This window comes from Oceanobacillus sp. GQ8 (genome assembly GCF_059758495.1).
In genome coordinates, this window is record NZ_JCAXEV010000002.1 from 115,344 (window position 1) to 173,014 (window position 57,671).

The window sequence follows — 57,671 nt, forward strand, 5'->3', positions numbered from 1 at the left end:
GTCGTCCGCTGTTTCCAAGACGAAAATATTACACATGTTTCCGGGAAAATAGATCCAATTGATGATATCGAAATCATTAATTTGGAGCTGATTTTAGCTGACTTAGAAACCGTCAACAAGCGGTCTCAACGTGTAGAAAAACTGGCAAGACAAAAGGATAAAGAAGCGGTGGCCGAGCAGGAAATACTTGTGAAGCTAAAGGCTGGACTAGAAGAAGAAAAGCCTGCTCGAGCATTAGACTTCTCGGAAGATCAATGGAAAATAGTAAAAGGCCTTCACTTACTAACAGCAAAGCCGACACTATATGTGGCAAATGTTAGTGAAGAAGAGGTTGCAGATCCTGATGGCAATGAAAACGTACAAAAGGTAAGAGAATTTGCAACTGCAGAAAATGCAGAGGTTATTGTCATTTGTGCAAAGATAGAAGAAGAAATTTCGGAGCTTGATCAGGAAGAGAAGGAAATGTTTCTCGAAGATCTCAACATTACGGAGTCTGGACTGGATAAGCTTATTAAAGCATCCTACCATCTATTAGGACTAGCTACGTATTTTACTGCTGGAGAGCAGGAAGTTCGAGCTTGGACATTCCGTGAAGGCATGAAAGCACCACAGGCAGCAGGTATCATTCATACAGACTTTGAAAGAGGTTTTATTCGTGCAGAAACGGTGTCTTACGAGGATTTGGTAGCTGCAGGAACGATGGGACAAGCAAGAGAAAATGGTAAAGTGCGTTTGGAAGGTAAGGAATACATCGTTAAGGACGGCGATGTCATTCATTTCCGTTTCAATGTGTAATTAAAAGTATAGCGAAAAAAGGATCTCTCGAAACCTTGTTATTTCAATAAAGATTTGGTATAATACACTATTGTGAGTAATTATTATTACGATTACTCCTTGCCCTTAGTGAGAAAGGCGTTTTGTCTGACAAAAAATGAGGGCCGCTAAGACCAAAAGGAGGTGTAACGGATGAGAAAATACGAAATCATGTACATCATCCGCCCAGATATTGAAGAGGATGCTCAAACAGCTCTAATTGAGCGCTTTAATGGCATTCTAACCGATAATGGCGCGGAGATTGAAAAAGTTGATGAAAAAGGCAAGAAACGTCTTGCTTATGAAATCAAAGACTATCGTGATGGATATTATGTAATCATTAATTTCAGCGGTGATGAAAATGCAGTAAATGAATTTGATCGCCTTGCTAAATTCTCTGATGACATTATTCGTCATATTGCAATTCGAGAAGAAGATAAATAATAGGGAGTGGTTCTGATGTTAAATCGTGTCGTACTAGTTGGCAGGTTAACGAAGGATCCCGATTTACGTTATACACCCAACGGAGTGGCCGTAGCTAATTTTACTATTGCAGTTAATCGTCCTTTTTCTAATCAGCAGGGAAACCGTGAAGCTGATTTCATTAACTGTGTGGTCTGGAGAAGACCTGCTGAAAACCTTGCAAACTTTATGAAAAAAGGAAGCCTGATTGGTGTGGATGGTCGTGTTCAAACACGTACGTTCGAAGGCCAGGATGGAAAAACGGTATTTGTAACAGAAATTGTTGCAGACAGCGTCCAATTCCTTGAATCTAAAGGAGCCCAGGGTAGAGGACAGGACAACTCAGGAGGTTTCCAACAAGATAGAAACCAAAATCAGTATCAGCCTAATCAGAATCAGAACCAAAACCAGAACCAAAATCAGGACGACCCATTCCGAAATAATGGGGAGCCTATTGATATATCAGACGATGATTTACCATTCTAATATAAAAAGGAGGGTTATCAATGGCAGCTCGTCGCGGACGCGCAAAGCGTCGTAAAGTGTGTTATTTCACAGCAAACGGAATTACACACATCGATTACAAAGATGTAGATTTGCTAAGACGTTTCATTTCTGAACGCGGAAAAATTCTTCCTCGTCGTGTAACTGGAACTTCTGCAAAATACCAACGTAAATTGACTGTAGCAATTAAACGTGCTCGTACAATGGCATTGTTACCATTCGTAGCAGAGTAATTGTAAAAAAAACCTCCAGATCCATATAAGGATCTGGAGGTTTTTTAATTGGTAGGGGAATTGGTGAACTTATTTATAAACAAAGGAGAAAACGACAGCGACGGGGCTTGCCTTCGATCTGTTTATCCCGGAGCAACCGTCCGTAAGACTCCCACTTCAAAACATGAAGTGAAACCGATAAGTTTTTAGTGGGAGTAAACGGACGCTAACACCCCGATTCGTTCAACTAACAATAAGTGGGGGAAGAACGCCCCCCATTTATTGAAGTTTCACTTTATCTGTTAAACCCCTGCTCATCTAAAATTTCTTTTGCTGCTTCGCTTTGTAGAAAATCAATAAATTTTTCTGAGTCTGCATGGTTGGTGCTATAGGTAGTAACTGCTACAGGGAACTCTATGGGATCATGGAGTTCTGAATCAACAGGAAAGAGCATTTCCAGTCGATCTGATTCGATAATATCAGAATAATAAACAAACCCAGCGTCCACTTTTCCTGATTCAATAAAAGTTACCACTTGGGAAACATCTTTTGCATAGAAGAAAGAATGGGATAAGCCATCCCAGGCATCTGTAGCTTGCAGTGCTTGCTTTGCATAGGTGCCAACTGGTGAAGTCTCAGGTTGCCCCAATATAACTTTATCAAACGAACTCTGCTTTAATTCCTCAAATGATGACACTTCAGAATCTTCTCCAGCTGTGCCGGCAAGCACTAGTTGATTTGTTGCAAAGTTCGTTCTAGAATCTTCTACAATCATGGATTGATCTGCAAGCATGTCCATCCATTCTTGGTTTCCAGAGATAAATAAATCAACAGGTGCTCCTTGCTGTATTTGCTGGGCGAGCTCTCCGGAGGGACCGTAATCTACGTTAATGTTAATATACGGATTCTCCTCTTCAAATGCTTCCACTAACTCGGGCAAAACGCCGGACATACTGGATGTTGTAGCTAATAGTAAATGGGTTTCCTCAGTAGATTTTACAAATGGTTCATTTGAGCAACCGGTAAGGCTTACTAAACCAATTAATACGAATACTAGATACTTCATAGGAAATAATCCTGCTCCTAACTATATGGATTCGGTTATTTTTACTTTCTTCGCTTTGGATAGATAGAGATAATAAAGAACAGCATAATTAAAATATAAACAAAAAAGGCGCCTAACAACATATCATCTACAGGAAAAAGTAATGCAATGATCGTATATATAATAAACGGAATCGTTGCAATAAATACGCTCATTTTCCAAAGTAGTGGGAACTGTAGCTTGCGTTCCATCAGTTTTGCTAGGCCGAGTCCAACGTAGGCGATGATGGAGATGCCGATACAAACAAAAACAGCCATTGGCAAATAGTAAAAGATAAAGAAATATATAATCAGGAAAGCTATGTTAAGTTCTGCAGACACGCCGCTATTTTCTACAATGCGATCAATAAAAGCTGGAATGGAGACAAGTATAAGTAGAATAAACATATAAATAATTGCAACATCCATGCTAACACGGTTTAGCGAGAAGGTAGCTTTTTTACTTGGAAGTTTAAGGCTTTGCAGAAATACATGACGGAATTTCATATTATTCATCCTTATTTAGTAGTCTAGGTTCTATTATAAAGGAAAACCAACTCATATGATGTAAAAAACATGACATTTTTATTAACGGGCATGCAGCCATTCTGTAGGAGAAAAAAACCGTTACAAGTTATAACAGGATATTCCCCGGGAAATAATATTTTCTACTGTTTTCGACAAGCCTTTCAATAAAAAACATGTTATCATTATAGAAGGTAATCTTTTTGTCCGCTTTGATTTTGTATTAGGCGAATGAAGCTTCCCCCTACTTTACTGCTTACATCTTGCCGAGCAATAAAGTGGGGGGATAAATGTTAAAGTGGAATAATATTTGTTGAAAGTTAGATGAGGTGCGAAATGAATCAATCTAAAAAAATAGTAGACGGAGCTATCCTGACTGTAGTATATGCAGTTCTTCTGCTTGTCAGTGTATTTGTTCCTGTAATATCAATTCTAGCGGTGGTGCTCTTACCAATACCGTTTGTGATTTATGCATCAAGACACGGTGGGAAGCCTGCTTTGTTGATGTGGCTTGCAGCAACCATAATCTCGGTGCTTATCGCTACCACCTTTTCCTTGCCAATTGCTGTTTTAGTGGGTAGTGGGGGAATAATGATCGGGGGCGCGACATATCGTAAGCTTTCTGCGCATGAAACATGGGCCAGAGGGACGTTTGGATTTATTTTTGGACTTCTCTTTGTATTTGTTTTTACACAGGTTGTCTTTCAAGTAAATTGGACAGAAGAAATGGAACAGCAAATGAATACGTCAATGGACTTGACCTTTGAGACACTTGGAGAATTCGGTTTATCAGAACAAGATCAGGGAGAGGAAATGGTTAGTCAAACAATCGACATCCTTGTAAACCTATTGCCAGTTATGCTTGTTGGAGGCGCCATTGTAATGGCATTTATCAGTCAATGGCTTAGCTATAAGGTGCTAAATAGACTAGATAAAAAAGAATTGCGGTTTCCGCCGTTTCGAACACTTCGGTTTCCGGCATCATTAATCTGGGTATATTTCTTTGCTTTAATCGCATCATTTTTGGTAAGTGACACGACAAGCTTCTTTTATACTGGAGCACAAAACATACTTGCTTTAACAGGGCTACTGATGACCCTACAGGGATTTTCATTTATTTTCTTTTATGCACACCATAAGAAAATGTCAAAAGCAATTCCTATATTCAGTGTGGTACTCACCCTTCTATTCCCAACACTCTTACTGTTTCTTGTACGATTCATCGGAATTATAGATTTGGGATTTGGGATGAGAGACCGTCTTGATAAAAAAGATGAATAGTCCTCAAAAAATGGTTTTACGCAGTAGGAGCTGATGAAAATGCCAGATGGAAAGAAGAACCCCATGCTAAGTAGTCACTTATGGATCATTTATTTACTATCTATCGTATTGCTCGTTGTAATATGGTATTTCCAGTGGGTGCTTGGTCTTATCATGACATTGTTACTTGGGGCATCCTTTTTTTACAGCATTCGTACGGAAAGAACGCTGCAGGATGAAGCAGAACAATATATTTCAACATTATCTTATAGAATAAAGCGGGTCGGTGAAGAGGCTCTGCTTGAAATGCCGTTTGGAATTATCTTATATAATGAGGATTACACTATTGAGTGGGCAAATCCTTATATGAATCAGTTTGCAGACGATAGTTTGGTTGGGAGCTCACTCCAGCAATTATCCGAAGATCTTATTCCAATGATAAAAGAGAATAAAGATAGCATATGGTTTCACTTAGAAGGCTATGAATTTCAGACAACGGTGAAAAAGCAAGAGCGATTACTTTATCTTTTTGATCGGACAAAGCAGGCTGAGTTACAACAGCTGTATCATGATGACCAGACAGTATTAGCCTTTATTTTCTTAGATAACTATGAAGAGATTACCCAGAACATGGATGACACTAGTAAGAGTCAACTCAATTCCAGGGTAACGGAAGTTCTAAATAAATGGTCTACCTCCTATGGGCTTTACTTAAAGCGTACTTCCCAGGAAAGGTTCCTGGCAGTTGGTACAAAAGATATTTTACAAAAGCTTGAGAAAGTGAAATTTGATATTCTTGATGAAGTTCGTGAGTTAAGTGGAGAGCAGAATAACCCTGTCACACTAAGTATCGGGGTTGGTCAGGGAGATGTTGATTTACCAACTCTGGGCGAGCTTGCACAGTCGAGTCTCGATTTAGCGCTTGGTCGCGGAGGCGATCAGGTAGCAATTAAGGATGATTCAGGAAAAGTAAGATTTTATGGCGGGAAAACAAACCCGGTGGAAAAAAGAACAAGAGTTAGAGCGCGCGTCATCTCTCATGCATTAAAAGAATTGGTACGTGCAAGCGACAATGTTATCATTATGGGGCATAAATCCCCGGACATGGATTCACTTGGTGCTGCGATTGGAATCTTGAATATCGCGAAATCCAATGATGTAGAAGGTTATATTGTATTTGATCCCGATGACGTGGACACTGGTGTCTATCGATTAGTGGATGCCATTAAAGAAGAAGAAAGTGTGTGGCAGCACTTTATTGAACCAGGTGAAGCAGAGTCTATTACAGGTAACAGAAGCCTAGTCGTGGTTGTTGATACGCATAAACCGTCCATGGTAGCGAGTGAGCACCTGCTACACCAAACAGAATACAAGGTTGTTATTGACCACCATCGTAGAGGAGAAGAGTTCATCGATAACCCTACCCTTGTTTATATGGAACCATATGCGTCTTCCACTGCTGAACTGGTGACAGAGCTTTTAGAATACCAGCCGAAAAAACTGAAGCTGAAGATGCTTGAAGCCACTGCACTACTTGCAGGGATTATTGTCGATACAAAAAGTTTTACATTACGTACAGGGTCGAGAACCTTTGATGCAGCTTCTTACTTAAGAGCTAAAGGTGCAGATACCGTACTTGTTCAACAATTTTTAAAGGAAGATCTCGATCTATATATTGAAAGAAGCAAGCTAATTGAGCGGGCAGAGGTGTACCGCGACCAAATTGCCATATCAAAGGCGGATGAAGGTATTGCCTATGGGCCGGTATTAATTGCCCAGGCAGCTGACACATTATTGACAATGAGTGGAATTAACGCATCATTTGTCATTTCCGAGCGAAAAGATGGTAGAATAGGAATAAGCGCCCGTTCATTGGGTGAAGTAAATGTTCAGGTAATCATGGAAAAAATGAATGGTGGCGGCCATTTAACCAATGCCGCAACTCAAATAGAAGATACTTCAATCGATGATGCAGAGAACCTGCTCAAAGATATTTTAGAAGAGTACTATGAGGGGAGAGAAGCTGAATGAAAGTAATATTATTACAAGACGTTAAAGGAAAAGGCAAAAAAGGTGATGTGAAAAATGTTTCCGATGGTTATGCACGTAATTACCTTTTAAAAAATAACTTGGCAGAGGAAGCAACCAATGCTAATATGAAAGCTTTAGAGGCACAAAAGAAAAAGAGTGAACAACTTGAGCAGCAGGAAAAAGAAGAAGCAATGGACTTAAGAGACACACTAGCAGACCTAACTGTAGAACTAAAAGCAAAATCTGGTGATAGTGGTCGACTTTTTGGTTCTATTACAAGCAAGCAAATTGCAGAAGCCTTGCAAAAAGAGCATGGCTATAAAATAGATAAGCGTAAAATTGAGCTAGATGAGCCAATCCGTGCACTTGGATATACAACAGTACCAGTTAAACTCCACCAAGAGGTATCTGGCTCGATCAAAGTACATGTAGCAGAAAAATAAGCATTCCTCCGTACCATGTTTTTATGAACAAAGGCACGCTGATGGAACATGCTATCTTTGCACGTTAGAAAGTATAAAATTTTAGCTAGGGAGTAATGCCGACGTAGTTAAAATTTTGAAGGAGGGCTCACTTTTAAAAGGTGAGCCTTCTATCATGAAATCACAAAAGAAAGGGGGCGGGGTACATGAGCGACACATGGAGCGATCGTAGACCACCACATAATATAGAGGCAGAGCAATCCATAATCGGTGCTATATTTCTAGACCCAGAGGCGTTTTCGACAGCATCAGAACTGCTCGTAGCAGAGGATTTTTACCGGGCAGCACATCAACGCATCTTTGGTGCGATGATGAAGCTTGCTGACAGAGGTGAGCCGATTGATGTCGTTACGGTTACCACGTATTTGCATAATGCAAAGCAGCTTGAGGAAGCTGGAGGTGTAACGTACCTTTCCGAGGTGGCTGAAAGTGTCCCAACCTCTGCGAATATAGCATACTATTGTAAAATAGTTGATGAAAAAGCGTTGTTACGCCGTCTGATTCGATCCGCTACAGACATTGTTACAGCTGGTTTTGAACGGGAAGATGAAGTAGAAGATGTATTAAACGAGGCTGAGAAAACAATTTTAGAGGTTTCCGGACGTAAAAACTCTGGTGCTTTTAAAGCAATAAAAGATGTATTAATCGATGTCTATGATAATATTGAGCAACTTCATCACCAAAGCGCGGATGTTACTGGGATACCGACAGGCTTTCGTGATTTGGATCGTATCACCTCAGGCTTCCAACGAAATGATTTGATTATCGTAGCTGCCCGTCCATCTGTTGGTAAAACGGCCTTTGCCTTAAACGTAGCGCAAAACGTGGCCGTTAATACAGATGAAAATGTAGCGATATTCAGTCTGGAGATGGGAGCAGATCAGCTTGTACAGCGTATGCTCTGTGCTGAGGGGAATATTGATGCCCAGCGCATGCGGAATGGACAGTTGCAAGCAGATGACTGGAGTAAGCTAACGATGGCAATGGGGAGTCTCTCTAATGCCGGTATTTATATTGATGACACACCTGGTATTCGGGTTGCTGATATCCGCTCCAAGTGCCGTCGATTAAAACAAGAGCATGGACTTGGGATGATTCTAATCGATTACCTGCAGTTGATCCAAGGTAGTGTTAATTCTAAAGAAAACCGTCAGCAGGAAGTATCAGAAATATCTCGTTCATTAAAAGGACTTGCCCGTGAACTGAACGTACCGCTTATTGCGCTATCTCAGCTTTCTCGTGGTGTGGAACAAAGACAAGATAAACGCCCAATGATGTCCGACCTTCGTGAATCAGGTAGTATTGAGCAGGATGCCGATATTGTTGGCTTCCTATATCGTGATGATTACTATGATACAGAATCAGAGAAACAAAACATTATCGAAATCATAATTTCCAAACAACGTAACGGTCCAGTTGGTAACGTAGAACTGGCTTTCGTTAAAGAATACAATAAATTTGTGGACTTAGATCATCGCTACTCAGAAAGCGATGTTCCACCAGTCCCAGTGTAGTAATTTGAGCAGTCTTTCCTGTAGGAGAGACTGTTTTTTATTCGTTAAGGATATAACGTCCCAAATATAAGAAAAAGACAAGAGAATACGAGTTTTTCTAATAAATTAGGACAATATATCAAATGAGTAAGAATCTAGGTAGTATTTCTATTGATGTGCCTGAAAAGACTTTTATAGCAGTAAATTTAAGCCTCTTACTTAGGGCTCTTATTCCTTAGCATGACCTTCTCTTATTCAACATGAGAAGACGTTAGTAAGCGTAGGTAAATACGAAGACTCCTGGAAAATGCATTCGCATTTTCTGCGTGTGATACCTCGCTGACGTAGCTTTCCCTGTCCAGTGTGAACAGCACGAGTCCGAAGAACCCGGAAGAAGCGTTCTTTGCTTCTGAGGATTCTAAGGCCGTGCCCACGGAAAGCGAAGTATTTCCGTAGCAATGGATTAGCGATTTTCTTCGAGCAAAAAGGAAATTTGTATATTTTAAGTATAAATGAAGCCATCCTATTACGAACAATAAAATTTATTTATATAACATTGTTCGTATTTCGCATTGACTGACATGAATAAAATTGGTAAACTTACAATGGTGATTAAAGAAAACATATAATATAAATATTTGTGGAGGTGCACTATGTCCTCAGTAGTAGTAGTTGGAACACAATGGGGCGATGAAGGGAAAGGAAAAGTTACTGACTTTCTATCGCAAAATGCAGAGGTAGTTGCCAGATATCAAGGTGGTAACAACGCTGGACATACAATAAAGTTTGATGACGTTACGTATAAATTACATTTGATTCCATCCGGAATTTTTTTCGATGATAAAATTTGCGTGCTTGGTAATGGAATGGTAATTGATCCAAAAGCATTCGTAGAAGAGGTTGCATATTTACATGAGCGCAATGTATCAACAGATAACCTGCGTATCAGTAACCGCGCACACGTTATTCTACCATATCATTTAAAACTAGATATTTTACAAGAAGAAGAAAAAGGAATAAACAAAATCGGGACAACGAAGAAAGGGATTGGTCCTGCTTACATGGATAAAGCGGCACGTATGGGAATTCGAATTGCCGACTTGATGGACAAGGATGCATTCCGTGAGAAGCTAGAACAAAACCTTAAAGAGAAGAACCGTTTATTTGAAAAAGTATATGAAGTAGATCCAATCCAAGTGGAAGAAATTCTTGAAGAATATTACGAGTATGGACAGCAAATGGCTAAGTACGTTTGTGATACATCTGTAGTGCTTAACGATGCACTTGATGAAGGTCGCAGAGTATTATTTGAAGGTGCACAAGGTGTCATGCTGGATATTGACCAAGGAACCTATCCATTTGTAACCTCCTCCAATCCGATTGCTGGTGGAGTAACAATTGGTTCTGGTGTTGGTCCAACTAAAATTAACCATGTTGTCGGTGTATCCAAAGCCTATACAACGCGTGTTGGTGATGGCCCATTCCCTACAGAGCTACATGACGAAGTTGGTAACCAAATCAGAGAAGTTGGTCGTGAATATGGTACAACAACAGGCAGACCACGTCGTGTTGGCTGGTTTGATAGTGTCGTTGTTCGCCATGCGCGTCGTGTCAGTGGTATCACAGATTTATCTCTAAACTCACTTGATGTTCTGACAGGAATTGAAACATTGAAGATTTGTGTAGCGTATCGTTATAAAGGGGAAGTTATTAACGAATTCCCTGCAAGTCTTGTGGCACTTGCCGAATGTGAACCAGTCTATGAAGAAATGCCAGGCTGGACTGAAGATATTACGGGTGTTAAAAGCTTACATGAACTACCAGAAAATGCACGTCATTATCTAGAGCGTATCTCCCAACTAACAGAAATTCCGCTTTCTGTGTTCTCTGTTGGGCCTGACCGCAGTCAGACAAATGTTGTACGTAGTGTATATAGCTAAGTAAGGAATCGAGAGTCAGCCATGAAGGAAGAAGTACCTTAATAGGTCCTTCCTTTATGGCTGTCTTTTTGCATTTTATTTTTATAATAAGTACTTTGTGTTTAGAAGAAGGAAATCAACCAGTTCACCAATAGGCGGGTAAAGACATTTGCCCAAAAGTACGGTAGAATAGAAGTAAGTGTTTTAATAAAGATGGCGAGCGGAAAGTGTAATTTCGTGATGCCGCCACCAGCCGCCATTGCATTAATACGGCGATGGTTTAAAACCTCAAGTAAGTATGCGAAAAAAAGGATGTGGCAAAGATGAGTCAAAAGATTTTAGTAGTTGATGATGAACAGCCAATTGCAGATATATTAAAGTTCAACCTTGAAAAAGAAGGCTATGATGTCGTACTTGCACATGATGGCGATGAAGCCATACAAGTAGCAGAAGCGGAAAAGCCTGATTTAATATTATTGGATATTATGCTACCAAATAAAGATGGTAATGAAGTGTGCCGAGAAATCCGCAAAACACAGATGATGCCAATCATTATGCTAACAGCAAAAGACTCCGAGATCGATAAAGTCCTTGGATTGGAACTAGGAGCAGATGATTATGTTACGAAGCCATTTAGTAACAGGGAAGTAATTGCCCGAGTAAAGGCAAATCTGCGTAGACAACAAGCGGTACCTGACGATACAGTGAAAGCAACGAAGGATATTGTGATCGGTAGCCTTGTGATACATCCAGATGCCTATGTTGTATCAAGAGATGGGGAACAAATTGAGCTTACCCATCGCGAATTTGAGCTGCTTCATTATCTGGCCCGCCATATCGGGCAGGTTATGACAAGAGAGCATTTACTGGAGACAGTATGGGGATATGATTATTTTGGTGACGTGCGAACAGTAGATGTTACGGTGCGTCGACTTCGTGAAAAAATTGAGGAGAATCCAAGCAATCCGATCTGGATTGTAACCCGAAGAGGTGTTGGATATTATTTACGCAGTCCTGAGCAGGAGTAATGTGGAATGAATAAAGTTGGTTTCTTTCGTTCGATACAGATAAAGTTCATTATTATCTATATTCTGTTGCTTTTAATAGCGATCCAGGTGATTGGCTCTTTTTTTACAACGGAGTTGGAGAATCAGCTGGTTAAAACGTATAAAGACTCTGTTAATGACCGTGTTAATCTGATCTCTCATAATCTTGAACAGGCATTAAACAGGGTGCCGTCGGGAGCCGAGGATGAGGTAACACCGGAGGAAGAAGTGCGCGGTATTATTTCTGAAGTAGCCTCAGAGGATAATATGAAGCTTCAGGTTATTACCAACCAAAGCAGAATAATGGCAACGAACGATTATCAGAGTCAAAGCGATGTAGGAAAGAAAATATCAAATGAACTTGTTCAGAGTGTACTCACGCAAGGTGGAACCACGGAAATAAAGGAAATGCAGGATAGAGAGACGAAAGACCAGTTGTACGTGATTGTGAAACCTCTTTATAAAGAGGGGGAGGAAAACGTGACGGTCGGCTGGCTCTATGTTGTAGCAAATATACAAAGGGTTTATGACCAGCTCGATAACATTAACGATATTTTCCTTAAGGGCTCCCTTCTTGCTATTGCGGTATCTGCTTTTATTGGTATTTTAGTAGCTCGGACCATTACCAAACCGATTAAAGAAATGCGTCGTCAGGCACAGTTAATGGCACGGGGAGATTTTACCCAAAAGGTAAATGTTTATGGAAGAGATGAAATTGGGCATCTTGCCGATACATTTAATGATTTGAACAGCAGGTTAAAACATTCCTACGCAACGATTGAAGAGGAACGAAGAAAGCTTAGTTCGGTGCTCTCGAACATGTCCGATGGTGTTATCGCAACAGACAATGCTGGAGCTGTTACGTTAATGAATGATGCAGCCGGCAGGTTAATCGGTCATGACCCAGACGATATTATCGGGGAGCTACTCATTGATGTATTACAGCTTGAAGATAAAATTGTAGATATAACAGAGTTACAGGAAAGTGGCTCGATGATCATTGATTTTAGTAGTGAGGAAGAAGAGTTTCTGGTCAAGGCGAATTTCTCCACTGTTGCGGATGACGAAGAGGAGATAACTGGTTTTATCACCGTTATAAGCGATGTCACCGAACAGGAGAAGGTAGAACAAGAACGCAGGGATTTTGTTTCCAATGTATCACATGAGCTTAGAACCCCATTAACGACAATGCGGAGCTATATAGAAGCATTAACCGATGGTGCCTGGAAAGATAAGGAGATTGCCCCTAAGTTCCTTGATGTAGCACAAAATGAAACAGACCGTATGATCCGTATGGTTAATGATCTACTGCAGTTATCTAAAATGGATGCAAAAGAGTATCCACTTCAAAAGGAACGGACGGAATTTGTCAGCTATTTCCATCACATTATAGACCGCTTTGAGATGAATACGCCAGAACATATTACGTTACATCGTGACTTGCCTCGAGGTAAGTATCTTGTTTGGCTTGATAAGGATAAAATGACACAGGTACTTGATAATATCATTTCTAATGCCATTAAGTATTCGCCTGAAGGTGGAACCATTCAGCTTAAGGTTGAAAACAACCGTCATCACATCCTGGTTAGCATTCAAGATCAGGGGATGGGAATCGCGTATGATAAGCTAGAAAAAATCTTCGAACGTTTTTACAGAGCGGATAAGGCGCGCACAAGAAAACTTGGCGGAACAGGCTTAGGATTAGCTATAGCCAAGGAGCTTGTTGAAGTACACCACGGGAAAATTTGGGCGAAAAGTGTAGAAGGGAAAGGAACGACTATTTTCTTTACACTACCACTTATGAACAAGAAGTGGAGGGGTGAGCGATGAGAATGGAGACGACCAAATCGTTTTTATTAATTATACTAATTGGTGTGAGCTTATTGCTGACCTTTGGCCTATGGACCTACCAGCCCTCAGAGGGCGATGCTTCTTTGGGCGATGAAGATACCGTTACCGGTGACCTTGGGGGAACAGAGGAAACAATTAAAACCATTGTTGAGCCGCAGTCCCTCGTTTTTCATTCACAAGGGGATCACTACGGATTTCCCTCCCCTCAGCTGGAGCGAGAATTCTATGAAGAGGTCCAAAGGTGGCAGATGAGTAATTTTCGGGAGAAACAAAATATAAGTGGGTTGGATCCTGAAATGGAAATGGAATTCTCAGATGCATTGCCTATGACGCTTGCAAACATTCTATTTAATTTAGATCAACCTGCGGAAAACTTGCCGAACTGGTCATTTAATCGTGTTCTGATCGATTACGAAGAGAATAGTTCATTATTAGAGGTGACCTTTGTTTCGGTAGATCAACAACGCCAAGCAAGTGCGGTTATTAATGATGCAAGCAGTTTTGAATTATTTCAATCTAAGCTTATTGATAAAGAGGATTTAATACAATATATCCATTTATCAGAAGGAGCAGGTAACGTTTATTTGCCTAGTCAAGCGGAAGATATGACCAACTATTCGCTTTCCGTTGTACCTCTTAATGAACAAATGCTAGTTAACTCTTTATTCCGGGATCCAACAATGGTGAGTCGTTCCCTGACTCCATTAGGACAACCCTATTTCAGTGATGCTGTACGAGAATTAAAAGTTGTAGATAATGGACGGGCCATCAGTTTTATTAATCCAAACTCGGCGGAAGGGATACCTGCTCAAAGGCATGAACTGCTTCAAAGTAGTATGGATAGCATTTCCGACCATGGTGGTTGGACAGATGATTACAAGCTGCTTTCGATAGATAGACGTGCTGGGATCGTTCGTTATCAAATGTTCTATGCAGATTATCCTGTCTTTGATAAGCCGTCGGTAACTACGGAGCTTACAATGATTGAACAGGAATTCAAAAATGGAAACCTTGTCGGTTATCAGCGCCCACTGTTTCGAGTAACTTCTGAAATTGCTCCAGATCCAGAGCCTGCAAACCTTGACACAGGAGAAGAAATTTTGACCTATTTACGGAACGACAAAGAAATTTCTTTAGAAAATATTGAAGCTATTCGTCTTGGTTATCAACTTACTTATAATGATAACGATAATGCTAACTTCCTAAGTCTAGAAGCTAAATGGTACATGAACTATAAAGGTTCCTGGAAGCCGGTAAGGGAGGAGAACAAGGATGCAATGGAGTCAAATTAAAACCCTATTTATCCTCTGTTTTCTCGTGTTGGATATTTATTTACTTGTACAATTTATCGATAAGCAGGATAGAGCAGCTCAAGAGCAGTATCCAGGAGGAGAAGACCTCACACTTCAAGAAGAATTGGAGAGAGAGGAGATCACTCTCGGAGATATTGATGTAGGTGTAGAGAAAGATTCTTCTATCTCTGTTTTACCAATGGAATATACCGATAAGCAAGTAGGAGAAATTGAAAGCTTGGAAAACCAGGAAGCAGTATTAAACACGGAAGATCTTATCGTTGGCCATATGGATGAGCCAGTACCCATAGCCGAGGACGCAGGCGGTGAGGAAATTAGTAATACAATTAGTAATTTTATATACCAATTCGATAGTTATCAGTTTTGGAAATGGGATAAAGACTTGAATGTTCTCCTTTTCTTCCAGGAAAAAGAAAACCAGCCCATCTATTACAACCAGAGCGCCCTTTTACTTGTCTATTTAAATGAAGACAATGAGATGGAGTATTATACCCAATCCATGCTTGGAGAGGCAGAAAGTAAAAAGGACAGTGGTAAGCGAACGCTCATCCAGCCAATTCAAGCAATTGGCACGTTGTATAATAATAACGAATTAGTTTCTAAAGATACGGTAGATGTTGATTATGGCTACCATACATGGATTTCGTCTCTTGAGAATGGAAAGCAGGTTTTTGCGCCGACCTATAAAGTATCTGTGAACGATGAGCGGGATTACTTTGTAAACGCCATTGAGGGACAAGTATTTTCCAACTCTGATGAAAGCTTTACGCGGGATATGGTAAGGGAGAATTTAGGTGATATTCAGCTTATCCCGCAGGATATTGACTGGAAAGAGGATATGATTAACAAACTTAGAAACTTGACACAAACAGAAACGGAAACAGAAACAAATCGGAGTGAATAACCATGACATTACGTTTTAGTGTGCTTGCATCCGGAAGCACAGGAAATGCGTTTTATATAGAATCAGACAAGGAAAGATTACTTGTGGATGCAGGATTGAGCGGAAAACAGATGGATCATCTTTTTAGTGAGATTGACATCGATCCTTCCACACTTACAGGCATTCTTGTCACACATGAGCATAGTGACCATATTAAAGGGCTTGGCATCATGGCCAGAAAGTACAAGCTACCTATTTTTGCTAATGAAAAAACGTGGAATGCGATGGAGCGCAGCATTGGCAAGATTGGATTGGATCAGAAATTTCACTTTAATATGGAGCAAGTGAAGACGTTTCAGGATTTGGATGTAGAATCCTTTGGCGTCTCACACGATGCGGCGGAACCAATGTTTTATACCTTCCATCATGAGGGGAAAAAGGTGGCACTAGTCACAGACCTCGGCTATGTATCTGAACGGATTAAAAAGACAGTAGAGGATGCAGATGCCTATATTTTTGAAGCAAATCATGATGTAGGGATGCTACGAATGGGGCGCTACCCTTGGAATGTAAAAAGGAGAATACTCGGGGACTCAGGTCACGTATCCAATGAGGATTGTGGATTGGCCCTTACTGATATTATAAGTAACCGAACGAAGCGGATATATCTGGCCCATCTAAGTCTTGATAATAATATGAAAGACCTTGCTCGTATGTCAGTAGATAGCGTTTTACAGGAAAGAGGCATTACGCTTGATCTGCATGATACAGACCCTAAAGCACCGACACCTTTATACGAAGTTGTATAACATTTTTTGTTTATTATATTAGCGATTAAGGAATACTATACTAGAGTGTTTAGACTTATTTCGGATAGAAGGGGATAAAGTTATGGGCTATTACGATCAGAACTACCCACCAAACCCTCATCGCCGCCGGAAAAATAGAGGTTGGCTTGTTCCGGCATTACTTGGTGTCATAATTGGTATTTTATTAGTAGTTGTCGCATTGCCGGCATTGCAAGAGAATAATGTGCTCCCAGGTAATACATCAGAACAGAGCCAACTAGAAAGCTCCAGTATGAATGAGGGCTCCCAAGGGTCAAGTAACGCAGTAAACGTAGATGTCTCTACCCAGGTTACAGATTTAGTAGAACAAGTAACCCCTGCAGTAGTGGGCGTAATTAATATTCAACAGCAAGGTGACTTCTGGCAACAACAAGAGTCAAATGAAGCTGGAGAAGGATCAGGTGTTATTTACAAAAACGAAGACGGTACCGCCTATGTCGTGACAAACCATCACGTCATCGAAGGTGCAGATAGCGTGGAAGTGGTGCTATATGATGAGACACATTTAGAAGCTGAGATTATAGGCAGTGATGTGTTCTCTGATTTAGCTGTTTTAAGAATGGATGGAGAACAGGTTGAGCAGACAATTGAACTAGGTTCTTCTGCAAATGTAAAAGTAGGCGAGCCTGCCATTGCTATCGGAAACCCGCTCGGACTCATGTTTTCAAGCTCTGTAACCCAAGGTGTTATTAGCGGGACAGAGCGTACGATTCCTCAAGATTTCAATCAGGACGGACGTGCAGACTGGCAAGCAGAAGTAATTCAAACAGATGCTGCCATCAATCCTGGTAATAGTGGTGGAGCGTTAATCAATATTAATGGGCAATTGATTGGGATTAACTCCATGAAAATTAACCAGACTGCCGTAGAAGGAATAGGCTTTGCCATTCCAATTGATTCAGCCCTACCAATTGTGGATGAGCTGGAAACAACGGGTGAAGTCACCAGACCATTTTTAGGCGTAGAAATTTATTCGTTGGATGAGGTTCCACAGACTGAATGGAAAGGTACCCTCAATCTGCCTAATGAAGTCGAGGGTGGGGTATATGTTTGGAGTGTAGAGCCGTTATCTCCCGCAGACCAAGCAGGCTTAAAACGGTTAGATGTCATTACAGAATTGGACGGCAATCCTGTGATGAATATGATCGACCTTCGTAAAATCCTTTATCAGGAAAAAGAAATAGGAGATGAAATCATCGTCACCTATTACCGTGAAGGCGAAAAAAAGGAAACTACCTTAGTATTAGGAACCCAACAGTAACGAGAAAAGCTATCCTACACCAAACAGAGGATAGCTTTTCCAATTTATCCACAAAAATAAGTGGGTTATACACAGTTAGTGGATAACTATTTTGCCAAAATCAATATATAGTATAGAAAGAATGTTCGGCAACAAAATAACTACGAACATTTGTGCATATGTGCATAACTTTGTGGATAAACTCGGGTTTTCCACACGAATAAGACAAGTTATCCACTTCTTTTCAACAGAAAAGGTTCATAAGCTTGTTTATAACTATTCTTAGAGCACTATTTTCCCTCTAACATGTTGCCATACCAGGAGTAAAAGAATAAGCATGACAATATCGAGTCTCGCCGCAAAGGCAAAGGAGAGCACCCCTTCATTAAAAAGGGTAGGAAGCTTTGAGAAATAAAGTGCACCAAGCATGATGAGCAGTAATGGTGGGACAGCAAGATGAATATAGAGCCTCCCCGCAATAAGAATGCCACAACCAAGCTCCACGACTGCTACTAGAAATAGTGTTGCCTCAGGAAAAGGTAATCCCATGCTGGCAAACATCCCTCTAAAATCACTATCCACAAGCTTCATCATTCCTGAAATAATAAAGACAAAGCCAATTGCATAGCAGATCCACGTATACGTCGGCATAGATAATTTCAAATTCATTTAATTCACCCCCAATATTTCTACATCCCATATGTAACTATATGCAAGTAACTGGACAACCTTGCCAAGCAATTAATAAAGTGAAACTTCAATCAGTGGGGGTTTTCGCTCTTCCCCCACTGATTGTTAGTTGAACGAATCGGGGTGTTAGCGTCCGTTTACTCCCACTTAAACATCACTGTTTCATTTCATGTTTTGAAGTGGGAGTCTTACGGACGGTTGCACCGGGATAAATAAGAAAAGTTGGGAGAATCCCTTTAAAAACGGTCATGCCTTGTCTCCTTCCCTTGCCAAGCCTTGAAATTAACCTTATAATTTCTTTTAGACTGTAAAAAAGGAAGTGAAGCCATGCTAAAGCGATTTTTCTCTTACTATAAACCGCATCGACGGTTATTTATAATTGATTTCACCTCCGCCTTTTTTGTTGCCATCCTGGAACTTGCCTTTCCAGTGGCGGTACAACGATTTATAGATGATCTTTTACCAGGTGGAGACTGGAATTTAATTGTGACTGTAAGTATTCTGCTTTTATTGGTATACATCATTAGTACCCTCATGCAATTTGTAGTGGTTTATTTGGGACATAAGCTCGGTATTAATATTGAAACAGATATGCGTCGTGACCTGTTCCACCACGTGCAAAGGCAATCATTCCGTTTTTTTGATAATACGAAAACAGGGCATATTATGAGTAGAATAACCAATGACCTCTTTGATATCGGTGAACTTGCCCATCATGGACCAGAGGATTTCTTTATTTCCATCATGACCTTTATTGGTGCGTTTCTCATCATGTTCACGATCAATGTGAAGCTAGCGCTCATCATTCTAATTGCTGTACCAATTCTTATTTTCTTGATTACGTTCAGCAATATTAAAATGAATAAGGCATGGAAGCGAATGTACGAGGAAATCGCTGGAGTAAATGCACGCGTAGAAGATGCCGTATCAGGTGTGCGTGTCGTACAATCTTTTACAAACGAAAAGTTTGAAATGGAGCGTTTCTCTAAGGATAATAACAACTTCCGTATCGCCAAAATTGGTGCCTATAAAGTAATGGCATTTGTGCATTCCAATATTTATATGATGATGCGTCTGATTACATTGCTTGTTCTTGTGGTCGGTGCTTGGCTTACCTATCAGGATGAACTAAAATACGGTGAGCTTGTCAGCTTTGTATTGTTTGTAAATGTGCTGTTTAATCCAATCCAAAAAATCACGGCATTACTGGAACTATATCCAAAAGGAATGGCCGGCTTTAAACGGTTTATGGACCTGATGGATGTTGAGCCGGATGTGGATAACAAGCCAGATGCGAAAAAAGTAGAAGACCTAAAAGGAAATATCGCCTTTAATAACGTTACTTTCGCTTATGAAAAAACACAGCGTCCTGTTTTAAATGAATTGAGTTTTTCCATTAACGCAGGGGAAACCATTGCTTTTGTCGGGCCCTCTGGTGCTGGTAAGACCACAATTTGCTCGCTTATTCCGCGTTTCTATGATGTGGACCAGGGTGGTATTACCATTGATGGGTTAGACCTTCGTGACATGACGAAGGAGTCGCTACGTGCACAGATCGGTATTGTGCAGCAGGATGTCTTCCTCTTCACAGGTACGTTAAGAGAAAACATCGCTTACGGAAAGCTTGATGCTACAAATGAAGAAATAGAAAAAGCTGCACGTCAGGCACATATGGAGGAATTTATTAAGGAATTGCCTAATGGTTATGAAACCCAGGTAGGCGAGCGTGGATTGAAATTATCAGGTGGTCAAAAGCAACGGATTGCCATCGCCAGAATGTTCCTGAAAAATCCGCCAATCCTAATTCTTGATGAAGCAACCTCTGCATTGGATACTGAAACGGAAACCATTATTCAAAAGGCATTAACAGAGCTTGCGAAGGATCGCACCACGTTGGTCATTGCGCATAGACTGGCAACGATCAAAAATGCTGACCGCATTATGGTGGTAACAAAAGAAGGAATTGAAGAAGAAGGAAGTCATGAAGAATTATTAAAACGAGATGGTATTTTCGCCCATTTACATAAAGTGCAGATGAGATAAAAAGAAAGGCGTTTAAGCTAGAGAGCTTAGACGCCTTTTTTGGTACGTAGTTTGTAAAAAATGGCGATAAGTGAACTAGCATACGCGCAACGTTTCACATGAAACATTTACCTCTGCCTCACTTGTTTGGCATTGTTTGGTAACCAGAGGAGAAGGGTTGGTTAGACAAAATTTCCAATAACTGTTGTGCCATATGCTCTGGTGTATACTTAAACCCACCTTTTACCCATTCAAAGATCATACCAAATAATGCATGCGATTGGTAACTTGCTTGTAACTCCACATCAATGGTGCCCGTGTTAGGGATAAACTTTAAATCTTGTATAGAAAGCTTTTTTAACACTTCACATAGTCTATTCTGAAAACCAGGTAAGACACTTGGATGCAACATAATAACACGGTAAAAATCAGCATTTGCAGCCACATGTTCAAAAAGCTTTATTTTAGAAGCAGAAAGATCTTTCATTGTAAATCTCTCCTTATTTAAATAAGGATGGCGGTATGCTTGTATAAGACTCTCTATCACATCTTGTATAGTTGCTTCCAGTAAATCTTCTTTAACCTCATAATGCTTATAAAATGTACCACGATTAACGTCTGCTTCCTTCACAATTTCTGTTACGGTAATATGCGGAAGATCTTTTTCTCCCATCAACTTAATTAATGCTGATTTTAAAGCTTTTTGAGTTTTATCGATGCGCCGATCATGTTGGGTCATGTACACTTTACCACCCTTCTGTTCATTACCCTCTTTCGATTGAACAAATCCTTTATAATTGTTGATTTATCAACATTTCAGTGGTCTTTTGCTTATTGCTACCTTAAGTATAGTACATTATACTTAGCGTATTCAAATGTACATTTTAAGGCATTTCCTAGATTTAAATTTTAAATTAAGGGAGAGATAGAAATGAGACTAGAAGGAAAAGTAGCAATTGTAACTGGTGCAGCTTCTGGGATGGGACAGGCTATTGCCACCCGTTATGCAGAAGAAGGAGCAAAAGTGGTTGTATCTGATATTAACCTAGAGGGCGCAGAGACTGTAGCCGAAGAGATCAAGGCAAAAGGCGGATCAGCTAAAGCTATCAAGACAAACGTGGCAGATAGAGAAGATATTGACCATTTAATTGATTTAACAGTTAAGGAATTTGGCTCATTGGATATTCTCGTTAATAATGCTGGAATCATGGATAGCATGGAGCCAGCAGGCGATATTGAGGATGAAAAATGGGAGCGTGTATTTGCTATTAATACTACCGCTGTTATGCGCGCAACACGTAAAGCATTGCCTATTTTCCTTGAAAAAGGGAAAGGGGTAATTATTAATACAGCATCAACTGGTGGATTAAATGGTGCACATGCGGGTGCGACATACACAGCTTCCAAACATGCTGTGATCGGTTTTACAAAAAACACTGGCTATATGTACGCGGAAAAAGGAATTCGCTGTAATGCTATTGCCCCAGGCGGTGTAGCAACAAATATAGCAGCAAGCATGAAAAACTTAAATGAATTTGGTGCATCGAGAGCAGGAAAATCCCAAGCTGTTATGCCACGTGCTGGAAAATCAGAAGAAATAGCAAACGTTGCATTATTCCTAGCATCTGATGAAGCAAGCTTTGTAAATGGTACCGTGATAACTGCAGACGCTGGTTGGACAGCAGCGTTTTAATTTGGAAACTCCGCTAAGAGCTTTAGCGGAGTTTTTTAAATGCTTGGACCATTTCTTCAAAGGCTTCTGCCTCCTCAAGAAATGGATTATGATTGCTTTCATGAAAGCAATAAAAAGAAGAATGCTGTAATTGTTTGTGGATTTCTTCTGAAAAGACAAAGGGACATTGTGCGTCATGCTTTCCGCAATAGACTATGGCAGGGATCTTTACGTTTTTCAATTCTTCTCTAATATCATAATCTGGTAATTCTTCATAAGAGTAATAATCAAGTCTTTTTTGTACCACACTCCCACTGCTTGGTTTCGAAAAGTAACTATCATAATTCTGCGGTCGGTATAAGGACATTTCTAACCATTCTCTGGCTACCGCCCTTCTCTCTTGTCTATTATTAGAAGTGTTTAATACAGAAAAGATCTCTTTTAATCTTTTGTTATGGGGATTTTTCCTACAGTAAATACTTCCTTCGTGGTTCATATACTCATAGGATGCTGTAGCACCTCCTGCTATTACCTTGGTTAAGGAATTAGGAAAATGAATCGCATACTTTAAAGCCAGCATTCCTCCTGTAGAGTGACCTCCAAAGGCCCATCTCTGAAATCCCAGCTCTTCGCGGATGGCTTCTAAATCTTTTACGCTTTCCAACATGCTTAATTCTTCACCACTGCTTACTGTGCTAGAATTACCTGCATTTTTTAGATTTACCAAAAATACTTGAAAGTGTTCAGTGAATGGATCAGCAAAATAATAGCCTTTTTCATTAAATTGGCTGTACAGATGGGTAATACAGATCGGTTCCCCCTTTCCCTTAACAAAGTATTCAAAGGTGCCGCGCTTTGTATGAATTAGTTCTTTTTTCCACATTACTATCCCCCACTTTTTTAACTCACTAATTTATTTTTTTACAGAGATAAATCATGTTAGAAGCATTAGATGTAAGTGGCGTTTCATTCCAGTCTTGGTATACCTCTTCAATGGTAAAGCCGTGCTTTTCAAGTAGTCGCTCCATCTCTAACGGAAAGACGAAGCGTAGATCAATTACAGAGCGTTTCTCATCTTGTTTCCCATTCGCATCAAAAAATCTTCTGATGGTGATATTATGTTGGACCTGATTGAGTGCATCGTATTCGCTGATGTAGGAGACGTGGACAGAAAGCTTTCCATCTTTATAAGAAAACCCTGGCTCTTCACCTTTCGTGGAGACTAGTTCCTCTTCACTTGGAAAACGAGTGTTAAAAAGAAAGCGACCTCCCTTAACAAGATGTCGCTGAATGGAATTCAACATCTTGTTCTGCGCTTCATTGGTAAGGAAATGTTGAAAGGAATTTCCAACCATGAAAATAAAGTCACTTTTTAAACCAAGCTCCAGTTTTGTGCAATCTTGTTCGATAAAGTCTATATCAAGCTTTTCAGCCACTGCCTTCTCTCTTGCTCGCCTTAGCATACCGCGATGTAAATCCACTCCTAAGATGTTATGGCCGAATTTAGCCAAAGGGATGGTCGCCCTTCCTGTACCACAAGCTAAATCCACAATTGGACCTGTAGCCTTGTCTGCCCATTTTGTTAAATAGGAAATATCCTCATCATAGGCAACGTGTTCCTTATCATATTGAATGGGATCCTGATATTCCTCTAAATTTTCTATTGTCATTAGTGTTCTCCTAGTTTTAAATTTTCTGTTTAATGAGATAGTTAAAGTTTATCATTATAAGCTGTACAAGTATAATAGAAATGCCAACATTAGGATGGCACCAGTTACGATATAATGCCTGGGATTGTTTTTCCCATAGAGAATCAAACCATTTATAATCCGTGAGATGAAAACAAGTACAACAGTTGAAATAAAAAGTATAGGTGAAACGGACGTAAGCCATGTCATAATCCCCGTAATAAGGAAGCAAACATGGCTAAAGGTGAAGAAAGATAGAGAAAGCTTTTTACCTCTTGTGAGAAACTGATTTTTATGCAGGTAGCCTACTACTCCAATTAAGCTAATAAGACCAAAAAGCGTCATAATGATTCCATGGATCATGTTGATTCCCCCTTGAACTGTTTGATAAAGCATACAAGGTGGGGTCGACCCCATGTAAAGAGGGATTTAAACAAAAAGGAGGCAAAGCATGAGAATTGGTCAATTTATAAAAGAGGCAAGCACGACCAAGGATACGGTAAGACACTATGAAGATCTCCATTTATTAAAACCAAGCATTTCCAATAGCCGGAGAGAGTACGGGAAAAAAGAGCTAGAAGATTTTATGGCAATCAAAGAAATGCAGGAATTGGGTTTATCCTTAAAAGAAATACAAGCTATCTTTCAAGTGAAAGAGAACATGGGATGCGGATCCCCTGAATTAGTTACTGAAGTTTTAAAATCGTTGCAGGATAAAGAGAAAATTCTATTGGAGGAACAGATGAAACTCCGCATTAAAAGAGAAAAGATAACCGCATTATATAACGGGTTATCTTTTGATAAATAGACTTAAGTTTACGCCTTTACACGAGGTCGTTATCTCTTTCATGGGAAAGCATGCCTCTCATCCGAATTACTTTTCCGTCAAATTCTGTTTTTATAGGCTCCATACCAATTTTGCGGTAAAAGTTTACGGCAGCAGTATTCGAGGGAGAAACTCTTAGTTCATAGCTAGCCACTTTGTATTGAAGAAAAAACTGTTTTGCATATTGGTACAATTCCAAGCCCTTTCCTTGACCGCGTTTTTCAGGCATAAGGTAAAATAAATGGATATACCCAAGGGAGTCCCCATCGTATTCTTTAATGGATAATTCAAGTTGACCAATATAAGCATCATTTTCACGAACCAACATAAACCCAGCGGGGAATGCATGCTTCTTTTCTTCTAACCAACGCAAGTAATCCTCTTCGTCACCAAAGTCTGAAGTATCACCAAAGCTAACTCTAAAGGAGTCTTTACGGAATGTAATGACTTTTGCTTGGTGCTTCATTACATCAATCGCCTCGAATGTTAGCATGTCATCCCCCTTTAAAATTTGATTTAAAAATAATAGCACAATATCTGCTGCATTACCTTAAAGGTCCTCACTTAAATGCTCGACCTGATTGTAGCTCAGGACTTCCCACTTTTCCTGTTTATAATGGATATTATTAATACAAGCGTTCATTAGCCTTGTTTTCCCGGCACCGATTTCTCCACCAGAGACAGTTGCTAAAATAGCATTTATTACCGCACCGTGGGCAACAATAAGAACGCGCTTATGGGGATATTTCTTCAGAACATCATCCACTCCGCCCATCACGCGTTTGATGAAGTCTTCTGGTTCTTCACGATTTGGATAGGCTTTATCAGGATATTGAGTCGTTCTTTCCTCCATTGTCAGTCCCTCCGCGTCACCAAAAGAGCATTCTGCAAAACTGCTCATTTCTTCATATGGAAGCTGTAGAGAAGCATTAATAATTTCAGCTGTGCGTTTGGCCCGTTTCATGGGGCTTGCAATCATAACATCATAATCCTCTGCATTAAGAAAGTCTGCGCTTTTTTCAGCCTGGCGAATCCCTGTTTCGTTTAGTGGGATATCAGTACTCCCTTGTAGTTTTCCTTTTAAATTCCAATCTGTTTCACCGTGTCGTATAAGGCAAATTGTCGTCATTACCATAACCCCCTGTTTGTTTGCATTATATATGTTAATAAAATAATAACAGATTTCGCTCTATCTGGGTGGCGGTCAGCTGAATAAATCTGTCCCAATGTCACAACCTAGATTTAAAAGGAGTGTGCGACATGCAAAATTTACTTATAGCAATCAGCCTGGGTTTATCCACTTTTATCGGACAAGCTATACCTACAGCGGATATGGAACTTCAACAAGAACAAGAGCAAGTCCCTTCCTATGCTAAGTGGGGAAAGCTTGCCATGAAAGAAACGAAAGCCAAATACCCTCAAGCAGACATTATCGATTATCTACATGAAGGCAGCAAAGAAAATGCCAACTCTGAGGTAGAGATCTTTAAATTATGGCTAAAGCAAGATCAAAAAGAATTCGGTGTCTATGTGAATATAGAATTCCATCCAGAAACGGAAGAGGTTATCTCCATTACATTTAAAGAAACAGATCGATAGCAACAGGTGTCGCGTGGGGTGTGGTCTAAGTCGCGTGAGGCCTTCGCAAAGTCGCGTGAGTTCAGCGCAAAGTCGCTTGAGCTCTTCACAAAAACGCGTGAGCAACTCCAGCCCCGAGCGACACACAAAGGAAGAGCCACATTCGCCCTCTTCCTTTTTCTTAATCGACAATAATTGCCGCACTGCTAGAAGGAGAGCGGGATAGCTCCACTTATACATAAGCCAAAAGCCACACCCCTCCTTCTTCAAGGCCCCATTTCTAGGGAATTTCGCTTGCATTGTATGCTTATCTCCCCCTTTTCATTGAATCAGCTGCTTTGCGAAATTTGTTATTGGGCATTTCTATTTATTTTTCAATTCTATTAAACTAGCAATTTCATCTAAATGAATCCTATGTATGAGTAAAAGTGTTTTGCCTATGCTTATTGTAAAATATATCCATGCTGAATACCTATAAGCTTTAGAATGGTCACTAGTACTTCCTGTTCATTTTTGTAAAAGCATAAAATCGCCAACAGGCTTCGACACATCTAGTAGATGGGCGTACCTATAATAGAGTTACAAGAATAGCAGGCAGGCATCAAGGTGATTCCAAGAGATAATGGAGGTGAAGGATCACTGTAAGCGGTCATGCAGGGATACGGTAGACAAAAAATGAAGGGGAGGAACGGGTATGAAGCTGAAAAAGCAGTTGAGTTTGGCACTAGCATCAAGTGTATTAGGGGTGGCACTGATTAGTGGAGGCACCTATGCCTATTTTAGTGATCAGGAGGTGTCGAGTAATTCTTTTGCTGCAGGCACCTTGGATTTATCCATGAATGAAACGGCGTTAATAGAATTGGAGAATCTTAAGCCTGGTGATACGATGATGCGAGAATTCAACTTAGCAAATGATGGAAGCTTAAAGATTGAAAATGTCTTTTTAGAAACCGCCTACTCTGTAAATGACATAGAGAACAACAATGCAGAGGATTATGGCAAGCATATCAAAGTTAATTTCCTTTGGAATTGGGATCAGGAGAGTGAGCCTGTGTTTGAAACAACCTTGTATGATTTACAGCAAATGGATCCAGATGTCGTGAAGCGGGATATATGGGACCCATTGTGGGAGCAAAAAGGTGGGTTGGATTCAGAGGAATCGCATGATTTCTGGGTTGAATTTGAATTTGTTGATAATGACGCTGACCAGAACATGTACCAGGGTGACGCACTCTCATTGGAATGGACCTTTAACGCGACACAGGGAGATGGAGAGGAAAAATAACAAATAAATCCAAAGGAAGGAATGAGGGGAATGAAATTACGCCAAAAAATTGGCTTTTCTACCATAGTACTGTCGCTATCAATAGGGATTGTTACACATGGAACAACTGTTTCTGCAGAGGAGGCCAACATAAAATTAAACGACACCTACAATACACCATCTTATATTGTGGAAAAGTGGGATGCACCAGGGGGAATGACCAAGCAGGAAATTGTCCGAGCTTACTTTTCCCAGAATAAAGGAGACTTCCAACTTCAAGGTAATAAAGATGTAGACTTTGAAATTGTAGAGGAATTAAAGGATGACCAAACAGATAACTCCCATTTTAAAGTCCAGCAAACGTACAAAGGGATTCCTATTTATGGAGCAGATCAAACTGTAAAGTTAGATGAAAATAATAATGTAACCGCATACTTTGGAGAGGTGATTCCGGAGCTTGATAAGAAAAAGATAAACATGCAAGCAAACCTATCAAAATCTGATGCGATTAAGCTTGCAAAAAAGGAAATTGAGAAAAAGATTGGCAAAGTGAAAGACTATGACGGGCCACTTGAGGTAGAACCTTATATTTATGAATATGAGGATGCCTATTATTATACGTATCTCGTAACAGCATCGACCACCGAGCCTGCAGTAGGATTTTGGCATTATTTTATCGATGCAACGAATGGAAAAGTTGTTGACTACTATAATACTGCACATGATGTAACAGCCTTTGGCACAGGGGTTTTTGGAGATAGGAAAATGTTTGAGGCACAAGCCTTTGAAGGAAAGTTTCGTCTGTTTGATGTGACAAGAGGAGATGGTGTGGTCACATATGACAATACAACAGGAACAAACTTGGATGTGTTCAGCATAAATAAAATGTTTAAAGATGGGTCCGCAGTAGACGCGCATGCCAATGCACAAATTACGTATGATTACTACCAGGACACATTTGGGAGAGATTCCGTTGATGATAACGGGCAAATTCTCATTTCAGCTGTCCATGTGGGGAATAATTGGAATAACGCCTCCTGGAATGGTAGACAAATGTCATATGGCGACGGGGATGGCCTTAGGTTCCACCCACTTGCCGCAGGGCTTGATGTAGCAGCACACGAGATGAGCCACGGCGTTATTCAGCATACGGCCAATTTAATTTATCGAGGTGAATCAGGTGCACTAAATGAGTCCTTTGCTGATATTTTTGGAGCAATGGTGGACCGAGATGACTGGCTTATTGGAGAAAATATTATGGCAGACGGCACGCTTGCCCTAAGATCGATGGAGGATCCCACTGACCTAATTGAACGGAGAACGGAAGCACCGTATCCAGATCACTGGAGCAAAAGATATACGGGTACACTTGATAATGGTGGGGTTCATATTAATTCGAGTATCAATAACAAGGCAGCCTACCTTATTTCTGAGGGTGGAGACCACTTTGATGTAGCGGTAAATGGTATTGGTAGAGATAAAACCGAGCAAATCTACTACCGGGCTTTATCCCTTTATTTAACACGTAGCTCTGACTTTAGCATGATGCGAGAAGCGGCAATACAGGCAGCTGGGGACCTTTATGGTAGCGACTCGGATGCAGTGGCAGCAGTTGAGCAGGCGTATAGTGCAGTAGGCGTTTACTAATAAAATGGCAATTCCAGCTATATAGAGAATATAGCTGGAATTGTTGTTGGTTGGTCCATTAAATAAGGAGGGGTTATGCATGAAGGTGGCAAAGTCGCTCGTACTGGCCGTTCTTATCATGATGCTTTTATCAACCACGGCACAAGCTGCATCGGAAGGGTTACCAGCCTTTCCTAGTCCGATAGATTCTCAGAATTGGACGCTGCCAGAAGATATGACGTGGGAAGACTATGAACCGGTTCCTGGGGTAGATTGGCGGAATTCGGAGGTGGAGCCGGAAAGAGTGCTGAAGGGAGCCCTCATCGTTGTTGACTTTCAAGACCGCGATTTTATTATAAGTCAAGAGGAGGGCTCTATGGAAGCTGGGAATCCGGTTGGAAATGGAAATATTCCTAGAGAGGATGTTGGGGAATATTGGGTGGACTTTCTCAATAAACCGCAGCCACTGAATAACTATCGAACGATCAATGAATACTGGAGGGAAAATTCTTATGGAAAGTGGGCAGTAGAGCTGGAGGCTTTTGGCCCTTACCGAATGGATGGAAATGAGTTCCAGTATGGGTTGAACGAATTCGGACAGCAGGAAAATATGCCACCGGGTTATGAAGCAAAAAGTCTACGTCCAGAGGCGATGAGCAAAGCAGAGGCAGATATGGAAGCATCTGGGGAGGAATTTGATTTCACTTTTATTTTGCACGCAGGGTACGATGAATCAGGCATATGGCAAGAATTTGGTGAAATGATGTTTTTAAATGAAGAGGCAGTGACAGACGAATTCGGCCCACCTTTAGATTACGATATGCCAAATTGGGCACTGACAAGGTATGTGGACTGGACTTCGTGGGTCGCAGGAAAAAGTATTTGGTCTAGTGCCGACATTCGGAATGGCATATCTGTTCAAGGGGAAAATGACGGTATGGGTACGTTCGCCCATGAATTCGGTCATATTATGAATCTGCTGGATAATTATAATAATCCGTATGCCAATCCGGTTTCTCGTACGTATTCTGGTCCATGGGAATTAATGAGCAGGGGGAGTTTCAACGGGCCAGGAGGGCCGCATACACGTTGGATGGTCATGCCAACACTAGGCGGTTCAACACCATCTCATCATATGCTTCGAAATAAGATCAAACAAGGATTTCTATCTGAAGAGGATTATCTAAATGTCGATCGAGATGCCCTGGCAGAGACCGGGCCGGTATTCGCTGATATTCTCGCACGTGCTGTACCAGAAGAAAGTACAAGGGACGAGTCCGTAGTACATGGCATTAATATTATGATGGAGGACCTTACTCCGGCCAATTCCCTGGAAGATGATTGGCGGGCTGATATGCAACGCGGGGAGAAATGGTATGACAATTACACTGTGGAAGTAGTCGACCGTGTTGGGATGGATTCATTTACACCGGATACTGGTGTACTGCTGGCGAAGACGAAGGATAGTGAATCTGCACCAAATATTTGGGTGATTGATTCCCATGAGGAAGACATTAATCAAAAGGATTTTACCAGACCTGATGGGACGGATGCAATGTATTCGAAGGGTGATTATCGTCAGCTATCGGATGCCTTGTTTAAAGCAGGAACAGGAAATGATGTCATCAGTGAATATGTAGATGAATATAACAGACTACACTTCTATATTTTAAATCATAATCGGGAGACTGAAGACCCATTATCGTACAGGGTCGCGGTAAGACATCTGGATGGTGGGGGCGACTTTGCTCGCGGAGTCAGAACGGAAAGTGGCGAGCAAGAACAAGCGATCCCGGGAAAAGTAGCCAAACATTATTTCCAGGTTACCAATACAGGCGAAGCAACGGACCTTTTCCGTTTGCGAGCAGATATAGATGGCGGCTGGGAAACAATGCTGGAACAAGAAGTAATTGAAGTAGAATCAGGAGAAACGGTAAAGGTGCCAGTATATGTTGAAGTACCGGAAAATAAGAAGGAGGCTGTAGCACTGAGCTTTACAGCAACATCGGAAACGGACACGAGTCAGGTCGAACAGGATGTGACGCTTCTATTGAGTAATCTCACCGCTACAGGATTAAAAGAACTTCTTAACCGCTATGAAGTATTAGAGGATATCTCCAATGAGGAGACTTTGCGAGCATTACAAACCCATTTAACTGTTGTAGAGCGATTCGAGAAAAAGGAGGAACCTGAAAAAGTCATCAAACATATGGAAGGCTTTATACAGCTTGTCACCCATCAACGTGATCAGGGGAATATCACCGAGATATCTGCAGGCTCACTACTGGATTATAGTGATTACGTGATCGAGGAGTGGCAGTAAAAAATAGTGGTTGATCTGGGGTAGAGGTAGCCTGCCCCAGATCTTTTTTTACACCTCCGATAGTCGTGTAGAGATAGAACCCACCTTTCTCTCTTTCTCTCTTCCTCAAAAAAATAACCACCTATATCAGATGGCAAATAAGCATGATTTATTTTTCTCAACTTATTTAAAAGACTATCTATCGTACTTTATTTCCATTTGTCTATGATTGTATTGGCATCAGCAGTTAGAACAAGGTACGCCTCGTCTGTAAGGAAGTTGTTGTTCTTTTGATTATCGAGTAGTCTTTTAAGATTTTCCAGATGCTTGATTACTTTATCGCCGTGCTCTTTTCTCTCAAACTGTTCGACTGATCGGATGTGAGCATGGACTGCCCGGGATACGCCTGGATTAGAGAATGCCCCATTATCCAAGTAATAGTCCACAATCTCTTTCATGTCTCCAGCATTTTCAGGGGATGTCCCCCCTTCGTAACCTAGCGCGTTATCTAACGCCTTTTTTCCACCAACAACAGGAAAGGAAATAGTACTTTCGCCAAGGGACACGTCAAATGTTGCACGGTTGTTGTCAGGGATTAACCATCTGTCATCACTCGCTGCAATCACAATACCAATTCGATGCCCTTCTTTGAAAATATAATCCTCTGGCAATGCCTCCCATTCGAATGAATATGAATCGCCGGGAATTAGCGGATTAGACGTTGATAACGACTCCAAATTTTGGGCATCCATCCAGCCGTGTGTTACGATCTCGTATGGGGCTTCCACGGTCGTCTTTTCTGTTTCTTTGTAGCAGGCATCATCGGATTCAGAGCTCTCTCCCCAGCAGGATTCAGAATCTAGTGTACGAATCCCCTCTCCACGGTCACGATGGTCCACCCTCTCATCAACACCATAATCGACGACTAATGCGGTTAAATGCGTATTTTCTTTATCTACAATAGCGTCGAGTTTTAGCTCTGGAACCCCACTTAAGTGCACCTCATCCCCTAATTCCGGAGAGAGAAATAGGAGCCTGTTTTCATTTGAATTAAAGGCATTCTCCACCATTTGCTGTTCAGTTTGATAAGGATCATCTGTAAAGGACTGGGTGCTAGCATCTAATAATGGGCTTGTTAGCCATGTGCCTGGGAGGGTTTCCGAAGCTGGTGCAAATCGCACATTGACAGCAGAAGCCTTTTCGTTAGGCCAAGCGGATTGAGTTTCCCACTCGTCAGCTGCCCGCTCGATGTCCACTACTGGATCATCCATGATGCCATTATCAATATCAAGTAACCAATAATCAAACCATTGATGGAGGGTGTCTACCCATTCCGCTCTGCGAAAATCAAACGGATCGACATGGCCAGTCTGTGTTAGCCAAAGCTTTCTCGGTACATCGTTTTCTGCTAGAGCTTCCCACCAATTAGAAAAATGATTCGCTTTAACGTTATAATCATTTATGCCATGAATGGCAAACACACTTGCCTCCACCTTATCGGCATTTTTCACAAAGTTACGCTCGTCCCAAAATGTATTATAATCACCGGTTTCGTCATCGGCTGCCAAGCGCATCTCTTCTCGGACAACAGCACAATCTTCTACACGCTCGCTGCTTGTTACAAGGCGTGATAGATTACCCGGGCCATTTGTATAAAAAGGTGTCCCTCCATAGCGGTAATAGTCATACCAGCTGCTGATAGCACCGATTGGCACAATTGTCTCTAAACCTTCCACACCAGATGCAGCAGCAGCGTTTGCTAAGGTTCCGTCATAGGACTTCCCAATCATACCTACCTGCCCGGTTGACCAATCAGCTTCAATTTCTTCACCAGCTTCGTTCCACGCATTTCCTTTACCATTTAGCCAGTTTATCACGACATTCACACTTTCTGTCTCTTCTTCCCCTCCAGTTGGCGGACAGCCATCAGAGTTATTGGTTCCTACCATATCTACTTGTACAACCGCATAACCTCTCGGCACAAAGTAGTTGTCGTAGAATAGTGGAAACATTTCATTTACTCCATCGTGATCTGGGTCCTTGATTTCCGATTCATTTCCACGCCCAAGTCCTTCATAATATGGACTCGCATCCATAATGATAGGGACGCTTAAGTCATCTTCTGTTTCCAACGGACGAATAATGTCTACAGCGATTCTATCAAGTTCCCCATCTCGATCACTATCCATGGTGGATTCTACATAGATCGTTTCCGTAATCGCATCTTGATAAGAATAAATGGGTTCCGTCACCCCATTTTCCAGCTCGTATCCTTCCTTTTTCTGCGTGGTATCAGCCGCGCCATGTACGATTTCAGGAGTGGCTAGTGCAGACAAAACAGCAAGTGACAGGACAGCATGTACTACTTTTTTATTCGTTTTGCTAAACAATATATTCCCTCCTCTATTAATCTAGTATAAAAATAGCATGTAAGGAGGTAAGCTAGAAGAGGGAGAAGCACTATTTTTCAGATAATTTAGACTTTAAAATAGATAATTGGTTCTGATAAAAAGGAACGTCTTTAGAGAAGGTTTTCAAGTGTATTTGTTGAATAATTAATGTAGGAAGGAGCGATAAGACAGTGGAGAAATTGCGACGTAACTCTTCAAAATAAATAAATTTTGAGGAGGAGAAGAAATGAACATAACATTTCAAGATAGTAAAGACATAGACAAAGAACAGGTAATGAAACTATATAATGATGTGGGATGGTATGCGTATACGAAGTATCCAAACACATTGAACAATGCACTGCGGGTATCGCTTGGTGTAATCTCTGCTTGGGATGGTGAGGAATTAGTCGGCCTAATCCGTGTCGTAGGCGATGGGTTAACGATCCTCTATATCCAGGATATTTTGGTATTGAACGCTTATCAAAATCAAGGAATCGCCACAAAGTTGATGGAACAAGTGATGCAGAAGTATGAGCATGTGCGGCAGAAGGTCTTGTTAACAGAAGAGGCACCAGATGTGAGGCATTTTTATGAGAAAAATGGCTTCGAGTCCTGTGACAAGGGTTCATTGGTGGCTTTTGCAAAACTAGAAGGATAATAAAAAGTGCAGGGAGCCGTAAAGAATCCCTGCACTTTCATCATTCTATTTAAGTAGCTACGTCTTAAGATGAGGTCCAAGCGCCACCATTAACATGGATAGCTTGTCCTGTGATATAAGAACCTTCATCTGAAGCCAGTAGTACATATGGCATTGCGTGTTCAGATGGTTGGCCAGGTCGGCCCATTAACGTGTCTTGTCCGAACCCTTCTACGCCATCTTCATCAAAGGAAGATGGAATAAGTGGTGTCCATACAGGGCCTGGTGCTACTGCATTGGCACGGATTCCTCTCTTCGCAAGGCTTTGGGCAATGCTTCGAGTAAATGCCGTGATAGCGCCTTTAGTTGCGGAATAGTCCATAAAGATTGGGTTCCCTCGATATGCGTTAATGGAAGAAGTACTAATAATAGAATCGCCTTCCTGCATATGAGGCACTGCCGCTTTTGTTAAATAGAATTGGGAGAAGAAATTGACTTGGAATGTCTCTTCAAATTGTTCATCTGAAATATCTTCAATATTTTCTCGAACAAATTGGATGGCTGCATTATTTACGAGAATGTTCAATTTGCCAAATTCATCAACTGTTTTTTGTACGAGATCTCTACAATGAGCGGCATCTTTAATGTCCCCAGGAAGTAGCAGGCATTTTACCCCTTCTGCTTCAACTGCTTTTTTCGTTACTTCTGCATCGTCATGCTCATCAAGATAAGAAATGGCAACATTTGCCCCTTCCTTCGCGTAAAGCATTGCTACAGCGCGTCCGATCCCGCTGTCGCCGCCTGTAATTAAGGCGCTTTTTCCTTTCAGTTTTTCTGAGCCTTTATATTCTGTTGGCTGTGCCGGTAATGGGTTCATTTTTGACTCAATACCTGGTTGTTTCTCTTGTTTTTGTCTAGGGGTACTACCCTTTTGCATCTCTTTCGGATCCATAAGTGACATTACCTCCTTGATTAAATACATTACTTTTTGCGTCACAATAGTCTATTCCACCCTATGGTGAGAAGAAAACATGAGATAGCGCTTACGATTAATATTAAAAAAATTCCCTTAAAAATACTATACATTTTCCTTTATGTTTCTTTTGTTAAAGTAAGCTCGTATTGAACCATTCTTCATTTATCTATAGTTTTCAAAAGACATAGAATAGGGTATACTATGTATAGATATTCATATAATAAAATAACCGCTTGGTGCTGTAACACCAAACGGTTAAGTGCAGTAGCCCTTCAAGGGGGCAGCTCACTAATAAGATGATAAAATAACCACCACTTAATTAGCTTGCTAGGCTGGGGTGGTTATTTTTTATGATTAAATGACAGGATCGCCACAATTAATGTCCCAAAAGAGATCATTAAAACCATGGATTCAAACACTGTCATAGGCAACACCCCCTTTCTATAAAAGGGAGTGAGCCACCACCCACGAATAGCCTTTTGCACGTAAGAGAATTATAACATAAATGCCTCCCCTACTATTTTCAAACCTAATTATTTATAAGGAACTTCTCTATCTTAACTTTTCCGCCAAATTGCCTTTGTGTAGGCAAGTCTCATCCCGGCTCTTTCCATATTCCGCTGGCTTGTGCTCAGGTAGGCTGCCTCTCCGACTAGCAGGTGGCAATTTGCCTCCAATGCGTGTTTAATCCGTTCTTGAAGTAATGCCTGGTGTACCCCTTTATTGCGGAATTCTGGTAACGTAGCTGCAGCCGCCATCTCGGCAATTCCATCCTGGATAAACAGTACCCCAATACCTGCAGGCTCTTGTCCGATAGTAGCAAGGTAGAAGCTCCAGCCTGTTTTTCCGTATAAAACAGCATTATTTTGTGCGACTGCATCTTTTAAAAAAACAGGCATTTGAAAAGCTTTCGTGTAAATGTCTGCAAACGTATGGAAGTCATTTTTATCGAGTTTATGTATGGCCACTTCAGGATGATACATGGGAAAAGATTCCTCGCAGGATCCGTAGAGTGTAGTATGAAATCGATTCTGGCTATATCCCTTTTCCGTTAACAAGTTTAATAGCTCCTCAGATACAGAAGCTGGCGTTAGCTCGAATTGGGCAGGGATTTCTCTCTCCTGAAAAAAGGTCAGAATTTCGTCTATCTTATCTATATCCACTCCGTGAAGCCCCCTCACTGTGTTAAACGCAGGACCAGGGATTTGCTTAGCGGTAAACGCTACCGCCTTCCCAAACTGCTCCATCTCCACCTGCATGGGGTTTCTCTGAATACCCTGAATTGCTTTCAGTCGGGAATCAAGTACTGCTACCTCCATTTGCTCTATCTTCTGAACGAGAGCTGGTGTCAAAATTCGATGCAATAGGATCACCCCTTTCTTTTTTTATCTGCCTGCTTAATATGTTCTAAGAAAGTCTAAAATAGCTTCCTGTTTTCCTCAACCTCATGAATTTCAGTAAATAGCTTCTCCAAACTGCCAAACACATGGTTCACGCCCTCAACGTAATAAAAACTCGATGCTTCTTCTGGTGAAAACGCCTTTTCCCTGTAGATAATAACTTTTTTACCATAGGCTAATGCCAAACCAAGTTCAACATGGCTACCCTTCCCACCTGGTAAATACAGAATAAATAGGTCACAGTCTGCCACTGCCTGTTTTTCTAATGTGCCAATCCTTTCGAGTTGGTCAACAGTGTTTGCACGTTCATTTAAAGTCCAATCGTATGTATTCACATGTCCTTTAGAGAAAAGATACTGACTGACAGCTTGGACATTTTCTTTGTTTTGAAAGCTTGATGCAATATAATATTTCATCCTGTATCTCCTTCTTCTTTTTATGGTAAGCACCTTTATTATACCACTATGTCAAAATATTCAATTATAAACAAAAATTAATAAAAATTACAGGCACATTAATTGTTTGAAAGCGAAAGTATCCGATATAGTAAAGAGATGTCTTAGGTTTTTACATAAAAAACCCACGATTAACAAAGATAGAAAGAAGGAGAGGATATATATGGCTACATCTGCGAATTCATTTAATCTGCCTAAAGGCCAAAAAATCGCCATGATTATAGCATTGCTAGTTGGCGCATTTATGGGGATTATTAATGAAACGCTTTTAGCGACAGCACTTCCAACGATCCAGCATGCGTTTCAAATATCACAAGCTCAGGTTCAATGGCTGACAACAGCATTTCTTATGGTGAATGGGATTATGATCCCGATTTCAGCTTACTTTATTGAACGGTTTACGACCCGCGGGCTGTTCTTAACAGCAATCAGTCTATTCGGAATAGGAACATTGACTGCAGCGCTTGCTCCTGTTTTCCCTGTACTACTGTTAGGAAGGGTTATTCAAGCATCTGGCTCTGGGATAATGCTACCACTCTTAATGACAGTATTGCTGGCGATTATTCCAGTAGAGAAACGTGGAACAACAATGGGATTGATTGGTATTGTCATTGCTTTCGGTCCTGCAATTGGACCTACCTTATCGGGCTGGCTACTTGAACACTTCGAGTGGCGGGCACTTTTCCTCACTGTACTACCAATAGTGGTGGTTACCATAATCTTGGCAGCACTTTTCCTAAAAAATGTGACGGATCTTGGCAAACCAAAGTTAGATGTCCTATCGGTTATTCTTTCTTCACTAGGGTTTGGAGGATTTCTTTACGGATTTAGTATTGGCTCAGAGCACGGCTGGGGAAGCGCTACTGTCCTGATTGCGATTATCGGCGGAGCAATTTTAATTACGTTGTTCATACTGAGACAAATGAAGCTTCGACAACCGATTCTCGAGTTCCGTATTTTTAAATTCCGTATCTTTAGCCTGGCGATTGTAATAACAATGGCAGTGATGATTTCTCTCATTGGTGCAGAGACACTACTACCACTATTTATGCAAAACACACTTGGTTTTAGCCCACTTGAATCAGGGCTAATGCTATTACCAGGAGCCATCGTAATTGGAATTATGTCTCCGATCACAGGCATTCTGTTTGATCGATTTGGTGGTAAGTATCTAGCAATCACCGGTCTTACCATTGTTACCGTAACGACCTTCTTCTTCACAAACTTATCGATGGAAACATCATTTGCTTACCTGTCCACGATATATGCCATTCGGATGTTTGGTTTATCTTTCGCTTTAATGCCAGTTATGACATCAGCATTAAATCAGTTACCACCAAAATGGTATGCACATGGATCGGCAATGGCTAATACATTGCAGCAAATCTCAGCTTCGATCGGTACAGCTATTCTTGTCACCTTGACGACAGTTGGGGCGAAGCAGTTTACACCAGAAGAAAATGAATCAGCAGATGCGATTGGTCAGCTTGCCCAAATCCAAGGGTTTGAATGGGCGTTTATGGGAAGCACCGTACTAGCATTCGTTGGTCTACTACTCGCATTTTTCCTAAGCTCACCAAAGGAAGAAAAAGAAATGACACGTAAGATTAATGAAGAAAGCATGTCAGAGTAAACGAAAAAAGCTCTTCCATAAAGGGAGAGCTTTTTCGTTTATATATAAAGTTAGGAGGTTTGCTGGTCGAGCTTAGCTTGTTTATGGATGGTATGCTTTGTTCCCCATTCATGCATTGCTTCTAGGATCGGCTCTAGACTTCTCCCATATTCCGTCATAGAATATTCTACTTTGGGAGGGACCTGTGGATACACAACCCGCTCAATAATGTCCTCTTCCTCCAGCTCACGTAATTGTTTTGTTAACATTTTCTGTGTTATTCCGGGCATACTGCGTTTAAGCTCACTGAATCGTTGTGTCCCCTTTTGCAGTAAATGAAGAAGAATGATGGGCTTCCATTTTCCGACCAAAATACTAAGTGCATCCTCAACGCGACATAACTCTGGTACCTTATCCATGCTTTTCACTCCTTTAGTATCCTTTTGTATACTATACCACTTTATAGTGCGTACTTCATAAACAATTCATTATACCTTACAATAGCATTATAATGGGAAAATAGAAAGAATGCAGATATAGATTATGTAAGATAGAAAGGTTGAGAATGAATGGAAAAATATCGTATAGATCCTAGCAAAGGAATGGAATTCGGGCTTTACACACTCGGCGATCATCTGCCAGATCCACATACAGGGAAACGGATTCCTGCACAGCAACGCATACAGGAAATTATTGAATTAGCAAAGCTGGCTGATCAAGCGGGAATTGATTTCTTTAGTGTCGGCGAGAGTCATCAGGACTTCTTCGCTACCCAGGCACATGCCGTTGTTTTGTCAGCAATCGCCCAGGCTACAGAGAATATAAAAATTGCTAGTTCCTCGACTATTATTAGCACATCAGATCCCGTGCGTGTTTATGAGAATTTTGCTACAATTGATCTAATTTCTGGTGGGCGTGCGGAGATTGTTGCCGGGCGAGCATCAAGAATTGGCTTGTTTGATTTACTCGGCTATAATGTTCGCAATTATGAAGAGCTTTTTGAAGAGAAATTTGATTTACTAAGACAAATAAATGAAGAAGAGGTTGTAAACTGGGAAGGCGAGTTTCGCGCTCCGTTAAACAATGCCAAGATTCTTCCACGCCCACTTAACGGCTCATTGCCAATCTGGCGTGCTGTCGGTGGTTCGCCTGCAAGTGCGATTAAAGCAGGCTATGCGGGTGTGCCAATGTTCTTAGCTCATTTAGGTGGACCAGCAAGCAGCTTTAAACGATCAATTGATGCGTATCGCCAAGCAGCACAAAGCCGAGGGTTTGATACAGACCAGCTGCCTGTTGCAACTGCTGGATTCTTTTACGCGGCTGAAGACATGCAAACGGCGCTTAGGGATATGTATCCACATATTAACGAAGGTATGAAGCGTACAAATGGACAAGGCTTTCCAAAACAAGCTTTTGCACAAGGTGCAGACCCGCATAGTATTATGAATATAGGGAGCCCAGAGCAAATCATCGAAAAGATGCTTTACCAGCATGAAATGTTTGGCCATCAGCGCTATATTGCCCAAATAGATTTTGGTGGTATGCCGTTCGATAAGCTACGTAAAAACATTGAAATCATCGGAACAGAAATTCTTCCGGCAATCAAAAAGCATACAGCAAAAAAATAGAGGTGAATACAGATGAAGATTGTGGGACTATCCGGCTCAAAAGTTGGCTCCAAAACAAGAACCGCTATGAATTATACGATAACTAAATTACAAGAGAAGTATCCAGAAATGGAGACAGAACTACTCGACCTAGCCGATTATGACATTCAATTTAGTGATGGGCGCAACTACCTTGATTATGAGGGAGATACCGGCTATGTGACGAAAACGATCATGGAAGCAGATGCTGTGATTATAGGAACCCCTATATTCCAGGCTTCCATCCCGGCTACTTTAAAAAATATCTTTGATCTACTGCCAATAAACGCTTTTCAAGATAAGGTAGTCAGTATGCTTGTGACGGCTGGATCTGCAAAGCATTTCTTAATTGTAGAACAGCAATTAAAGCCGATTCTTGGATACATGAAAGCCCAAATCGTACAAACCTATGTGTTCATTGAAGAAAGTGACTTTTATCGCAAAGAAATTACCAATGATGATGTCCATTTTCGAATTGAAAGACTCGTCGAAGACACCGTCGTATTAACCGAAACCTATACGAAAATTCGTGAAGTTAAAGAAGCGGAGTATGATTTTTAAGTTATAGAGTGGTACTAAATTGTGTTACTCAATGAAGAGGTGAGAATATATTTTGCAAAGGGGGAGCTGATTGAAAAATAAGGTAATTTTTTTGTCTATATTAACTATAGTAGTTATATTCATTCTAGCCTTCTTTTTAGCTAATCAGGAAGACAAGAATGATAACTATGAACACGTGGCTTCAAAATTAAAGATAACAGAGAAATTTGTTGATGAGGATAGTTATTTTATTGAAGCATATGATCCAAATAGCCCCAACCAAGAAGTAATGAGAATGGAAATTCAATTAATTGAAGTCTATAAATTGCTTGAATTAGATAAAGAGTACGTAGGAACTTATACAATATTGCCTAATGACACGATTAGACTCGATGATATTAAACTACCGGATTCTAACTGAAAAAGAGCACCTATTAAGAAACATAAATTAAGTCTACCAAAAAACAGGACAAGGGGCGTATGCCAGCCTTGTCCTGCTTTGGGTGGGAGAAAACCAGAAAACCTTAAGATCAAAATTCTTAATAGCCTACTTCAACGGCAGCATTCACAATATACATTAAGTCATTTTCATCGCCTTTGTCTTTCAGGGTGATCCCACTGGATGTGGCCATTCCACCATCTGTAACATCTACCGAAACGGAGCCGTACGGGATTGCCTTTTTAACACTTTCCGTATCCAGCTGCTCTCGTTCAAGCGGTACAGCCAACTTCACCTGTACTTTCATATTTTCTAATTGCTGTTCAGGAAGGCTTTTCTCAATGCCTGGCATGGAGTTAAACCAGATTGCATTTTCTACTGCACGGACAGCTGCCTTCGTTATATTCTGTCCATGAACGTCGATACCAGTTCCTGTTTGAATAAAAAGAACTTGATTCATTATAAAACTCCTCTCTTTGAAGGATGTATCGTTCATATTAGTCGATTCCCGAGGTGGAGTGGAATCAAACACAGGATTTGAGTGATAGTCTGGCCTAAACATAAAAATAGTAATAGATAGCAAAAATGAAGGAACGTATTGTTTTTAGGCGGTAATCAGTCTTTCGTTTTACTACTTATTGTAATCGAGAATATAATTATAAGTAGCCCGAACATCATATAAATTGATAGATGCTCATTTAGAAGGATAGAGCCAAGTAACACGCCAATTATTGGAATAAAGTAATTTGAAAAGGATGCAAAAATCGGTCCTTCTTTATGAATTAAGATGTTATAAAGCCAGTAGACAACTCCCGTTTGAAACACACCTAAAATTATTAAGTCGAATACCGTGCCTACACTAAGTCTGTTTAGTATAGGATTTTCTATAATTAAAGCGAACGGGATTAAGATAATGGAAGCAATACACAGGATATTTCGCATCGACACAATTGTTGATTCAGATGGCAAATATTGCATGAGTACTAAAGCACTTGCATAACTAATTGCTGCGATTAAGAGGGCTATAAAACCCACTATACTATTTGAAAATAAATCATTCCCTAGGTTCGGTGCGAACACAAAGACAAGGCCAATAAAACCTATTAATACGGCTGCAAATTGTAATCGGCTAAGTGTTTTTCGAAAAATTAAACTCACGATAAGGATCGTCCATATAGGGGTAGTACCAATTAAAATGGAAGCGATGCTGCTAATTACTCTTTGCTGTCCCCAAGCAACTAAGAAGAATGGTATGACGGCCTCTAGTAATGCAATGCAAACATACAGGAAATATAATTTCCGAGCTGTAGGCAATTTTCCCTTCTTATGATTTGCACCTTTTAGGAACACAGCAACAATTGATAAGGTGAGAGCACCTATAGTTGAGCGAATTGCTGCCAGTGTAAGGGGGTCTACTTCGTCTAATACTTTTTCGGCAAAGTAAAACTGTGAACCCCAAATCAAGCTTATAAGAATTAAGAGCATATATTTTTTCATTGCTTGTTCCTTTCCGTTACGTAATCATTGAATAATTCCATTATAATAAGAACGTGTTATCAAGAATAATGTCTATTGTTGATATCGTTATCACTTTTTTTGATAAAGTGGGCTTTACTAACATGGATATAGAAAATATGAAGGCATTTGTAACAGTTGCTGAATTAGAAAGTATATCGGCTGCTGCAATTAAACAAAACCACCTTCAATCCAATATGACGTCTAAAATAAAGAAGATTGAAGCGCATTATAATCAAGTCCTTTTCAACAGAACATCAAAAGGGGTAACGCTAACAGAATCAGGACAAACATTATACAACCAATTCAAGCAGATACTTTTACTATGGGAAGAGACAGAACTGAAAATGGGCAGAACCGAGGAAAAGCTCCGTATAGGTACAATGATATCCATCGGAGGAGCATTGTTCTCAGACGCTTTGGAAACACTGTATAAATCTTATCCTAAACTCTCTGTGAGGTTTAAAACAGGTTCAACAGAGTATTTAGAGGAACAAGTTGTTCAGGGATATCTTGATTTTGCTTACACAATTGGAGCAATGCATAATAAGAGCGTCCAGTATCAAAAGGTTGGTTTAGAAGAAATGGTGATAATTGGGAAGAATATCACTGCAAATGTTAATTTTTATGATTATATATTCGGCAAGGATGTCATTACACTATCTAACGAATGCTTGTATTTTAATAGATTAGATCAACTATATACCGATTTTAATATTGAACAAGGAAAAGTTATAGAAGTAGCCGATTTCGACACGTTAGTTAAGTTCTCAACCATTGGCATGGGGATTGCTATTGTATCAAAGCACATTGTAGAACGTTTTGACGTTAAAAATTACTTAGAAGTCCCCGCTCCATACCAACACATCGACTTATATTTAGTCAGCAGACGAAATCATCAATTTTCATACTTAGAGGAGCAACTGATTGAACGAAGTAAATTAGGAAGCTCACAATAAAGTTGCTAAAACCATCACAGCGGAAATACCATAATTTTGAAGGATGCACTTTTGATAGTGTAGGTTCATAGAAGTCCTTCTATGGTTGGATCTTTGCATGATACCTAGGCCCAAGTATCCCTTTTCTACTAGAACTCTACTAAGTGTAGATATTATACTGTATAATTTAAATATTCAAAATTTAAAGGGGTGTACAAGGGTATGATGTCAAAGATGCGTTTGAAACAAATGCTATTTTTACTGGTCATTGCTGTCCTCGCCGTTTTTCCATTTCTTGATCAAGGTGGACAATCTGTTAAAGCAACCGATGAGATAACCGACATAGAATTTGCCGAAGCGAACTTGGAAGAAAAGTTGCGCCACATCCTAGATAATGAACAGTTGGACGGAGCAATAACAGGTGTAAACATCATGCAAGCTGAGACAGGAGAACAACTCTTTTCACAGGATGGAGATATTCGTTTACATCCAGCCTCCAATATGAAAATCCTTACAGCAGCTGCTGCTCTGGAAACATTGGGAAAAGATTATCAGTTTTCTACTGAAGTACTGACAAACGGAAAAAAACGCGGAAAAGTCCTACATGGAGACCTCTATCTGAAAGGGAAGGGAGATCCTACGCTCTTAAAAGTGGATTTTGTTCAATTTGCTAAAGAACTGAAAGCACAAGGGATTCAAAAGGTAAAAGGAGATCTAATTGGAGACGACACGTGGTATGACGATGTGCGGCTTTCCCAGGACTTAAACTGGTCGGACGAGCCTTTCTATACAGGAGCCCAAGTCTCTGCACTAACGCTCTCTCCAAATGAAGATTATGACGCAGGTACAGTTATTGTCCAAGTAAGCCCTGCCGATGAGCCCGGTGGAAAGGCGGAGATAAGCCTAAGCCCTGAAACAGATTATGTCACAATAGAAAACAAAACTAAGATGGTCCCTGCAGGTGAGAGTAAAGATATCTCCATCGAACGCGAGCATGGTACTAATAAGATTGTCGTAGAGGGAACGATGCCAGTGGATGGATCCAATTCACGCTCGTGGGCATCTGTCTGGGAACCCACAGGTTATGCTCTAGATGTGTTTAAGAAAGCATTGGAAGAAGAGAACATTCAATTTATAGGTAAATCTGAAGAAAAGACTGGCACGACTCCTGAAGATGCTCAGCTGCTTACATCCAAGCAGTCGATGCCACTTCATGAGCTGTTGATTCCATTTATGAAACTAAGCAACAACGGACATGGTGAGGTGCTTACGAAAGAAATGGGGAAAGTAGTCGCTGATGAAGGAAGCTGGGATGAAGGCTTGGACGTAATCGAAGACGTGGCAGCCCAGTTTGGAATGGATAAAGATACGATTCAATTACGCGATGGATCTGGCATGTCGCATAAGACGATGATACCAGCAAGTGATCTTGCCCAATTTTTATATGAAATTCAAGCAACAGATTGGTTCTCAGAATTTCAATATGCGCTCCCTATTGCTGGTGAATCAGATCGGTTTGTTGGTGGAACGTTGCGTAATCGGATGACAGAAGAACCTGCAAAAGGGAATGTCACGGCCAAAACGGGATCGCTAACAGGCGTGTCCACGCTTTCTGGCTATGTAACGTCAGCAGACGGAGAGGAGCTCATTTTCTCCATCCTAATTAACAACTATCTCGGATCAAGCTCCGGTGCCCGCGCCATAGAAGATGACATTGCAACTACCCTAGCTGAGCATCAATTTTCCGAATAAGTAAAGGTATCGAAAGCTGCCCTTCCGTATGGAGGGTAGCTTTTTAGCTTTTAGGGTGAATTTTTCTTGCAAACAGGGGGAAGTTGCACAAAACAAGGGAAAGTGAAACGACAAGGGGCAAAAGTGAATCGTCAGCGCCGAGAAGTGAATCAAGAGAAGCTAAAAGTGAATCATCAGCCCTCGCAAGTTAATCGAGCTAACACTTAAGCCCTCCAACTCTCACGCTCACTCTCCCAAAAGGAAAACAATTCTGTTAAAATAAAGAAAAAAGAGGTGGACCGATGCGACTTGATGAATCAACGGCTTATATAAAAAGCATGGAATTAAAAAGAGATCATATTCCAAGCTATAATCGCTTTCCCTTTGATCTTCCAGTTATTCGACATTTGGATAAGCTAACTTTCCATCCAAATGTGACCTATATTGTAGGAGAGAATGGGATGGGCAAGTCAACCCTATTAGAGGGGATTGCTGTTGCATTGGGCTTTAATCCAGAAGGTGGCACACGTAATTTTAATTTTTCCAGCTATGATTCCCATTCGGAGCTCGACTATTATTTGCGAGTGGCAAAGGGCCCATTACGTCCAAAGGATGGCTTCTTTTTTCGAGCGGAATCGTTTTACAATGTCGTCACAAATATTGAAGAAATAGGGGCTGTAGATTCTTATGGAGGAAAGTCGCTCCATGAGCAATCACATGGGGAATCCTTCTTTGCGGCTTTTCTCCACCGTTTCTCTGGTGAAGGGATTTACATATTGGACGAGCCTGAAGCTGCACTCTCGCCATTAAGGCAAATGTCCATGCTTGCACGAATTCATGAGCTTGTTAATGAAGGAGCGCAATTTATTATTTCGACCCACTCCCCCATTCTGATGGCTTATCCTGGTGCAAAACTAATCGAACTGACAGAGGATGGCATGCAGGAAACAGCGTTAGAGGAAACGGGCCACTACCGCACCATGAAGCAGTTTTTTGAAAATAAGGATAGGTTGCTGCATCATTTATTTGAATAACAATAAAGAATACCCTTATTTCTTACAATGTATAACGATATAATGGAGTTAAACGTGTACTATTTTCTGTCTAAAGTACAAGAACCCTTTTTCTAAAGAAAGAGTGACTCGTTTGGGGGGAGCACATGGATTGGAAGGTTATGTTAATCGTTCTGCTGTCTTATAGCCTTGGAAGCATAACGGGTGCTTTTTATATAGCGAAATGGATGATCGGAAAAGATATTCGCAAGCTTGGGAGCGGGAATGTTGGCGCAAGAAATGCAGGAAGACAGCTCGGGAAGAAAGGGTTTATGTATACCCTTCTTATTGATGTTGTAAAGGTGATGATCGCCCTTTCGATAACAACGGCTATATTCCCGGAACATGACATCATGCTATTGGTTAGCACTTTCTTCTTGTTGATTGGGCACATTTGGCCGGTACAGCTTGGCTTTAAAGGTGGAAAAGGAGTCGTTGTTTTTTTGGCCTCGACGTTGTATTGCCTTCCACTTGCGATTGCCGTGTTAGGAATATGTGTAGGCATAGGTTATCTACTTATCCGCAACTTTCAAATCATTGGGTTGATCTCGATGACTTCCATTCCTATTACAGCTTGGATATTGGAAGAAACTGATTTAGCTATTGGTCTATTACTATTATTAATCGTGGTCATCATCCCACACATTATAAAAAAATAATACCTACATGAATTGAGGAGGTTGCACATGGAACAACATACCTTAACATATAAAATAGCGTCAGAACCAGAAGAAATGGAGCAAATATATCAGCTAAACTATGAAACTTTTGTAGAAGAAATTCCGCAACATCAACAAAATCAAAGGCGTCGCTTAATCGACAAATTTGATAGGGAAAATACATATATTATTGCAAAGGATGAAGAGGAAGTAGTTGGGATGATTGCTGTTTGTGCTAATCGTCCATTTTCCTTAGATCATAAGTTAGAAAATCTAGATGATTATCTCCCGAAACACGCAACACCGTGTGAAGTGCGACTGCTTTCTGTAAAAAAAGAATATCGAAAAAGCATGGTGTTTTATCAATTGGTGGATTTGCTTGTTAGTTATTGTTTAGAAAAGAATTATAATATGGCGCTTATTTCAGGTACTGATCGACAAATCAAACTGTATAAAAGAATCGGATTTGAATCGTTCGGTCCAATGGTAGGAACGGAAGGTGCAATGTATCAACCTATGTACTTAACCAAAGAGAAATTTGCCACCACTTCAAGAGCCTTTACTAAAATGATGTTACAAAAAAAGAAACCAACCAAGCCAATCAATTTTCTACCGGGCCCTGTGGCAATAAATAAAGAGGTGGAACGAGCATTCAAGAATACAGCTATTTCTCATCGTTCAAAAGCCTTTATTGATGAGATGAAGGCCGTTCAGTCAAAGCTTTGCGAACTGGTAAATGCCAACAATGCCCAAATCGTCGTTGGGACAGGTACACTTGCAAATGATGTAGTGGCTGCCCAAATGAAGAAACTACCTGGAAAAGGTTTAATCATTGCCAATGGTGAGTTTGGGTATCGGTTAATCGACCATGCAGAAAGGCTTGGTTTACATTACGTTAAATTGGAAAAACAGTGGAACGAGAAAGTAACAATAAAAGAGATTGAGCGTTACCTAAAAACGCATCGTGAAATATGTTGGATCTGGACAGTACATTGCGAGACATCAACAGGCTATCTTTATGATCTGGATAAAATCTCCCAATTAGCAATAGATTACGATGTGAAATTATGTGTGGATGCATGCAGTTCAGTTGGAGTTGTTCCCGTTAATTTAAAAGATGTTTATTTAGCTAGTACGGTAAGTGGCAAAGGACTGGGTGCTTATCCAGGATTAGGCATTGTTTTTCACCAAGAGCTAATTGAACCTAGTAATTCTATACCAAGATATTTGGATTTAGGGCAGTACACAAAAACGGATAGCGTTCCATATACGCATTCATCAAACCTTATTTTGGCACTAAGTGAAGCCGTGAAAAGGGTGAGTTTAGAGGGGAAGCAAACGTTAGCAAATGATGTCAGGAGCATGCTAACAGAAGCAGGCTTTGACTATTTAGGAATGGAGGATTACTCACCTGGCATTATAACCCTTCCGCTTCCAAGTAGTGTTTCCTCTAAATCCATAGGAGATCGGTTGAAGGATAAAGGAGTCATCGTCAGCTATGAAAGTGATTACTTGTTGAAACGGAATTGGATCCAATTTGCCTTAATGGGAGATCATTCATTGGTGGAGTTTGCAGAAGCACTTGCTATATTAAAGCAAATTATAAACAGTAAGGTTGCGTTCGTTTAATGATGTCACGGTATAAAAGGTTAGCAAATACGTCAGGAACACAACTCACCTTATTGGTAACAGGCATTCTTTGGTTAAAGACAGTGGTCACATGCTTTGTCGGCTTTAATCTAAGTATGCATTCTTTTTTTGATATTATCTTAACACTAACAAGTTCGATAGGTTCCCTCTTACTCATTATGGGTTTTAGTTTCTATTTTGGTAAAAAGGTAAATAGATTTATACTGTTTGGCCTCCTCGTAATCGGGACAGGTATTCTCTACGGGGATCTGCTATATTATCGTTTTTATACAGATTTTGTTACGATACCAATTCTTTTTCAGTTTGATAATGTTGGTGGCTTGAGTGCCAGTACAGTTGAATTAATGAGTCCATGGGATATTTTTATGTTTATCGATCTATTTATAGTAGGATGGCTTCTTTTCAAAACCAAATCGAACCTTACTGTGTCAAAACAAAGGAAGAGGCGCTATATCCTAGTTGGCTCAACACTTGTCGTGATGACAATTTGTTTAGGATTGGTTAAATCAGTCCATCTTTTCTCCGAATCGTATGACAGAGAGCAGATGGTGAAGACATTGGGACCACTAAACTACCATGTATACGATATAGCTTTAGGGGTAAAAGCTCCTCTACAGCGGGTAGTTGCTAATGAGACAGATGCCGTTACATCACAAAAGTATTTACAGCAAATTGATTCCAAACCTACGGATCTATTCGGCATAGCAGAGGGAAAAAACGTTGTCTTCATCACGTTAGAATCGACCCAAGATTTTGTTATAAATCAAAAAGTAAATGGAGAAGAAGTGACACCATTTCTAAATGATCTTATTAAAGATAGTTTCTATTTTAACCAAATCTATGATCAAACTGCACAGGGAAAAACATCCGATGCTGAATTTATCGTGGATACGGGCCTCTATCCCTTAGCAAGTGGCTCTGCATTTGTAAGAAGACCAGAAAATACGTATTTGAGTCTCCAGCATATATTAAAACAGAACAATGACTATTATGCAGCCACATTTCACGGGAATGATCGGACATTTTGGAATCGGGATCAAATGTATGAAGCACTCGGTTATGATACGTATTTTTCGAAAAAAGATTATAACGTAACAGAGGAAAACTCCATTAATTATGGGATTAAAGATATTCCGTTTTTTAATCAATCCGTTGATCATTTAGAGGAAATACCAGAGCCTTATTATGCTAAATTCCTTACGTTAACGAATCACTTCCCTTTCTTGTTAGAGGAAGAGGATACATTTATTGATGAAGCGGATACCGAAGTGGGCGTCGTAAATCGTTATGTTACGACAGTGCGTTATTTAGATAAATCTATTGAAACATTTTTTGAAAAGCTAAAGGAGAAAGGTATGTACGAGGATACCGTCTTCATCCTAGTTGGGGATCATTATGGTATTTCTAAAAAATATGAACAAGGTTTGAGTGAATTATTAGATGAAGAGCCTAATATTGTTAACCATATGAACTATCAACAAGTTCCATTAATTATCCATGTCCCAGGACAAGAGGGGCAAACAATTGAGACACAAGGTGGACAAATTGATATTCGGCCAACGCTTCTTCACCTTCTAGGCTTAGAGACAGATGATCTCTATTCTTTCGGGCGTAATCTCTTCACAAGAGATAATGATCATCCTGTCATTTTCCGAGATGGTAGTTTTATATCAGAGGAGTACATTTATAAGGATAATGTTTGTTATGGAAAAGAAAACGGAAAGGAAATAGACGACCAGTATTGTGAACCAGATTCAGAAATAGTGAGACAAGAGTTGGAGCTATCAGATAACATCATTTTTGGTGATTTATTAAGGTTCCTTGTTGAGTAATTTTTATGGCAGTTAGTTTTTAGTGGGAGTAAACGGACGCTAACACCCCGATTCGTTCAACTAACAATCAGTGGGAGAAGAACGAAAACCCCCACTGATTGAAGTTTCACTTTATCATAATCCCGAAACTAATGAGTAGTTTATCCATGATACGACTTCTGAGTACATATAGGGAGGCTTTGCTATAGCCGATAGTCTGAGCTGTCTTTTCAATGGAATAGTTCCGAAAATATCTTAAGTTAATAAATTTCTGTTCAATTATATCTAAGTTTGAAATGGCATTTTCAATGGAATTTTCTATTAGGAGCGTTTCGTTTAATTTTTTGCGAATGATGATGATCTTTTCTTTTTCATCTGAGTTCATAGAGAGGTGGCTTTGGTTTTCATCTGGTGTAAGGTACTGAAGCTGTCTTTGTAGATTATCATTCGCAACTTTAAATGTTGTGTAATGCTTTAAATAGTACTCTATTAATTTTATTTTATCTTTTTTTTCTTTCTTGGTGAGTTCCATCTGCAAACTGTACCCCTCCTAAAAATAGAACATACATTCTGTTTTTATTGTACCACTGCCTTGCGCTAATTAAAAGGATAATTTTTCCAATTCGGATGATTTAGAAAAATACTGTACTTTATCCGTAGAATAGGTTGAGCTTTATTGTAGCAACTTTTAATTAGATTAAGACTTCTTGCTTCATATAATCCTTTAGCATTACTAGTAAGAAAATCTATAGGGAGGGTTCTTATGAACGAGAGTATGAGGAAGGCAGAAAAGGATGATATAAAGAAGCTAGAAACCCATTTAAAAAATTATACGACGTATAAAGCGGCGATAAGAATTATAAAGAAGCAATTAAATCACCTGGTTCCGGGTTTTGTTTCACGCTATGAAGTGGATGGTAAGGTTACGATAGAATCTTTAGGTGAAGAATTGGATAGTTTATCAAGTGTAAAAGTTCTGAAGTTATATGATGAATTGTTGCATTACCATATAATCGTTACATCTATTGATGAAGCGATCGCGGAATTGGACGAAACAGAATCTCAATTTGTAACATCTCGCTATCTAAAAGGGAAGACAATCGTGCAGACTTCTTTTGACTTGGGGTATAGTGAAAAATATGTCTTTAACATAAGAAAAGTAACGCTAAATAAATTGCTAATCTCCCTTAGATGTCTTATTTTTTTATAGAGAATTAAAAAGAAGCCACTATAAATGCCTTGGTCATATTAGATCTCAATTTATGATGAAGGCTTTTTACCGTGAACTACCTATATATTGATCAATAAAAATTTTAACAAAAAATGTAACTTTATTTGTTATGGGGCGACTAATTATGCAGGTAGATTCATTGGGATTTGAATTATTTTCTCGGTGTCACATCTACTTGCCAAAGTCCACTTGACTCTATAGTGTAGTGTGGTATCTTTTGATTGAAGAAAGGAATGATTTGATGAAAAGGTATACAAAGAAATATTATGGTAGTTTCCTTTTACTTTTGCTTGTTCTATTGCTTGCTGGATGTGGCGGAGGTTCAGATGAAGAATCAGAATCAGATTCAACAGAAAGTGACAATGCTTCACAATCTGAAGAGCAAACGAACGAGAAGGATGAAAATGAATCTGACGTTGAGGAAGAATCAGAAACGGCTACTACAGAAGCGGACGACGATTCTAATGATACTTCTTCAGAGGAAACCGGAAACCAAGACGAAGAAAGTAATTCTGAAGACAAAGAAGATAAGGATAAGTCACTTTCGGATTATTCTTCAGAGGAAATTGAATATGCGCGAGTTTGGCTAGAGCTTGGTCCTAACCAGGAGATCGATGAATTAAATGTTCGGCATATTGCTGCGGGAGAGCCAATTAATCCTAACGATGAAACCAGTGCGAATTATCCAGAAGATGTCATCCAGCTAGCAGGTTCACGCTTGGTTGATGGTTCCGTTACATATAGTGGTAATGGAGATGGCACAATTAATGTTTACAATGTTCCTCTACGTTGGGATAGCAGTGACGCGGAGGTAGATGAAGAGTTCATGAAAGAGTACACAGAGCGTCTAATCGAAGAAACAGAGCTAGTGAAAATTGATCCGGGCAATGAGGAAGAAATTATAAAGCTCATAGACATTATGAAAATTCACTAGAAAGAAATAAGGGGCGGTTCACTAATTTGTAAGCCGCCCCTTGCTGTTATTTCGGATCAGTTTCTTTTCGATTAGAATACTTGAAGGCAGCGGTTATAATACATTCTTCGATCCTCTAATCCATTGTAACCACCATTAACTCTTAACGTTACAGCCTCCACTGATGGATTCGTATCACAAAGTGCATTCATATTGTTTAAGTCCCACCAGAATCCGGCACTTGTCCATGGATAATTAGCAGCAACGTAATCAACACCTTGGTTTACAATTTCTGGATCACCAATGTCATTGGAAAATCGTGTGTAATTATAGCGACCTGTCAATTGAATATAACCTCCACCTTTAAATTTAGGGCCATCACCAGGTTGGGTGTTCCCTAAATCTGTTCGTCCTTCGTAATCCCAACCGGATGCTAGTTCTTTTGTCCATCGACCAGCTCCCGACTCATGGCTACATTGGCTAATAAAATGGCATAGTCGAGATCTTGTTGTAATATTATATCTTTCTAAGCATCTATTTAAATCCTCTAAAATGGCATTTGAAAGATAGGTGCTAGACCACCCAATTTGATTTAGCTGGCTTTCCGTTACATAGAGATCACCATCTCCTGGTGGCAAGCCACTGTCCCCGTTATCATAAACGAGCAGCTCTTGCCCAACCTGAATAAGGTCCGGGTTACTAATGTTGTTTAATGCCATAATTTCATCCAATGTCATTCCAAAGCGCTGTGCAATCCTTCCTAACACATCCCCTGGCTGTACAATATAAATGATCGTGTCAGGAGTAGACCCGCCATCGTCATTCCCATCACTATAAACGAGTAGCTCTTGTCCCACTTGAATGAGATCAGGATTGCTAATGTTGTTAAGTGACATAATCTCAGATAAAGTCATTCCAAACTGTTCTGCAATCCTTCCTAACACATCGCCTGGCTGGACGATATAAATGATCGTGTCAGGAGAAGAGCCACCATCGTCATTCCCATCACTATAAACGAGCAGTTCTTGTCCCACTTGAATAAGGTCCGGATTACTAATATTGTTAAGAGCCATAATCTCAGATAATGTCATTCCAAATTGTTCCGCAATCCTCCCCAATACGTCCCCTGGTTGTACCACATAAACGGTCGTGCCAGGATTTGATCCACCATTTCCATTACTATAAACGAGCAACTCTTGTCCCACTTGAATGAGATCAGGATTGCTAATGTTGTTAAGCGACATGATCTCAGATAACGTCATTCCAAATTGTTCTGCAATCCTTCCCAATACGTCTCCTGGTTGTACAATGTAAACCGTAGTACTTGCAACAGTTGTTGTCATTCTATTAACTCCTTCTTCTTAGTTTTTTATCTTCCTTGTCTACGTGCACGTAGAGGATGGTTCAATTAACCTTCATGAAGACTATGTACTTATCATAAATCTGGATAGCGTTTTATAACTGCCCGTTAAGTAAGGTAAATGTATTGTAAAACTATAGGATAAATGAGAAGGCTTTTACCAAGAAGGGGTAAACGGCTCGTAAAAGGGGGACCTACCACTAATTTGTAAATTAATGGATAAAAGATATATGTTCACCAATACTAGAGGTAATAAAAATATTATTTCTATTTAGTGGGGGTGAAGGATAATGAATGACGAACAACAACAGTTATTAACAGACTTGGAAAAAGAGCATACTGATATTACAAAAGGTTTTACAGACTATTGGCATCATCATTCTTCCTTTGATACGTGGCAATTTTGGTTACATGTTATGTTTTTATTAGTACCACTCGTAATACTTTACTTTAAAATAGATAGAAAAAAAGCCCTACTCCTTGGCTTTTTCGGTTTCAATGTTCATGTATGGTTTACTTACATAGATACATTTGGTGCAAAGTTAGGATTCTGGAGCTACCCTTTTCAACTTATGCCAACAATCACAGTTAGCTTGGGGTTAGATGTATCTTTTATACCCGTAATTTTTATACTCCTTTATCAGTGGGTATTAAACCATGACAAGAATTATTATTTGTATTTTATAGGATTGTGCTTGTTTATCTCATATATTTTAAAGCCTTTATTGAGTATGTTTGATTTGTTTATATTAGATAATGGGGCTAATTATTTCCATATACTAATAGGTTATTTAGTTATTATGTGTTTATCAAAATGGATTACAAATCTGTTTGTATACTTTGAAAAAGGATCTAAAGTGTAATACTTCCTTTTTTTTACTGAAGGGTTAGGTTTAATGTAAAAAAGAATTGTTGAAGTGGAATCCTTTTGCGTTTGAAGGAGAGCTTCAATTAGGGATACGACGTTCGGTGAGTAAGTTTATGCTACAATATATTTTGAATAGTAAGTACTTTGATTTGTGAAAGAAAAGTTGTGTTAGAGGAGGAATACATGACTACAAAATATGCTAATTGGGGAGAAATGCAAGTAAAATTAACTTGGAACCGTAATACCAAACAGCTCCCACCAAGTGAACAAATAACTAGTGTTCATGGGTTTTGTTTTATGGATGATAAATTGGTATTAATTAATTTAAGACATAGAGGTTGGGATTTCCCGGGAGGTCATATTGAAGAGGTAGAGACTCCTGAGGAATGTTTAAAGCGTGAAGCATATGAAGAAGCGTATATAACAGGGAGTTGTTCTCTTTTAGGTTATATAGTGGTTGATCATAATGAAAATCCAAACTGGGATGAGAATAGCCCGTACCCTTTAATTGGATATCAAGTCTTTTATCGTTTGGATATTGACCAATTACATGAATTCAAAGCACAGTATGAATCAAAAGAAAGAGTTCTAATAAATCCAGAAAACATAACTAGATATCATCATGGCTGGGATGATTTATACCAAGAAATACTTAATTATGCTTTGCAGATATAGTTTACGTTAAATCCGAACCGTGATCCTTTGGAATAGTAATCAACTCGTAAATAAGAACTTAAAAAGTTAAATAAGAAGAAAATTCATATACATATGCGGTAGAAAAAGGAGATTTAAATGGTTCACATAATTTTAACTATAATATTAATAATCGCTCTTATCTTTTCTGTTTATGTTGTCATCCAAAAGAGAAAAAAGTCTGGTATAACAGGGATAAAAAGTGCTATCCCCTCAATTTGTTTTTTCCTTATCGCGATAACCCACCTCTTAGCTTATTGGTTTCATTTTGCTGGGATATTGAGTTGGTCAATGACGATTGTCTTGTTGATGATAGGTGCCTATTTCATAAGATATATGCCAGAATACGTAAAATCTTCTACCTAAAAGTAGCACCCCAAGATGGATGCTACCTACAAATTAAATCTGCTAAAACGTAATCTACGCTGATTCAGATACGGAAGGCTTTTCTTTATCAACACTTTTCTTTGGCATGAATAATGTTAAAACAAGTGCGATGACTGCTAATATCATCATAAAGTAGTAAGCATCACCAGAACCTAGTATAGAAGATAGACTTTCAATTTTTTGCGATGAAGCAGTTGGATCCTCCTTCATGATTTCTGATGTATGATTCGTAACTTGAGCTGTATAAATGGTTACCACTACGGCGGTTCCGATTGCACCTGCAAGTTGACGTACAGTATTAACAACTGCAGATCCATGTGATCCTAATTGTTTAGGTAATGCGTTTAATGCAGATGTATTGAGGGGCATCGTAATGAAGCTTAGCCCAATACGCAAAATGATAGTACGAATCATTAAATACATGAAAGAGGTCGAAGCTGTTAAATCGGTTACAGCCCACATCGAAGGGATCATAAGTAAAAGCCCAATAATAAATAATGGTTTTGCACCAACTCTGTCATATAACTTACCAGTAATTGGAGACAATAGTGCATTGATGACTGCACCGGGTAATAATAAAAGACCTGCCTCAAATGCTGTAAACCCCCTACCCGTTTGCAGGTAAATAGGTAATAGGATTAAATCCGCATACATGATCATGGTTACGAACACATTGAGTAATGAGGTTAGAGTAAACACCTTATACTTGAATACGGATAAATTTAATACGGGATCCTTTGATTTTATTTGGCGTATACAGAAGAATACCGTAAAGCCTAACCCAACGATTAATGAAAAAATAACAATCGAGGAGTCCCAACCTTTATTACCAGCATTACTGAATCCATATAAAATAAATCCAAAACCAATGGTTGATAAAATTACACTGACGATATCCAGTTTTGATTTAGCTGTTTCGGATACATTCACTAAGAACTTTAATGCTAATAAAATCACAATGAGTATAAGGGGTACTAATCCAATAAATAACCAGCGCCAAGATACATAATCAATAATAAACCCTGCTAAAGTCGGGGCAATGGCAGGGGCAAATATCATTGCAAACCCAATGGAGCCCATAGCGCTTCCTCTCTTTTCAGGAGGGTAAATAGACAGAACCACACTCATCATA

At 40.0% G+C, this 57,671-nt stretch carries 58 protein-coding genes (2 of these 58 cut by a window edge); 38 read left to right on the forward strand and 20 right to left on the reverse strand.

The features are described 5' to 3' along the window. The 4 genes from ychF to rpsR all read left to right on the forward strand — a co-directional run. Positions 1-795 carry the 3' portion of a redox-regulated ATPase YchF gene (gene ychF / locus AC6CHS_RS05560; protein ID WP_498234717.1) on the forward strand. It extends 306 nt beyond the left edge of the window, so the window shows 795 of its 1,101 coding nt (coding positions 307-1,101); its start codon lies beyond the left edge, outside the window; its stop codon occupies positions 793-795. 171 nt (positions 796-966) lie between these two features. Next, positions 967-1,257, forward strand: a complete 291-nt coding sequence (gene rpsF, locus AC6CHS_RS05565; RefSeq protein WP_036578087.1) for a 30S ribosomal protein S6 — start codon at positions 967-969, stop codon at positions 1,255-1,257. A 15-nt stretch (positions 1,258-1,272) separates the two neighbouring features. Next, the gene (gene ssb, locus AC6CHS_RS05570; RefSeq protein WP_036578086.1) at positions 1,273-1,761 is read left to right on the forward strand and encodes a single-stranded DNA-binding protein; all 489 of its coding nucleotides are present in this window, start codon (positions 1,273-1,275) and stop codon (positions 1,759-1,761) included. Positions 1,762-1,781: 20 nt separating this feature from the next. Further along, on the forward strand, positions 1,782-2,012 hold the full coding sequence (rpsR, locus tag AC6CHS_RS05575; protein ID WP_036578084.1) for a 30S ribosomal protein S18: 231 nt from the start codon (positions 1,782-1,784) through the stop codon (positions 2,010-2,012). Between the two features lie 274 nt (positions 2,013-2,286). Here rpsR and modA read toward each other — a convergent pair whose 3' ends face one another. Then, positions 2,287-3,057: a molybdate ABC transporter substrate-binding protein gene (gene modA, locus AC6CHS_RS05580; protein ID WP_498234720.1), complete on the reverse strand. Its 771-nt coding sequence runs from the start codon at positions 3,055-3,057 to the stop codon at positions 2,287-2,289. 41 nt (positions 3,058-3,098) lie between these two features. After that, positions 3,099-3,581 carry a DUF1189 family protein gene (locus tag AC6CHS_RS05585; protein WP_498234721.1) on the reverse strand — a complete coding sequence of 161 codons (483 nt, stop codon included), beginning with the start codon at positions 3,579-3,581 and terminating at the stop codon, positions 3,099-3,101. Positions 3,582-3,935: 354 nt separating this feature from the next. Here AC6CHS_RS05585 and AC6CHS_RS05590 point away from each other — a divergent pair, with 354 nt between their 5' ends. The 11 genes from AC6CHS_RS05590 (at position 3,936) to AC6CHS_RS05640 (ending at position 17,986) form a co-directional block, all read left to right on the forward strand. Beyond that, entirely contained in the window at positions 3,936-4,880 is a 945-nt protein-coding gene (locus tag AC6CHS_RS05590) for a YybS family protein (protein WP_498234723.1), read from the forward strand. Between the two features lie 39 nt (positions 4,881-4,919). Further along, positions 4,920-6,890 (forward strand): DHH family phosphoesterase, encoded by a 1,971-nt coding sequence (locus tag AC6CHS_RS05595; RefSeq protein WP_498234724.1) that lies wholly within the window; start codon positions 4,920-4,922, stop codon positions 6,888-6,890. Then, positions 6,887-7,333 (forward strand): 50S ribosomal protein L9, encoded by a 447-nt coding sequence (gene rplI / locus AC6CHS_RS05600; RefSeq protein WP_498234726.1) that lies wholly within the window; start codon positions 6,887-6,889, stop codon positions 7,331-7,333. The genes AC6CHS_RS05595 and rplI overlap by 4 nt, the downstream gene beginning before the upstream one ends. A gap of 185 nt (positions 7,334-7,518) precedes the next feature. Continuing rightward, the gene (dnaB, locus tag AC6CHS_RS05605; protein WP_036578076.1) at positions 7,519-8,886 is read left to right on the forward strand and encodes a replicative DNA helicase; all 1,368 of its coding nucleotides are present in this window, start codon (positions 7,519-7,521) and stop codon (positions 8,884-8,886) included. Between the two features lie 632 nt (positions 8,887-9,518). Then, positions 9,519-10,805 (forward strand): adenylosuccinate synthase, encoded by a 1,287-nt coding sequence (locus AC6CHS_RS05610; protein WP_498234728.1) that lies wholly within the window; start codon positions 9,519-9,521, stop codon positions 10,803-10,805. Positions 10,806-11,107: 302 nt separating this feature from the next. Next, a complete protein-coding gene (gene yycF / locus AC6CHS_RS05615; RefSeq protein ID WP_498234730.1) occupies positions 11,108-11,812 on the forward strand; it encodes a response regulator YycF in 705 nt (234 codons plus the stop codon). A 6-nt stretch (positions 11,813-11,818) separates the two neighbouring features. Further along, on the forward strand, positions 11,819-13,660 hold the full coding sequence (walK, locus tag AC6CHS_RS05620) for a cell wall metabolism sensor histidine kinase WalK (RefSeq protein ID WP_498234732.1): 1,842 nt from the start codon (positions 11,819-11,821) through the stop codon (positions 13,658-13,660). Then, positions 13,657-14,973: a YycH family regulatory protein gene (locus tag AC6CHS_RS05625; protein WP_498234733.1), complete on the forward strand. Its 1,317-nt coding sequence runs from the start codon at positions 13,657-13,659 to the stop codon at positions 14,971-14,973. The genes walK and AC6CHS_RS05625 overlap by 4 nt, the downstream gene beginning before the upstream one ends. Further along, a complete protein-coding gene (locus AC6CHS_RS05630; protein WP_498234735.1) occupies positions 14,954-15,898 on the forward strand; it encodes a two-component system regulatory protein YycI in 945 nt (314 codons plus the stop codon). Before AC6CHS_RS05625 ends, AC6CHS_RS05630 begins: the two co-directional genes overlap by 20 nt. A 2-nt stretch (positions 15,899-15,900) precedes the next feature. After that, a complete protein-coding gene (locus tag AC6CHS_RS05635; protein ID WP_498234737.1) occupies positions 15,901-16,686 on the forward strand; it encodes an MBL fold metallo-hydrolase in 786 nt (261 codons plus the stop codon). Positions 16,687-16,768: 82 nt separating this feature from the next. Next, on the forward strand, positions 16,769-17,986 hold the full coding sequence (locus AC6CHS_RS05640) for a S1C family serine protease (RefSeq protein WP_498234738.1): 1,218 nt from the start codon (positions 16,769-16,771) through the stop codon (positions 17,984-17,986). A gap of 261 nt (positions 17,987-18,247) precedes the next feature. Here the strand turns inward: AC6CHS_RS05640 and AC6CHS_RS05645 are convergent, their stop codons facing one another. Beyond that, positions 18,248-18,634, reverse strand: a complete 387-nt coding sequence (locus AC6CHS_RS05645; protein ID WP_498234740.1) for a DoxX family protein — start codon at positions 18,632-18,634, stop codon at positions 18,248-18,250. Positions 18,635-18,982: 348 nt separating this feature from the next. Between AC6CHS_RS05645 and AC6CHS_RS05650 the strand changes: the two genes are divergently transcribed. After that, complete coding sequence (locus tag AC6CHS_RS05650) at positions 18,983-20,698, forward strand: ABC transporter ATP-binding protein (protein WP_498234741.1); 1,716 nt, start codon at positions 18,983-18,985, stop codon at positions 20,696-20,698. A gap of 118 nt (positions 20,699-20,816) precedes the next feature. Here the strand turns inward: AC6CHS_RS05650 and AC6CHS_RS05655 are convergent, their stop codons facing one another. Beyond that, complete coding sequence (locus AC6CHS_RS05655; RefSeq protein WP_498234742.1) at positions 20,817-21,416, reverse strand: TetR/AcrR family transcriptional regulator; 600 nt, start codon at positions 21,414-21,416, stop codon at positions 20,817-20,819. A 192-nt stretch (positions 21,417-21,608) separates the two neighbouring features. On the opposite strand from AC6CHS_RS05655, the gene AC6CHS_RS05660 reads away from it, so the two are divergent. Then, entirely contained in the window at positions 21,609-22,370 is a 762-nt protein-coding gene (locus AC6CHS_RS05660; protein WP_498234744.1) for an SDR family oxidoreductase, read from the forward strand. A 22-nt stretch (positions 22,371-22,392) separates the two neighbouring features. Here AC6CHS_RS05660 and AC6CHS_RS05665 read toward each other — a convergent pair whose 3' ends face one another. The 3 genes from AC6CHS_RS05665 to AC6CHS_RS05675 are packed head-to-tail and all read right to left on the reverse strand — an operon-like array spanning position 22,393 to position 24,400. Next, entirely contained in the window at positions 22,393-23,232 is an 840-nt protein-coding gene (locus AC6CHS_RS05665; protein ID WP_498234746.1) for an alpha/beta fold hydrolase, read from the reverse strand. Between the two features lie 25 nt (positions 23,233-23,257). Beyond that, positions 23,258-24,019, reverse strand: coding sequence for a class I SAM-dependent methyltransferase (locus tag AC6CHS_RS05670; RefSeq protein ID WP_498234747.1), 762 nt, complete (start codon positions 24,017-24,019; stop codon positions 23,258-23,260). A gap of 54 nt (positions 24,020-24,073) precedes the next feature. Beyond that, positions 24,074-24,400: a hypothetical protein gene (locus AC6CHS_RS05675; RefSeq protein WP_498234749.1), complete on the reverse strand. Its 327-nt coding sequence runs from the start codon at positions 24,398-24,400 to the stop codon at positions 24,074-24,076. Positions 24,401-24,488: 88 nt separating this feature from the next. Here AC6CHS_RS05675 and AC6CHS_RS05680 point away from each other — a divergent pair, with 88 nt between their 5' ends. Continuing rightward, positions 24,489-24,845 carry a MerR family transcriptional regulator gene (locus AC6CHS_RS05680; protein ID WP_498234750.1) on the forward strand — a complete coding sequence of 119 codons (357 nt, stop codon included), beginning with the start codon at positions 24,489-24,491 and terminating at the stop codon, positions 24,843-24,845. Between the two features lie 16 nt (positions 24,846-24,861). Here AC6CHS_RS05680 and AC6CHS_RS05685 read toward each other — a convergent pair whose 3' ends face one another. Together AC6CHS_RS05685 and AC6CHS_RS05690 are read right to left on the reverse strand one after the other, a co-directional pair. After that, entirely contained in the window at positions 24,862-25,356 is a 495-nt protein-coding gene (locus tag AC6CHS_RS05685; protein ID WP_498234752.1) for a GNAT family N-acetyltransferase, read from the reverse strand. 57 nt (positions 25,357-25,413) lie between these two features. After that, a complete protein-coding gene (locus tag AC6CHS_RS05690) occupies positions 25,414-25,992 on the reverse strand; it encodes a histidine phosphatase family protein (RefSeq protein WP_498234753.1) in 579 nt (192 codons plus the stop codon). A 131-nt stretch (positions 25,993-26,123) separates the two neighbouring features. On the opposite strand from AC6CHS_RS05690, the gene AC6CHS_RS05695 reads away from it, so the two are divergent. The 4 genes from AC6CHS_RS05695 to AC6CHS_RS05710 all read left to right on the forward strand — a co-directional run bounded on the left by AC6CHS_RS05695 (position 26,124) and on the right by AC6CHS_RS05710 (position 31,654). Beyond that, entirely contained in the window at positions 26,124-26,462 is a 339-nt protein-coding gene (locus AC6CHS_RS05695; RefSeq protein ID WP_498234755.1) for a DUF3889 domain-containing protein, read from the forward strand. Between the two features lie 673 nt (positions 26,463-27,135). After that, complete coding sequence (locus AC6CHS_RS05700; protein ID WP_161463977.1) at positions 27,136-27,726, forward strand: CalY family protein; 591 nt, start codon at positions 27,136-27,138, stop codon at positions 27,724-27,726. A gap of 30 nt (positions 27,727-27,756) precedes the next feature. Beyond that, positions 27,757-29,352 carry a M4 family metallopeptidase gene (locus AC6CHS_RS05705; protein ID WP_498234757.1) on the forward strand — a complete coding sequence of 532 codons (1,596 nt, stop codon included), beginning with the start codon at positions 27,757-27,759 and terminating at the stop codon, positions 29,350-29,352. A gap of 79 nt (positions 29,353-29,431) precedes the next feature. Further along, complete coding sequence (locus AC6CHS_RS05710; RefSeq protein ID WP_498234759.1) at positions 29,432-31,654, forward strand: M6 family metalloprotease domain-containing protein; 2,223 nt, start codon at positions 29,432-29,434, stop codon at positions 31,652-31,654. Between the two features lie 188 nt (positions 31,655-31,842). Here the strand turns inward: AC6CHS_RS05710 and AC6CHS_RS05715 are convergent, their stop codons facing one another. Beyond that, on the reverse strand, positions 31,843-34,023 hold the full coding sequence (locus tag AC6CHS_RS05715) for a Xaa-Pro dipeptidyl-peptidase (RefSeq protein WP_498234761.1): 2,181 nt from the start codon (positions 34,021-34,023) through the stop codon (positions 31,843-31,845). A gap of 247 nt (positions 34,024-34,270) precedes the next feature. Here AC6CHS_RS05715 and AC6CHS_RS05720 point away from each other — a divergent pair, with 247 nt between their 5' ends. Continuing rightward, positions 34,271-34,684, forward strand: coding sequence for a GNAT family N-acetyltransferase (locus AC6CHS_RS05720; RefSeq protein ID WP_498234763.1), 414 nt, complete (start codon positions 34,271-34,273; stop codon positions 34,682-34,684). A gap of 64 nt (positions 34,685-34,748) precedes the next feature. On the opposite strand, the gene AC6CHS_RS05725 is transcribed toward AC6CHS_RS05720, so the two are convergent. From AC6CHS_RS05725 to AC6CHS_RS05740, 4 genes are all read right to left on the reverse strand, one after another. Then, positions 34,749-35,615: an SDR family oxidoreductase gene (locus tag AC6CHS_RS05725; protein ID WP_238021101.1), complete on the reverse strand. Its 867-nt coding sequence runs from the start codon at positions 35,613-35,615 to the stop codon at positions 34,749-34,751. Positions 35,616-35,980: 365 nt separating this feature from the next. Next, positions 35,981-36,064 carry a putative holin-like toxin gene (locus AC6CHS_RS05730; protein ID WP_498235679.1) on the reverse strand — a complete coding sequence of 28 codons (84 nt, stop codon included), beginning with the start codon at positions 36,062-36,064 and terminating at the stop codon, positions 35,981-35,983. Positions 36,065-36,196: 132 nt separating this feature from the next. Further along, entirely contained in the window at positions 36,197-37,003 is an 807-nt protein-coding gene (locus AC6CHS_RS05735; RefSeq protein WP_498234765.1) for a GNAT family N-acetyltransferase, read from the reverse strand. Between the two features lie 53 nt (positions 37,004-37,056). Beyond that, positions 37,057-37,455, reverse strand: a complete 399-nt coding sequence (locus AC6CHS_RS05740; RefSeq protein ID WP_498234767.1) for a group-specific protein — start codon at positions 37,453-37,455, stop codon at positions 37,057-37,059. A gap of 202 nt (positions 37,456-37,657) precedes the next feature. On the opposite strand from AC6CHS_RS05740, the gene AC6CHS_RS05745 reads away from it, so the two are divergent. Continuing rightward, positions 37,658-39,127 (forward strand): MDR family MFS transporter, encoded by a 1,470-nt coding sequence (locus tag AC6CHS_RS05745; RefSeq protein ID WP_498234769.1) that lies wholly within the window; start codon positions 37,658-37,660, stop codon positions 39,125-39,127. A 50-nt stretch (positions 39,128-39,177) separates the two neighbouring features. Here AC6CHS_RS05745 and AC6CHS_RS05750 read toward each other — a convergent pair whose 3' ends face one another. Further along, positions 39,178-39,525: a winged helix-turn-helix transcriptional regulator gene (locus AC6CHS_RS05750; RefSeq protein WP_036578047.1), complete on the reverse strand. Its 348-nt coding sequence runs from the start codon at positions 39,523-39,525 to the stop codon at positions 39,178-39,180. A gap of 150 nt (positions 39,526-39,675) precedes the next feature. Between AC6CHS_RS05750 and AC6CHS_RS05755 the strand changes: the two genes are divergently transcribed. From AC6CHS_RS05755 to AC6CHS_RS05765, 3 genes are all read left to right on the forward strand, one after another. Beyond that, entirely contained in the window at positions 39,676-40,734 is a 1,059-nt protein-coding gene (locus AC6CHS_RS05755; protein WP_238021097.1) for an LLM class flavin-dependent oxidoreductase, read from the forward strand. 12 nt (positions 40,735-40,746) lie between these two features. Next, positions 40,747-41,313 carry an NADPH-dependent FMN reductase gene (locus AC6CHS_RS05760; RefSeq protein WP_498234771.1) on the forward strand — a complete coding sequence of 189 codons (567 nt, stop codon included), beginning with the start codon at positions 40,747-40,749 and terminating at the stop codon, positions 41,311-41,313. Between the two features lie 91 nt (positions 41,314-41,404). After that, positions 41,405-41,713 (forward strand): hypothetical protein, encoded by a 309-nt coding sequence (locus tag AC6CHS_RS05765; protein WP_498234773.1) that lies wholly within the window; start codon positions 41,405-41,407, stop codon positions 41,711-41,713. A gap of 118 nt (positions 41,714-41,831) precedes the next feature. Here AC6CHS_RS05765 and AC6CHS_RS05770 read toward each other — a convergent pair whose 3' ends face one another. Both AC6CHS_RS05770 and AC6CHS_RS05775 read right to left on the reverse strand, forming a co-directional pair. Continuing rightward, positions 41,832-42,191, reverse strand: coding sequence for a Lin0512 family protein (locus AC6CHS_RS05770; protein WP_106898391.1), 360 nt, complete (start codon positions 42,189-42,191; stop codon positions 41,832-41,834). A gap of 155 nt (positions 42,192-42,346) precedes the next feature. Next, complete coding sequence (locus AC6CHS_RS05775) at positions 42,347-43,228, reverse strand: DMT family transporter (protein WP_498234775.1); 882 nt, start codon at positions 43,226-43,228, stop codon at positions 42,347-42,349. Between the two features lie 122 nt (positions 43,229-43,350). Between AC6CHS_RS05775 and AC6CHS_RS05780 the strand changes: the two genes are divergently transcribed. The 6 genes from AC6CHS_RS05780 (at position 43,351) to AC6CHS_RS05805 (ending at position 51,108) form a co-directional block, all read left to right on the forward strand. Further along, entirely contained in the window at positions 43,351-44,205 is an 855-nt protein-coding gene (locus AC6CHS_RS05780; RefSeq protein ID WP_498234776.1) for a LysR family transcriptional regulator, read from the forward strand. Positions 44,206-44,406: 201 nt separating this feature from the next. Continuing rightward, positions 44,407-45,936, forward strand: a complete 1,530-nt coding sequence (gene dacB / locus AC6CHS_RS05785; protein ID WP_498234778.1) for a D-alanyl-D-alanine carboxypeptidase/D-alanyl-D-alanine endopeptidase — start codon at positions 44,407-44,409, stop codon at positions 45,934-45,936. A 281-nt stretch (positions 45,937-46,217) separates the two neighbouring features. Beyond that, positions 46,218-46,949 carry an AAA family ATPase gene (locus tag AC6CHS_RS05790; RefSeq protein ID WP_498234780.1) on the forward strand — a complete coding sequence of 244 codons (732 nt, stop codon included), beginning with the start codon at positions 46,218-46,220 and terminating at the stop codon, positions 46,947-46,949. 125 nt (positions 46,950-47,074) lie between these two features. Beyond that, positions 47,075-47,626 (forward strand): glycerol-3-phosphate acyltransferase, encoded by a 552-nt coding sequence (locus tag AC6CHS_RS05795; RefSeq protein WP_498234782.1) that lies wholly within the window; start codon positions 47,075-47,077, stop codon positions 47,624-47,626. A gap of 27 nt (positions 47,627-47,653) precedes the next feature. After that, a complete protein-coding gene (locus AC6CHS_RS05800) occupies positions 47,654-49,255 on the forward strand; it encodes an aminotransferase class V-fold PLP-dependent enzyme (RefSeq protein WP_498234784.1) in 1,602 nt (533 codons plus the stop codon). 2 nt (positions 49,256-49,257) lie between these two features. Next, the gene (locus AC6CHS_RS05805; RefSeq protein WP_498234786.1) at positions 49,258-51,108 is read left to right on the forward strand and encodes an LTA synthase family protein; all 1,851 of its coding nucleotides are present in this window, start codon (positions 49,258-49,260) and stop codon (positions 51,106-51,108) included. A 106-nt stretch (positions 51,109-51,214) separates the two neighbouring features. Here AC6CHS_RS05805 and AC6CHS_RS05810 read toward each other — a convergent pair whose 3' ends face one another. Then, positions 51,215-51,625: a hypothetical protein gene (locus AC6CHS_RS05810; protein ID WP_498234788.1), complete on the reverse strand. Its 411-nt coding sequence runs from the start codon at positions 51,623-51,625 to the stop codon at positions 51,215-51,217. 225 nt (positions 51,626-51,850) lie between these two features. On the opposite strand from AC6CHS_RS05810, the gene AC6CHS_RS05815 reads away from it, so the two are divergent. After that, complete coding sequence (locus AC6CHS_RS05815; protein WP_498234790.1) at positions 51,851-52,297, forward strand: hypothetical protein; 447 nt, start codon at positions 51,851-51,853, stop codon at positions 52,295-52,297. Between the two features lie 262 nt (positions 52,298-52,559). Continuing rightward, positions 52,560-53,252 carry a YdeJ family lipoprotein gene (locus tag AC6CHS_RS05820; protein ID WP_498234792.1) on the forward strand — a complete coding sequence of 231 codons (693 nt, stop codon included), beginning with the start codon at positions 52,560-52,562 and terminating at the stop codon, positions 53,250-53,252. Between the two features lie 71 nt (positions 53,253-53,323). Here AC6CHS_RS05820 and AC6CHS_RS05825 read toward each other — a convergent pair whose 3' ends face one another. After that, positions 53,324-54,574, reverse strand: coding sequence for a LysM peptidoglycan-binding domain-containing protein (locus AC6CHS_RS05825; protein ID WP_498234794.1), 1,251 nt, complete (start codon positions 54,572-54,574; stop codon positions 53,324-53,326). A 307-nt stretch (positions 54,575-54,881) separates the two neighbouring features. Here AC6CHS_RS05825 and AC6CHS_RS05830 point away from each other — a divergent pair, with 307 nt between their 5' ends. From AC6CHS_RS05830 to AC6CHS_RS05840, 3 genes are all read left to right on the forward strand, one after another. After that, positions 54,882-55,454, forward strand: a complete 573-nt coding sequence (locus tag AC6CHS_RS05830) for a CBO0543 family protein (RefSeq protein WP_498234796.1) — start codon at positions 54,882-54,884, stop codon at positions 55,452-55,454. A gap of 188 nt (positions 55,455-55,642) precedes the next feature. Next, positions 55,643-56,134, forward strand: coding sequence for an NUDIX hydrolase (locus tag AC6CHS_RS05835; protein ID WP_498234798.1), 492 nt, complete (start codon positions 55,643-55,645; stop codon positions 56,132-56,134). A 117-nt stretch (positions 56,135-56,251) separates the two neighbouring features. Further along, positions 56,252-56,518: a hypothetical protein gene (locus AC6CHS_RS05840; protein ID WP_498234800.1), complete on the forward strand. Its 267-nt coding sequence runs from the start codon at positions 56,252-56,254 to the stop codon at positions 56,516-56,518. Positions 56,519-56,572: 54 nt separating this feature from the next. Here AC6CHS_RS05840 and AC6CHS_RS05845 read toward each other — a convergent pair whose 3' ends face one another. Then, positions 56,573-57,671, reverse strand: partial view of a DHA2 family efflux MFS transporter permease subunit gene (locus AC6CHS_RS05845; protein ID WP_498234801.1) — the 3' portion only. It continues 359 nt past the right edge of the window; the window shows 1,099 of its 1,458 coding nt (coding positions 360-1,458); its start codon lies off the right edge, out of view; it ends in the stop codon at positions 56,573-56,575.

Coding starts and splice junctions, on each gene's coding strand:
- rpsF (WP_036578087.1), top strand. CDS start 967: ATGAGAAAATACGAAATCATGTACATCATCCGCCCAGATATTGAAGAG.
- ssb (WP_036578086.1), top strand. CDS start 1,273: ATGTTAAATCGTGTCGTACTAGTTGGCAGGTTAACGAAGGATCCCGAT.
- rpsR (WP_036578084.1), top strand. CDS start 1,782: ATGGCAGCTCGTCGCGGACGCGCAAAGCGTCGTAAAGTGTGTTATTTC.
- modA (WP_498234720.1), bottom strand. CDS start 3,057: ATGAAGTATCTAGTATTCGTATTAATTGGTTTAGTAAGCCTTACCGGT.
- AC6CHS_RS05585 (WP_498234721.1), bottom strand. CDS start 3,581: ATGAAATTCCGTCATGTATTTCTGCAAAGCCTTAAACTTCCAAGTAAA.
- AC6CHS_RS05590 (WP_498234723.1), top strand. CDS start 3,936: ATGAATCAATCTAAAAAAATAGTAGACGGAGCTATCCTGACTGTAGTA.
- AC6CHS_RS05595 (WP_498234724.1), top strand. CDS start 4,920: ATGCCAGATGGAAAGAAGAACCCCATGCTAAGTAGTCACTTATGGATC.
- rplI (WP_498234726.1), top strand. CDS start 6,887: ATGAAAGTAATATTATTACAAGACGTTAAAGGAAAAGGCAAAAAAGGT.
- dnaB (WP_036578076.1), top strand. CDS start 7,519: ATGAGCGACACATGGAGCGATCGTAGACCACCACATAATATAGAGGCA.
- AC6CHS_RS05610 (WP_498234728.1), top strand. CDS start 9,519: ATGTCCTCAGTAGTAGTAGTTGGAACACAATGGGGCGATGAAGGGAAA.
- yycF (WP_498234730.1), top strand. CDS start 11,108: ATGAGTCAAAAGATTTTAGTAGTTGATGATGAACAGCCAATTGCAGAT.
- walK (WP_498234732.1), top strand. CDS start 11,819: ATGAATAAAGTTGGTTTCTTTCGTTCGATACAGATAAAGTTCATTATT.
- AC6CHS_RS05625 (WP_498234733.1), top strand. CDS start 13,657: ATGAGAATGGAGACGACCAAATCGTTTTTATTAATTATACTAATTGGT.
- AC6CHS_RS05630 (WP_498234735.1), top strand. CDS start 14,954: ATGCAATGGAGTCAAATTAAAACCCTATTTATCCTCTGTTTTCTCGTG.
- AC6CHS_RS05635 (WP_498234737.1), top strand. CDS start 15,901: ATGACATTACGTTTTAGTGTGCTTGCATCCGGAAGCACAGGAAATGCG.
- AC6CHS_RS05640 (WP_498234738.1), top strand. CDS start 16,769: ATGGGCTATTACGATCAGAACTACCCACCAAACCCTCATCGCCGCCGG.
- AC6CHS_RS05645 (WP_498234740.1), bottom strand. CDS start 18,634: ATGAATTTGAAATTATCTATGCCGACGTATACGTGGATCTGCTATGCA.
- AC6CHS_RS05650 (WP_498234741.1), top strand. CDS start 18,983: ATGCTAAAGCGATTTTTCTCTTACTATAAACCGCATCGACGGTTATTT.
- AC6CHS_RS05655 (WP_498234742.1), bottom strand. CDS start 21,416: ATGACCCAACATGATCGGCGCATCGATAAAACTCAAAAAGCTTTAAAA.
- AC6CHS_RS05660 (WP_498234744.1), top strand. CDS start 21,609: ATGAGACTAGAAGGAAAAGTAGCAATTGTAACTGGTGCAGCTTCTGGG.
- AC6CHS_RS05665 (WP_498234746.1), bottom strand. CDS start 23,232: ATGTGGAAAAAAGAACTAATTCATACAAAGCGCGGCACCTTTGAATAC.
- AC6CHS_RS05670 (WP_498234747.1), bottom strand. CDS start 24,019: ATGACAATAGAAAATTTAGAGGAATATCAGGATCCCATTCAATATGAT.
- AC6CHS_RS05675 (WP_498234749.1), bottom strand. CDS start 24,400: ATGATCCATGGAATCATTATGACGCTTTTTGGTCTTATTAGCTTAATT.
- AC6CHS_RS05680 (WP_498234750.1), top strand. CDS start 24,489: ATGAGAATTGGTCAATTTATAAAAGAGGCAAGCACGACCAAGGATACG.
- AC6CHS_RS05685 (WP_498234752.1), bottom strand. CDS start 25,356: ATGCTAACATTCGAGGCGATTGATGTAATGAAGCACCAAGCAAAAGTC.
- AC6CHS_RS05690 (WP_498234753.1), bottom strand. CDS start 25,992: ATGACGACAATTTGCCTTATACGACACGGTGAAACAGATTGGAATTTA.
- AC6CHS_RS05695 (WP_498234755.1), top strand. CDS start 26,124: ATGCAAAATTTACTTATAGCAATCAGCCTGGGTTTATCCACTTTTATC.
- AC6CHS_RS05700 (WP_161463977.1), top strand. CDS start 27,136: ATGAAGCTGAAAAAGCAGTTGAGTTTGGCACTAGCATCAAGTGTATTA.
- AC6CHS_RS05705 (WP_498234757.1), top strand. CDS start 27,757: ATGAAATTACGCCAAAAAATTGGCTTTTCTACCATAGTACTGTCGCTA.
- AC6CHS_RS05710 (WP_498234759.1), top strand. CDS start 29,432: ATGAAGGTGGCAAAGTCGCTCGTACTGGCCGTTCTTATCATGATGCTT.
- AC6CHS_RS05720 (WP_498234763.1), top strand. CDS start 34,271: ATGAACATAACATTTCAAGATAGTAAAGACATAGACAAAGAACAGGTA.
- AC6CHS_RS05725 (WP_238021101.1), bottom strand. CDS start 35,615: ATGGATCCGAAAGAGATGCAAAAGGGTAGTACCCCTAGACAAAAACAA.
- AC6CHS_RS05730 (WP_498235679.1), bottom strand. CDS start 36,064: ATGACAGTGTTTGAATCCATGGTTTTAATGATCTCTTTTGGGACATTA.
- AC6CHS_RS05740 (WP_498234767.1), bottom strand. CDS start 37,455: ATGAAATATTATATTGCATCAAGCTTTCAAAACAAAGAAAATGTCCAA.
- AC6CHS_RS05745 (WP_498234769.1), top strand. CDS start 37,658: ATGGCTACATCTGCGAATTCATTTAATCTGCCTAAAGGCCAAAAAATC.
- AC6CHS_RS05750 (WP_036578047.1), bottom strand. CDS start 39,525: ATGGATAAGGTACCAGAGTTATGTCGCGTTGAGGATGCACTTAGTATT.
- AC6CHS_RS05755 (WP_238021097.1), top strand. CDS start 39,676: ATGGAAAAATATCGTATAGATCCTAGCAAAGGAATGGAATTCGGGCTT.
- AC6CHS_RS05760 (WP_498234771.1), top strand. CDS start 40,747: ATGAAGATTGTGGGACTATCCGGCTCAAAAGTTGGCTCCAAAACAAGA.
- AC6CHS_RS05770 (WP_106898391.1), bottom strand. CDS start 42,191: ATGAATCAAGTTCTTTTTATTCAAACAGGAACTGGTATCGACGTTCAT.
- AC6CHS_RS05775 (WP_498234775.1), bottom strand. CDS start 43,228: ATGAAAAAATATATGCTCTTAATTCTTATAAGCTTGATTTGGGGTTCA.
- AC6CHS_RS05780 (WP_498234776.1), top strand. CDS start 43,351: ATGGATATAGAAAATATGAAGGCATTTGTAACAGTTGCTGAATTAGAA.
- dacB (WP_498234778.1), top strand. CDS start 44,407: ATGATGTCAAAGATGCGTTTGAAACAAATGCTATTTTTACTGGTCATT.
- AC6CHS_RS05790 (WP_498234780.1), top strand. CDS start 46,218: ATGCGACTTGATGAATCAACGGCTTATATAAAAAGCATGGAATTAAAA.
- AC6CHS_RS05795 (WP_498234782.1), top strand. CDS start 47,075: ATGGATTGGAAGGTTATGTTAATCGTTCTGCTGTCTTATAGCCTTGGA.
- AC6CHS_RS05800 (WP_498234784.1), top strand. CDS start 47,654: ATGGAACAACATACCTTAACATATAAAATAGCGTCAGAACCAGAAGAA.
- AC6CHS_RS05805 (WP_498234786.1), top strand. CDS start 49,258: ATGTCACGGTATAAAAGGTTAGCAAATACGTCAGGAACACAACTCACC.
- AC6CHS_RS05815 (WP_498234790.1), top strand. CDS start 51,851: ATGAACGAGAGTATGAGGAAGGCAGAAAAGGATGATATAAAGAAGCTA.
- AC6CHS_RS05820 (WP_498234792.1), top strand. CDS start 52,560: ATGAAAAGGTATACAAAGAAATATTATGGTAGTTTCCTTTTACTTTTG.
- AC6CHS_RS05825 (WP_498234794.1), bottom strand. CDS start 54,574: ATGACAACAACTGTTGCAAGTACTACGGTTTACATTGTACAACCAGGA.
- AC6CHS_RS05830 (WP_498234796.1), top strand. CDS start 54,882: ATGAATGACGAACAACAACAGTTATTAACAGACTTGGAAAAAGAGCAT.
- AC6CHS_RS05835 (WP_498234798.1), top strand. CDS start 55,643: ATGACTACAAAATATGCTAATTGGGGAGAAATGCAAGTAAAATTAACT.
- AC6CHS_RS05840 (WP_498234800.1), top strand. CDS start 56,252: ATGGTTCACATAATTTTAACTATAATATTAATAATCGCTCTTATCTTT.